The organism is Acidobacteriota bacterium (assembly GCA_016196035.1).
Classification (GTDB): Bacteria; Acidobacteriota; Blastocatellia; order RBC074; family RBC074; genus JACPYM01.
Window position 1 is genome coordinate 173,015 of sequence record JACPYM010000099.1, and the last position, 42,410, is coordinate 215,424.

The 42,410-nt window shown below is 57.9% G+C and carries 34 protein-coding genes (1 of these 34 cut by a window edge); 17 read left to right on the top strand and 17 right to left on the bottom strand.

What is annotated here, in order from left to right; translation table 11 throughout:
* Nucleotides 1-973, bottom strand: the 5' end (the start) of a protein-coding gene (locus HY011_28675) for a CHAT domain-containing protein (protein MBI3426922.1). It extends 2,102 nt beyond the left edge of the window; only the first 973 of its 3,075 coding nucleotides appear in the window; the start codon lies at nt 971-973; its stop codon lies off the left edge, out of view.
* Between the two features lie 196 nt (nt 974-1,169).
* On the opposite strand from HY011_28675, the gene HY011_28680 reads away from it, so the two are divergent.
* The 4 genes from HY011_28680 to HY011_28695 all read left to right on the top strand — a co-directional run bounded on the left by HY011_28680 (nt 1,170) and on the right by HY011_28695 (nt 5,652).
* Complete coding sequence (locus HY011_28680; protein MBI3426923.1) at nt 1,170-3,293, top strand: S9 family peptidase; 2,124 nt, start codon at nt 1,170-1,172, stop codon at nt 3,291-3,293.
* Between the two features lie 269 nt (nt 3,294-3,562).
* The gene (locus HY011_28685) at nt 3,563-4,018 is read left to right on the top strand and encodes a hypothetical protein (GenBank protein ID MBI3426924.1); all 456 of its coding nucleotides are present in this window, start codon (nt 3,563-3,565) and stop codon (nt 4,016-4,018) included.
* Complete coding sequence (locus HY011_28690; protein MBI3426925.1) at nt 4,015-4,428, top strand: helix-turn-helix domain-containing protein; 414 nt, start codon at nt 4,015-4,017, stop codon at nt 4,426-4,428. The genes HY011_28685 and HY011_28690 overlap by 4 nt, the downstream gene beginning before the upstream one ends.
* Before the next feature lie 156 nt (nt 4,429-4,584).
* Entirely contained in the window at nt 4,585-5,652 is a 1,068-nt protein-coding gene (locus tag HY011_28695; protein ID MBI3426926.1) for a PD40 domain-containing protein, read from the top strand.
* A 354-nt stretch (nt 5,653-6,006) separates the two neighbouring features.
* On the opposite strand, the gene HY011_28700 is transcribed toward HY011_28695, so the two are convergent.
* The 3 genes from HY011_28700 to HY011_28710 form a co-directional block, all read right to left on the bottom strand.
* Nucleotides 6,007-6,255 (bottom strand): hypothetical protein, encoded by a 249-nt coding sequence (locus HY011_28700; protein ID MBI3426927.1) that lies wholly within the window; start codon nt 6,253-6,255, stop codon nt 6,007-6,009.
* A 16-nt stretch (nt 6,256-6,271) separates the two neighbouring features.
* Complete coding sequence (locus tag HY011_28705; protein MBI3426928.1) at nt 6,272-9,355, bottom strand: protein kinase; 3,084 nt, start codon at nt 9,353-9,355, stop codon at nt 6,272-6,274.
* A gap of 115 nt (nt 9,356-9,470) precedes the next feature.
* Nucleotides 9,471-10,031, bottom strand: a complete 561-nt coding sequence (locus HY011_28710; protein MBI3426929.1) for a sigma-70 family RNA polymerase sigma factor — start codon at nt 10,029-10,031, stop codon at nt 9,471-9,473.
* Between the two features lie 218 nt (nt 10,032-10,249).
* Here HY011_28710 and HY011_28715 point away from each other — a divergent pair, with 218 nt between their 5' ends.
* Nucleotides 10,250-10,588, top strand: a complete 339-nt coding sequence (locus tag HY011_28715; protein ID MBI3426930.1) for a hypothetical protein — start codon at nt 10,250-10,252, stop codon at nt 10,586-10,588.
* A gap of 284 nt (nt 10,589-10,872) precedes the next feature.
* Nucleotides 10,873-12,282, top strand: a complete 1,410-nt coding sequence (locus HY011_28720) for a cytochrome c (GenBank protein MBI3426931.1) — start codon at nt 10,873-10,875, stop codon at nt 12,280-12,282.
* Between the two features lie 56 nt (nt 12,283-12,338).
* Here the strand turns inward: HY011_28720 and HY011_28725 are convergent, their stop codons facing one another.
* The 4 genes from HY011_28725 to HY011_28740 all read right to left on the bottom strand — a co-directional run bounded on the left by HY011_28725 (nt 12,339) and on the right by HY011_28740 (nt 19,302).
* Nucleotides 12,339-12,635, bottom strand: a complete 297-nt coding sequence (locus HY011_28725) for a hypothetical protein (protein ID MBI3426932.1) — start codon at nt 12,633-12,635, stop codon at nt 12,339-12,341.
* Between the two features lie 323 nt (nt 12,636-12,958).
* Nucleotides 12,959-13,618: a YceH family protein gene (locus HY011_28730; protein MBI3426933.1), complete on the bottom strand. Its 660-nt coding sequence runs from the start codon at nt 13,616-13,618 to the stop codon at nt 12,959-12,961.
* Nucleotides 13,619-13,902: 284 nt separating this feature from the next.
* Nucleotides 13,903-15,234 (bottom strand): phosphopyruvate hydratase, encoded by a 1,332-nt coding sequence (eno, locus tag HY011_28735; protein MBI3426934.1) that lies wholly within the window; start codon nt 15,232-15,234, stop codon nt 13,903-13,905.
* Nucleotides 15,235-15,354: 120 nt separating this feature from the next.
* Nucleotides 15,355-19,302 carry a carboxypeptidase regulatory-like domain-containing protein gene (locus HY011_28740; protein ID MBI3426935.1) on the bottom strand — a complete coding sequence of 1,316 codons (3,948 nt, stop codon included), beginning with the start codon at nt 19,300-19,302 and terminating at the stop codon, nt 15,355-15,357.
* 304 nt (nt 19,303-19,606) lie between these two features.
* On the opposite strand from HY011_28740, the gene HY011_28745 reads away from it, so the two are divergent.
* The gene (locus tag HY011_28745) at nt 19,607-20,389 is read left to right on the top strand and encodes a hypothetical protein (GenBank protein MBI3426936.1); all 783 of its coding nucleotides are present in this window, start codon (nt 19,607-19,609) and stop codon (nt 20,387-20,389) included.
* Here the strand turns inward: HY011_28745 and HY011_28750 are convergent.
* The 5 genes from HY011_28750 to HY011_28770 form a co-directional block, all read right to left on the bottom strand.
* Complete coding sequence (locus HY011_28750) at nt 20,329-21,603, bottom strand: glutathionylspermidine synthase family protein (GenBank protein MBI3426937.1); 1,275 nt, start codon at nt 21,601-21,603, stop codon at nt 20,329-20,331. The two genes, HY011_28745 and HY011_28750, sit on opposite strands and share 61 nt — an antisense overlap.
* Nucleotides 21,604-22,023: a clan AA aspartic protease gene (locus HY011_28755; protein MBI3426938.1), complete on the bottom strand. Its 420-nt coding sequence runs from the start codon at nt 22,021-22,023 to the stop codon at nt 21,604-21,606.
* 28 nt (nt 22,024-22,051) lie between these two features.
* Nucleotides 22,052-22,807, bottom strand: coding sequence for a methyltransferase domain-containing protein (locus HY011_28760; protein MBI3426939.1), 756 nt, complete (start codon nt 22,805-22,807; stop codon nt 22,052-22,054).
* An 8-nt stretch (nt 22,808-22,815) separates the two neighbouring features.
* The gene (locus tag HY011_28765) at nt 22,816-23,235 is read right to left on the bottom strand and encodes an aspartyl protease family protein (protein ID MBI3426940.1); all 420 of its coding nucleotides are present in this window, start codon (nt 23,233-23,235) and stop codon (nt 22,816-22,818) included.
* A gap of 308 nt (nt 23,236-23,543) precedes the next feature.
* The gene (locus tag HY011_28770) at nt 23,544-25,160 is read right to left on the bottom strand and encodes an SUMF1/EgtB/PvdO family nonheme iron enzyme (GenBank protein MBI3426941.1); all 1,617 of its coding nucleotides are present in this window, start codon (nt 25,158-25,160) and stop codon (nt 23,544-23,546) included.
* 182 nt (nt 25,161-25,342) lie between these two features.
* Here HY011_28770 and HY011_28775 point away from each other — a divergent pair, with 182 nt between their 5' ends.
* Nucleotides 25,343-26,374, top strand: a complete 1,032-nt coding sequence (locus HY011_28775) for a class I SAM-dependent methyltransferase (protein ID MBI3426942.1) — start codon at nt 25,343-25,345, stop codon at nt 26,372-26,374.
* Nucleotides 26,375-26,444: 70 nt separating this feature from the next.
* Here the strand turns inward: HY011_28775 and HY011_28780 are convergent, their stop codons facing one another.
* Nucleotides 26,445-27,410: a hypothetical protein gene (locus HY011_28780; protein ID MBI3426943.1), complete on the bottom strand. Its 966-nt coding sequence runs from the start codon at nt 27,408-27,410 to the stop codon at nt 26,445-26,447.
* Nucleotides 27,411-27,525: 115 nt separating this feature from the next.
* Here HY011_28780 and HY011_28785 point away from each other — a divergent pair, with 115 nt between their 5' ends.
* The 8 genes from HY011_28785 (at nt 27,526) to HY011_28820 (ending at nt 36,447) form a co-directional block, all read left to right on the top strand.
* Nucleotides 27,526-27,768: a hypothetical protein gene (locus HY011_28785; GenBank protein ID MBI3426944.1), complete on the top strand. Its 243-nt coding sequence runs from the start codon at nt 27,526-27,528 to the stop codon at nt 27,766-27,768.
* Nucleotides 27,769-28,114: 346 nt separating this feature from the next.
* The gene (locus HY011_28790) at nt 28,115-29,578 is read left to right on the top strand and encodes an NADH:flavin oxidoreductase (GenBank protein MBI3426945.1); all 1,464 of its coding nucleotides are present in this window, start codon (nt 28,115-28,117) and stop codon (nt 29,576-29,578) included.
* Between the two features lie 92 nt (nt 29,579-29,670).
* Complete coding sequence (locus HY011_28795; protein MBI3426946.1) at nt 29,671-31,365, top strand: GMC family oxidoreductase; 1,695 nt, start codon at nt 29,671-29,673, stop codon at nt 31,363-31,365.
* Nucleotides 31,362-32,135: a restriction endonuclease gene (locus HY011_28800; protein ID MBI3426947.1), complete on the top strand. Its 774-nt coding sequence runs from the start codon at nt 31,362-31,364 to the stop codon at nt 32,133-32,135. The genes HY011_28795 and HY011_28800 overlap by 4 nt, the downstream gene beginning before the upstream one ends.
* A 4-nt stretch (nt 32,136-32,139) precedes the next feature.
* The gene (locus tag HY011_28805) at nt 32,140-32,949 is read left to right on the top strand and encodes a site-specific DNA-methyltransferase (GenBank protein MBI3426948.1); all 810 of its coding nucleotides are present in this window, start codon (nt 32,140-32,142) and stop codon (nt 32,947-32,949) included.
* 15 nt (nt 32,950-32,964) lie between these two features.
* A complete protein-coding gene (locus HY011_28810; protein ID MBI3426949.1) occupies nt 32,965-34,545 on the top strand; it encodes a Ppx/GppA family phosphatase in 1,581 nt (526 codons plus the stop codon).
* A gap of 141 nt (nt 34,546-34,686) precedes the next feature.
* Nucleotides 34,687-35,964, top strand: coding sequence for an MFS transporter (locus HY011_28815; protein ID MBI3426950.1), 1,278 nt, complete (start codon nt 34,687-34,689; stop codon nt 35,962-35,964).
* A gap of 15 nt (nt 35,965-35,979) precedes the next feature.
* Complete coding sequence (locus HY011_28820; protein ID MBI3426951.1) at nt 35,980-36,447, top strand: cupin domain-containing protein; 468 nt, start codon at nt 35,980-35,982, stop codon at nt 36,445-36,447.
* Nucleotides 36,448-36,476: 29 nt separating this feature from the next.
* Here HY011_28820 and HY011_28825 read toward each other — a convergent pair whose 3' ends face one another.
* Both HY011_28825 and HY011_28830 read right to left on the bottom strand, forming a co-directional pair.
* Nucleotides 36,477-38,354 (bottom strand): hypothetical protein, encoded by a 1,878-nt coding sequence (locus HY011_28825; GenBank protein MBI3426952.1) that lies wholly within the window; start codon nt 38,352-38,354, stop codon nt 36,477-36,479.
* Between the two features lie 155 nt (nt 38,355-38,509).
* On the bottom strand, nt 38,510-39,052 hold the full coding sequence (locus HY011_28830; GenBank protein MBI3426953.1) for a TetR/AcrR family transcriptional regulator: 543 nt from the start codon (nt 39,050-39,052) through the stop codon (nt 38,510-38,512).
* Between the two features lie 209 nt (nt 39,053-39,261).
* Here HY011_28830 and HY011_28835 point away from each other — a divergent pair, with 209 nt between their 5' ends.
* Entirely contained in the window at nt 39,262-39,999 is a 738-nt protein-coding gene (locus tag HY011_28835) for an SDR family oxidoreductase (GenBank protein ID MBI3426954.1), read from the top strand.
* Between the two features lie 102 nt (nt 40,000-40,101).
* On the opposite strand, the gene HY011_28840 is transcribed toward HY011_28835, so the two are convergent.
* Nucleotides 40,102-42,258, bottom strand: coding sequence for a hypothetical protein (locus HY011_28840; GenBank protein MBI3426955.1), 2,157 nt, complete (start codon nt 42,256-42,258; stop codon nt 40,102-40,104).
* Nucleotides 42,259-42,410: the final 152 nt, after the last annotated feature.

Consider the following 42,410-nt stretch of genomic DNA (forward strand, 5'->3'; position numbering starts at 1 on the left):
GACGATAGTATTCGAGCGCCTTGTTGAAATCGTTCAAGCGGTAATAGAGCAGGCCCAGATTGGTGAGCGTGTAATTGAGCGCGCGCTGATCGCCGGCGGCGCGTTTGAGCGGCAGACTCTTTTCCAGATAGTCCTGCGCCGCGCCCAGGTTGTTGCGTTCCAGTTCGACGGTGCCAAGTTGGTTGTAGAACATCCCCAACAAGCGCCGCTCCTGTAATTGTTCGCTCAACGCCAAGCCGCGTTGGTAAGTGGTCAGGGCCTCGTCGAGCAAGCCGCGCGCATACAGGATGTCGCCCAGGTTGAGCCGCACGCCCGCACGGGCTTCCTTATCGTCGAGCCGGTCGTATAGCGCCAAGGCACGTTGTATGTAATCTGTCGCCGCGTCGAGCCGCCCCATCCCGCGCGTGACGACGGCTAGCCCGTTGAACAAACCCGCCAGTTGCTTTTCATCGCCCAGCGGTTCGGCCAATGCCAGCGCGGCCTGGTAATCGCGCAAGGCCTCGTCACTGGCGCCCAGCAAACGTTTGACTTGCCCTAGCCCTTGCAACGCCCGGCTCTCGCTCGCACGGTCGGCGGCGGCGCGCGCGAGTTCGAGGCTCTGCCGGTAAAACTCGGCGGCCTGTGGATAGCGCGCCAGATCGTATTGCAACTGGCCCAGCCCTCTGAGGCAGCGCGCTTGTCCGGCTTTATCCGCCAGCCGCCGCGTCACGGCCAGTCCGGCGGCAAAAGCAGCTTCGGTTTGCGGGTGGGTGCGTTGTTTTTGCGCCGCTTCACCGCGCTGCAACAATTCAGCGGCGAGCGCGGGCGTAAGCGCGGCGGGATGCGCGGCGAGCCAGGCCGCGCGCGCGGCTTCGTCTTTAGTGGCGAGCAGGACATTGGCGCATTCGGCAACACTGTCTTGCGCGAATACAGCCGGTGAACAGATAAATAGCAGGGTGAACAGAACAAGCAGGAACCATCGGTCAGGGCGCATCGAAACACTCCGGGTAGCAGATGGAAATGGTCACGCGGCGGGGCAAGCAGGTGAGGCCATTGATTGGGTGTGTTGGATTGTGGTTGTTCTCCGCGCGGCGCGCATCATACGCTATCCGGGCAGGAAGCGCGCATGATTTTTTATTGCTATACTCGCACCCGCAATTTCGCAACCCGCCTTAAAGTTGGAGGACTTTATGAAGCTTTCGATCAAACTACCCGCTCTGCTATTTATCCTTGCCGCGCTAAGTTTCACCGCGCTGGCCCAAGCCAAACGCCCGCTCACCTTCGACGATCTGATGGCGATCAAGCGCCTGAGCGAAGCGCAGATTTCGCCCGACGGCGCGCGCGTCGCTTACGTCGTCGGCGACGTGGACAAGAACGCCAACCGCACCAAACGCGGCATCTGGGTGGTGCCGACCAGCGGCGGGACGACGCAACCGTTTATCACGTCGGACAAGAATGATTTCTCGCCGCACTGGTCTGCCGACGGCAAGTGGCTCGCCTTTCTTTCGACGCGCGATGGTGCGCCGCAGATTTACGTCGCCAGTGCCGATGGCAGTGGCGCGCGCAAAGTTACCGCTGCGCCCGAAGGCGTGAGCGAATTCATCTGGTCGCCGAATGGCAAGCTGTTCGCCTTTACGACCGATGTTTATCCCGATTGCGCGTCGTTCAATTGCGTCGCCAAACGCGCCGAGGCCGAAGAGAAATCCAAGGTCAAAGCTGTCATCGCCGATCATCTGCTTTATCGCCATTGGACAGAGTTCAAGCGTGGCAAGCGTTCGCACCTGTTCGTCGTTTCGTCAGAGGGCGGCGAGCCGAAAGATTTAACGCCGGGTGATTTCGACACGCCGCCGTTTTCGCTGGGCGATCCGACAGCTTTCGATTTCGCGCCCGATTCCAGCGAAGTCGCCTTTGCGCGCAACACCGAAAAGGACGAAGCCATCAGCACGAACAATGACCTCTTCATCGTTTCGGTCAATGGCGGCGAGCCCAAGCGCATCACGACCGCGAATGTCGGCAGCGACACGACGCCGCGTTATTCGCCCGATGGCAAATGGATCGCCTATCGTTCGCAAGCACGCAACGGCTTCGAGGCGGATCGCTTCCGCCTGATGCTGTATGACCGCGCGAAAGGCACGGCGCGCGAACTCTCGCTCAACTTTGACCGCTGGGTCGAAGACCTGTTGTGGCTGCCCGACAGCCAGCGCTTGATCGTGAGCGGGCAAGAGCGCGGGCACGAAGTGTTCTGGTCAGCCCCGCTCAACGGCGACAAGTTCGCGTTGCTGGTCAAAGACGGCTCGAATGGCGGCGCGAATGTTTCCGCCGATGGCAAGACGCTGGTCTTCACGCGTTCGAGTTCGGCCATGCCCGCCGAAGTCTTCAAGGCGAATGCCGATGGTTCCAGCGTGATGCAATTGACCACGGCCAACGCTTCGCTGCTCGCGCAACTCGACCTGACGCCCGCCGAAGAGATTGAATACGACGGCGCGAAGACAGCGGTGATGCGCACAGCCAAACTTGGCAAAGTCAAAGCCTCGTCCGACATCGGCCCTGGCAAACCGTCGCGTATTCACGGCTTTATTTACAAACCGCCGCAATTCGACCAGTCGAAAAAGTATCCGATGGTCTTGCTCATTCACGGCGGCCCGCAAGGCGCGTGGATGGACAATTGGGGCTATCGCTGGAACGCGCAGATGTGGGCCGCGCGCGGTTACGTTGCGGTCACGCTCAACCCGCACGGCTCGACCGGCTACGGCCAGGCGTTTACCGAACAGATCAGCGGCGAGTGGGGCGGCGCGGTGTATGACGACCTGATGAAAGGCGTGGATGCGGTGATCAAACGCGGCTACGTTGATCCGCAACGCATGGGCGCGGCGGGCGGTTCGTATCGCGGTTATATGACCAACTGGATGATGGGCCATACGGATCGTTTCAAAGCCTTCGTCACGCACGCCGGCGTCTTCAGCACGACGAGCATGTATGCGACCGAGGAACTCTGGTTCCAGGAATGGGAGTTCAAGGGCACGCCCTGGACGAACCCTGAGCTTTACGCCAAATGGTCGCCCGCCGCGCACGCCGCCAAATTCAAAACGCCTACGCTGGTCGTGCACGGCGAACTGGATTACCGCGTGCCCATCGGCGAAGGCTTGCAACTCTTCAGCACGCTGCAACGGCGCGGCGTCCCGTCGAAGCTGCTCTACTTCCCCGACGAAGGCCATTGGGTGCTGAAACCGCAGAACAGCGAGTTGTGGTACAAGACGGTGCTCGGCTGGTTCGATCAGTGGTTGCAGCCGAATGCGGCGACGGCATCGCGGTAGTCTAAAATTTCCGACTTCACCTATACGGCCTGCGCGCGTGTTTTGACCGCCGCAGGCCGTTTCTTATTTTCCCTTTCTCGCCCTGTGATTTTCCGGGTTGACACCTCAGCTAACACAACATTATTATTGTGTTGCTTCCGTGCCTATGGAATGTAGTAGATGGCTGAGTAATCTGGTGTCTCTAACTATAAAACAAAGGAGGTAATGAGAGATGCGTAACGATCAAAATGTTAACCAACAACTGTTTTTAGATTCATAGGAGGTACAAATTGATTCCAAAGTTTAACGGAAGCGGTAATCTACCAAAAGGCATTCATTGGACAAACTGGAAGGAATTTGAAGAAAGATTCGGAACGAACCCACATCGCAAGCGACTCTTGAAAGGGCTCAAACAAGCGGCGGCTAATTTGCGCGCCGCTGGCTGTGAGGCGCTTTACGTTGATGGCAGCTTTGTCACGAGCAAAGAGCGCCCGAACGATTTCGATGCCTGTTGGAGCGGGTTTGACGTGGATGGGGATTTGCTTGATCCCGTCTTGTTGGACTTCAGCAATGGGCGCGCGGCGCAAAAGGCCAAATTCGGCGGCGAGCTTTTCCCTGCCGAATGGTTGGAAGGCAATAGCGGAAAATCTTTTCTGGAATTCTTTCAAGACGACCGGAAAACAGACAAGCAGAAAGGCATCGTCGGCATTCGGCTCGGACGCGCTTCGCCGGGGAAACGAACATGATTCGGAATCAGAGACAATACAAAATCACCAAAGCGCACGCCGCGAGGTTTGCGCAAGAACTCGCCGAGTTTGATGAACGCCCGGAAGCACATCCGCGTGTTCATCATCGGGTAATCAAAGCGATGAAAGACGCGCTCGCTAGCCAACTGGAAACCCTCGAAGAAGAGTTGAAAGAGTATGAACGTTTGCGGCGCAGCAAACCCGCCAAGCTCAAACTTGAGCAACTCAATGAAGTGCCGCAGACGCTCATTCGTGCGCGCATTTCATCCGGCCTATCGCAACGTGAGCTGGCCGCGCGGCTGGGTTTGAAAGAACAACAGATTCAACGTTACGAAGCGACCAACTACGAAACCGCCAGCTTGCGGCGTGTGTTGGAAGTCGCTGCTGCGCTGACGGCCAAAGCCGCTTGAGATTGGCTAGCACGCGTCTCTTATCCAATCCTCACCACTTTCCCCCACGCAAACCAATCCGACTACCAAAGATACGCCGCAAACGGTAAAGTTAGTTTGCCGATGCAAGCGCGCGTCCGGCGCAACGACCCCAAATCAATCTAGTGAGGAATCGCAATGAAAATTTTCTGCCTGGTTTTGCTGGCGCTCTGTGCCGTGCCCGCCTACTTTTCCATGGCGTCGCAACCCGCCCCCACGCCGCCGCAAGCGGTCAAATCACTCGTCTTCCCCGGCGAAAAGCATCTTGCCAACGTCAAGCAATTGACCTTTGATGGCGAAAACGCCGAGGCGTATTTTGCGCGCGACGGCAAACGCTTGACCTTTCAACGCGCGGTCAAAGGTGATGGCTGCGATCAAATCTTTTCGATCAACATTGATGGCACCGGCCTGAAGATGCTCTCAAATGGGCAAGGTAAAACGACGTGTTCGTATTTCACGCCCGACAACAAATCCATCATCTACGCCTCGACCTACAAGGCTGATCCCGTGTGCCCGCCCAAACCCGATATGTCCAAGGGCTACGTCTGGGCCTTGTATCCGGGCTTCGACATCATCAAGGCCAATGCGGACGGCTCCAATCCGCGCGTGCTCGCGCCCGCGCCGCGTTACGACGCTGAAGCCACGATTCGCGGCGATGGCAAGATCGTCTTCACTTCGTTGCGCAGCGGCGATCTGGAAGTCTGGACGATGGACAAGAACGGCAAGGGCCTGAAGCAACTGACCAACACGCTCGGTTATGACGGCGGCCCGTTCTGGAGTTGGGATGGCAAGTTGATCGTCTATCGCGCGCATCATCCTGAAACCGACAAGCAGAAGGCCGATTACCTGGCCTTGCTCAAAGAAGATATGATCCGCCCGACAACGCTTGATCTGTGGCTGATGGACGAGAACGGCAACAACAAACGGCAGGTGACCAACCTCAACAAAGCTTCGTTTGCGCCGTTCATCTTCCCGAACAACAAACGCATCATTTTCTCGACCAACGTCAATGACCCGCGCGGACGCGATTTCGATCTGTACGCGGTGGATATGGACGGGAAAAATCTGGAACGCATCACGACGAACGACACCTTTGACGGCTTCCCGATGTTCTCGCCCGACGGCAAGAAGCTGGTCTTTTGCTCGAATCGCAATGCGGCGAAGCAGGGCGACACGAATGTGTTTATCGCGGATTGGGTGGAATAGCCTTTAACCAAGGCAGATCGCATTTAGCCAGAACGCGGCGACCAGCAGTGTGCCGGTCGCCGCGTTCTGTTTTTGCCTGATGGCGTTGCGGCAATGACAACGTAAGCCTGTTTTAGAGCGGTTTGTAATGAAGTCTATGGGGTGACCCGTCAGGCGTACCGTGCGGGTGAGACGCTTTGTCAAAGCGCCCCACCCGGTTCCCCCTGCCCCGAATTGAAAAGCGCACGTCATGAATGCCGCCGATAACGGCACACCATTAGCTGGCGTTTGCCTGAATAAAAAGCGCGCGGCCTAAAGCTTTTCAACTTCCGCCGCGCGCCTTACCGGCAAGCAATAACTATTCACTCGACCAACTTATTGCGCGGGCGACGAGTGCCTTGAGCGAGTGGCAAGATCAGTGCAGCACTCATCTCCACAAGGGTAAGCTGGCGGTTCGCAGTCGGCACCCATAAACAGGTTGCCTAATTCGATAATCTGCCTCCGCAAGAGGGCCTCAAGTTTCGCTGAATCAACCCGCGCTTCTCTTCGTTCAATTAACCCAAGTTGCTTGCCATAAATTTCTTTCAGCTTGGCTAAGCTGGCGTTATCCAAATCAACGACCATAACGGTATCTCCTTTTTTAGTTAAAGTTCTCGATCATCCAGATCGAGGTTGCGTTGGATTGCTTGATGAAACCGAACTGGTTTTGTTGCGGCGCCCAGGTCAGGCCGGCGATGAACACGGCGGGATCGGCGCTTTGCCGGAGCCTTTTGTGTTTGCCGGTGGCGCGTGAATACAACCACACCTCATCGAGACCGTTCGTTTCGTTAGTGTGTGCGACGTAAAGAATTTGACTGGCATCGGGCGCCAGCGCATTGCGACTGAAATAAGCCTGCGGCAATCGCGTCAGCACTTGCGCCGGCGCGCCCGCCAACGCCAACCGCAAGATCGTTATTTCGGCTGGCGCACTGGTCAGCTTCTGTTCGGTGAAGCCCACCAAAAATTCACTACCGCTGGCCGACCAACCCAACAAGCGTACATTGCCGTCGGCCTGATAAAGCATCCGCCCTGGCCCGCTGAAGGCGGCGAGCCAAACCTGACATTGGCGCTGCCCGCCGGTTTCGCGTTGCCTTAAATAGGCGACTTGATCGCCTGCCGGTGAAAAGATGGGGCTATGCAATTGCCAGGTGGCATCCCGGTTATCGGTAAGTTGTTGCGGCTGGCCGCCCGCCGCCGGGATTGCCCAAAGGTTGACCGCGCTATTCCCGACACGTCCGGCATAAACCAGCTTCGTCTCGTCAGGCGACCAACTCACCCGGTTGGGTTGTGACCAGCTAAAGGGCAGTTCGCCGTAACTGCCGACGGACACTTGGCTGGCGACCAATTCACGCGCATCCGCGCCATCGTTGCGCACCGTCCACAGGCCAAAGGATTTCCCATTGAAGCGCAAGAACGCCAACCGCGCGCCTAGCGGCGACCAGAGCAGCGCCAAACCGTTTTCCGCCAGCCGCGTAAGGCGGCCCGCCGGGCTGGTCTGTTTTGTGTACAGCGACGAACTAAACAAATTGACGCCATTCTCGAGGCGCTGATAAGCGAGGGCCTGGCCGTCAGGCGCAAAACAGGGGAAGAGGCTGGGATAAATTTCCTTGAGGAACTCAGTTTCAGCGCCAGTGTTGAGATCGTGCAAATAGATGCCTGCGGCCTGTGTCTCAGCAACGTAAAAGATGCGTTGGCCGTCGGGCGAAACGTCCCACGGGCGCAGGTTTTCGTGCGAAGCGGTCAATTGCACAGGCTGGCGGCCATCCAACCAGGCCAGACAGATTTGGGCGATACCATTGCGCGTCGAACTGTAAACCAGCCGTTCGCCATCGGGCAGCCAAAGCGGGGATTGATTTTCTTCGCCTTCGCGTGTGACTTGAATAGCAACCCCACCAGCCAGAGGTTGCACCCAAATCTGTTTTACGCCCTGCACGCTCTCGGCATACGCCAGGTGTTGTTCATCGGCTGAGAGCGCAAATAAATCTTTGTCAGAAGTCGCGGCATCAAAATCAGTCAGCCGCTTTTCCACGCCGCTTTGAATGTCCAGCGCATAGAAGTTGTGTCGGATTTCGTAAAAGAGGCGCCGCCCGTCGCGCGACCAACTCTCTAAAAAGCGCGGCGTGTCATCCAATCTTTTGAGGAGCCTGCCTTGTCCGCCCAGCGAAGGGATCAACCAGATTTCGCTGCGCCCGTCGCGCAATGAGAGATAAGCCAATTCCCGCCCGTTGGGCGACCAAAGCGGGCTGCTGTCGGGCCAAGCATCGTTGGTGACGTTGAGCAGATTCCCCTGCGGCAGTTGTTTGATAAAGATGTCGCTCTGTCCGTGTTCGAGGCGCGAATAAGCGAAGGTGTGCCCATCCGGCGCGACATCCACAATCAGCGAATTGTAGGCCGCGCCTGCTTGCCAACTATCCACCAACGTGAATTTCAGATGCGACAAGAGCGTGCCCTCAAAACGCTGCCGCGGTTGTTCGAAGAAATACCAGCCCCACAAACCAGCCAGTGATAGCGCAACCATGACCACGATCAACCACGGCTTGTCTCCAACGCGGCGCGCTGGCGCAGCTTGCACTTCGGCGGTTGAGGCCAACGGCAAGGCGCGTGCGGCGTGGCTTGCCGAAGCCAACTCCACCGCCATGGTTTTGAGTGCCTCAGCAAATTCCACGACCGACGCATAGCGCGCGTCAGCCTCTTTCGCCAACGCCCGGTGCAGGATCGTTTCCAGCGCGGCGGGCGTGGCTGGCGCGGTTTCAAGCAACGGGGGCGGCGCGGCGATCAGGATTTCAACCAACAGGTCGCCGCGCGTGGCGCCCTGAAACGGTGCGCGTCCGGCCAGCATTTCGTAAAGCACGACGCCCAGGCTGAAGACATCTGTGCGCGCATCCACGCGCAAGCCGCGCGCCTGTTCGGGCGACATGTAACGCGCTGTCCCCAGCACCGCGCCCGATTCGGTCAGGCTGTGCGCTGCCTCTGAATCGGTGTTTTGAGGCTGTGACTCGGCGATTTTGGCCAAGCCGAAATCGAGCACCTTCACATAACCGTCACGGCGGATCATGACGTTTTCGGGTTTGATGTCGCGGTGAATGATGCCCGCCGCGTGCGCCGCCGTCAGCGCGGCGGCGATTTGCAAGCTGAGTTCCAACGCGGCGGGCGCGGGCAATGCGCCTTGCGTGCGCATGCGTTGGCGCAAGGTTTCGCCTTCGACGTATTCGGTCGCCATGAAAAACGCGCCGTCCGCTTGGCCTAGATCAAAGAGCGTGACGATGTTCGGATGATTGAGCGAGAGCACGGCGCGCGCTTCCTGTTCAAAGCGGCGCACGCGGGCGGCATCAGTGGTGAACTGCGTGGGCAACAATTTGAGCGCGGCGCGGCGGCCAAGCTGGGTATCTTCCGCGAGAAAGACTTCGCCCATGCCGCCCGCGCCCAATAGCGATTGAATTTGATACCGTCCGAGTGTGCGCCCAATCAATGGGTGTGCGAGCGCAGCCCAATCCGCCGTCAGCGCCGGCACGAACTCGCCCAGCAGATCGGCCTGCGAGTGCGCCGCGAGGAGCGATTCGACTTCAATTTGCCAAGCGGGGTTGGACGCGCAGGCTTTCGCTAGATAAGCCGTCCGCGCCTCCGATGGCAGCGCGAGCGCGGCGTGAAAGAGTTCCTCGATTGGCGTCCAGTCTTTGACGTGCATCGCTTTCGTTCCCTGGCAATGAGAGGAGAGATTGCGGAACAGACGGATGTGGTAACCGCTTTCGTTTTCCGTCTGTTCCGTTAGTTCCGTCTGTTCCGTAATCTCAAAAAGCTGCTCACCTACCTAATTCGCGTTGCAGCCAGGCCTTGGCGAATTGCCAGTCGCGCATCACCGTGACGGGGGCGACCTGCAAGACTTCCGCCGTCTCTTCGACGCTGAGGCCGGCAAAGAAGCGCAAGACCGCCACACGACTCTTGCGTTCGTCGAAACCCGCCAGCGCTTGCAACGCATCATCGAGCGCGATCAATTCAGCCGCGCGTTCATTGGCGACGACCAAGGCTTCATCCAGTACGACCGGCCGCACACCGCCGCCGCGTTTGGCGTAATTCCGCGTGCGCGCGTAATCCACCAAAATGTTGCGCATCAGTTGCGCCGCCACGGCGAAAAAATGCGCGCGATCCTGCCAGCGCATGTCGCGTTCGTTGAGGAGTTTCAGATACACCTCATTGACCAGCGCCGTGGTTTGCAACGTATGCCCGTCGCGTTCGCGTTGCAGATGGCGATGCGCAAGCTGCCGCAATTCGTCATAAACCAAGGGCATCAATTGATCGAGGGCCGCGCGGTCACCGTTACCCCAAGCCGCCAGCAAGGCGGTGATCTGCTGTGCTGATTCCATGTTGTCGTGATGTAGCGAAAGTGGAACGAACCTGCTCAGAACAGCGCGGAATATAGATTCACCGCCCTAGCCGCGCAAGCCCTTTCCAGACCAAAAAAATAAAGTTGCCGCGTGATAGCTTTCGCGCGCGGTTATCGCATTTAGCTGCTGAGGGCCGTGGAACGAACCCTCTCAGAAAACTTTCGCATCACGTCAATCACGAACCAAAGGAGCAACTTATGAAGGAAATGAAGATTAGCCCCAAGACCAAACAACTCAATGATCATCTGCTGAACTTGTATGAGGCAGGCAAAGTATTCGATAAAAACGGACGGCTGCTGGACGACGCTGAACTCAGCCAAACTGTCGCAGCCATTGCGCAGTCTTTTGGGCAAGACATCAAGACGCACACCGGAATAAAGGGCCTCGTACACATTGAAGGTTACGTCTTACATAACCTGGCTGTCCTGGTGCGCAGCTGCTCAGGCTGCACCTGTCACTATGGAGTTCACGATTATGCGACAGGAGCATCTTATTATTTGGGATCGAGGCGAATCAGCGGATGTTATGAAGCATGAGTTGGGAGCAAAAAGGCCCCGGTGGTGACGGCATAGCTTGCGCCACCGGCCAGCCTCTTTCCGAGCTTCACTAACACATCAATCATCAGGAGCTTCGCTGGATCGGTTTGCAGTTGAGTGTATGGAGATGATTTCTGGGACGGTACCGCGCGCGTCAGCAAGCGGCGCTTCCAACCTTGCCCCAGCGGCTTAACCTGACGCACCGCTTGCTGACGCGCGCGGTACCGTCCCGTTGCGCGGTTTTCCCGTACTCCGTAGTGAAAACCGATTTAGAAAGGAAAATCATGATGAAACGTATTGCATTCGTCCTGGCCATTAGCCTTTGCGCCGTCGCGTGGTTGTACCAATTCCGCGCGACGGCGCAGCCCAAACCCGCCGTCACCTTCAACAAACACATCGCGCCCATCTTTTTCAAACGCTGCGCCGAATGTCATCGCCCCGGCGAAGCGGCGCCCTTCTCGGTGCTCAGTTACAAAGACGTGCGCCCGTGGGCGAAATCCATCAAAGAGAAAGTTGTCAGCCGCGCGATGCCGCCCTGGCACGCCGCTGCGCACGCCGGCGAATGGGCGAACGATCCGCGTTTGTCGCAAGCTGAGATTGAGCAAATCACCGCTTGGGTGGAGGGCGGCACACGCGAAGGCGCCGAGACCGACTTGCCGCCCCTGCCGCAATTCACCGCAGGCTGGCGCATCGGCCAACCCGACCTGGTCATTCCAATGCCTGAAACTTTCAAGCTGGAAGCCAAGGGGCCGGACGAATATCAGTATTTCGAGGTTGATCCCGGCTTCAAGCAGGACACCTTTGTGCAACAGGCCGAAGCGCGCCCCGGCAATCGGCGCATCGTCCATCACATCATCGTCTTCATTAAGCCGCCGACCGGCGACGCGGCTGAACCCAAGCCGAGCCAGGCGGAAATAGACAGGCAAGAGCAGGCGAAAATCTCTTACCAGGACGGCTTTCTTGTCCGCACCAAAGCCGGCGCACCGGTTCACGATGATGCTTGTTCATTGCCGAATGGCGGGGCCGGGGTGCAACGCGATGGCAAGGACGATGCGGGCGAAATCGTGTGGCTCGCGGCCTATGCGCCCGGCACGCCGCCTTACCGTTTGCCGGTGGGCACGGCCATCAAAGTGCCCGCTGGGTCAAAGCTGCTGTTTCAAATCCATTACTCAAAAGCGCTGGGCAGCGAACAAACTGACCGCTCATCCATCGGACTGGTTTTCGCCAAGCAGCCATCTGCCAAACAGCCGCCGGACAAAGAATTGCTGGTACGCGCCGTTCACAACGAATACTTCCGCATTCCGGCAGGCGCGGCCGAACATCGCGTGACGGCGTGTTGGACGGTACCCGCAGGCATCAGCGTCTTCAGCCTCATGCCGCACATGCATATGCGCGGCAAGTCGCAACGCATCGAAGCCTTTTACCCCGATGGCCGCCGCGTCGTGTTGCTCGACGTGCCGCGCTGGGATTTCGCCTGGCAGACAAATTACGAACCGCGCCGCGCGCTGACGCTGCCCAAAGGGACGCGCGTGCTGGTGACTTCGACCTTCGATAATTCCGTGCGCAACAAATTCAACCCCGACCCCACCGGCGATGTGCGCTGGGGCGAACCGACCTACGACGAAATGCTGATCGCGTTTATCAGCTATACCAATCTTCATCAGGCCGACAGCCGCAAGGCTGGCAATCGCTGACACGACGGCACTCACACCCACCAAGGAGCATCATTATGAAACGGTGTCTTTTCAGCTTACGCGGCCCAGGCACCGAGCGCTTTGCGGGCTTGCACAAGCTGGCCCAGGTGATAGGCATTGTGATCCGCGACCAGCAGGATTTCGCGCAGGTACGTGTGGCCTGGCCCGTGCGGTAGCTCCGCCGTCAAATCCACCTGCGGATCCAGCGCCAATTGGATGACGGCTTCGAGATCGGCCAAGAACCCGGCGACTGACGCCGCCCACATTTCTGCGGTCAGAGACTCAGTCGCGGGCGGCCAATAGCCGACGGGAAAAGGCGGTGAAACCCACGCGGGGTCGAGCGTGTAGCGCAAGATGTCCTCTTGCGCTAGTACTCCATCAAGCTGAAAATGAGGGATGTAGGGCGGGATTTAATCCCGCCCTACATCCCGGATGCGCTCTCAGCATCCATCACTTACAGCTTGATGGAGTACTAGGCGCAGATGTTCAAGCTCTTCCCAAACCGAGTGCCCGCCCGTCGCCGGCCGCACGTGGCGCAAGGCTGGCGGTAGCTTTGCCAGCGCTTGCTCTGCCGTAACGTGCGCGTGCCCGCCCCGCAGCACTTCAACCAAATTTTGACGTAGGATTGAATCGTCCATCTTCCCTCGCGCGGTTCAACCGCACTCGCGGCGCGGCATCATTCAAACTGCTTGCGAAACGCGGCGAACTGCTCCTTCAACTCATTCAACTCTTGCCGCAACGTGGCGACTTCAGCTTCCAGCCGCGCCGTGCGTTCATTGTCGGCGCGCACGTGCACGACGGCGGGTTCGGGTTTGAGCGTCACGGCGATCTCTTCGATATTGACCGGGCCGCTGAGTTGATGCGCGTAGCGCGCTTCTTTCATCCCAGCCACGCGCGGCAAGCGCACCACCAGGGCGTCGTCGCGCACAGCGAGGTTTTGCAGCGTCTCTTCGACCTGCGACAGGCTGTCGAAATTCATCAAGTGCGGCGTGCGCGAACGCAATTCGCCGGGCGTTTGCGGGCCGCGCAACATCAAGACGATCAGCACGGCGGTTTCCTGCGGGTTCAGATCGTAGACCTTGGAAAACAGGTGGCCGTATTTCGGCACGCGCGCGTCGGAACCGTGAAAGACATAGGTCAGGTTCTTTTCGCGCAAACTATCGAGCGCGCGCACGACGGTCGCTTCATCAAAGCTGGTGACGGGGTCGCGGTGATTTTTCTGATTGCAGGCATTGGTCAGCGCGTTGAGCGTCATTGGGTAATAGTCGGGCGTCGCGATTTGTTTTTCGACCAATGCGCCCAGCACGCGTAGTTCGTATTCGTTGAGTATCGGCACGGTATGAACTCCTTATGAGGTGAAACGGGCGGGATTGTACTTTATGGGCGATGAGGCGCAAACCCGGCTCAAGGTTGCGGTGGGCGGCGGGCGCATCAGCGCATGGAGTTCAGGCTGATGGCTTTTGAAAATAGGTTTAACAAAACGTACTGCCAAGGGTAAGGCAGGTTAATAACCTGCCTTACCGACTTCTGTTAAATCAATTTTTCAAAAGCCATCAGCCTGAACTCCATGCTCTTTTGCTTGAGGTTGAAAAGAAGCGGCAGCCTTTGAACAGGCCGCGCTTACCGCCGCGCCGCGCGCACTGTCACCGGAAAGTTCAATTCAGCCAACTCCAGTTGATAAAACGACGCGAAACCGTTGAAGCGCGCCGCCGCGCCGAGTTCCTCTTCGATGCGCAACAACTGGTTGTACTTGGCGATGCGGTCGGTGCGCGAGGCCGAGCCGGTCTTGATCTGGCCCGCGTTCGTCGCCACGGCGAGGTCGGCGATGAAGGGGTCTTCGGTTTCGCCCGAACGGTGCGAGATGATCGCGGTGTAATTGTTCGTGCGCGCCAGTTCAATCGTGTCGAGCGTTTCGGTCAGCGTGCCGATTTGGTTGACCTTGATCAAAATCGAATTGGCAACAATCTCTTCGATGCCGCGTTCGAGATAAACCACGTTGGTGACGAAGAGATCGTCGCCGACCAGTTGCACGGTGTCGCCGATTTCGCCGGTCAGCGCGGCCCAGCCCGTCCAGTCGTGTTCGGACAAGCCGTCTTCAATCGAAATGACCGGATATTGCTTCGTCCAGTTGATCCAGTATTCGACCATTTCTTCGGAGGTCAGCACACGCTTGTCCGACTTTTTGAAAACGTAGCTGCCCTCGCTGTAAAACTCCGACGCCGCCGGATCGAGCGCAATGGCGATTTCTTCGCCCGCTTTGTAACCGGCCTGGGTGATCGCTTCGAGGATGGATTCGATGGCCTCTTCATTCGATTTCAGGCTGGGCGCAAAGCCGCCTTCGTCACCGACCGCTGTCGAATAGCCTTTCTTCTTCAGCACGCCTTTCAACGTGTGGAAGACCTCGGTGCCCCAGCGCAAGGCTTCGGCGAATGAGGGCGCACCGGCAGGCACGATCATGAATTCCTGAAAGTCTACGTTGTTGTCGGCATGCGCGCCGCCGTTGATGATGTTCATCAGCGGGACGGGCAAGGTGCGCGCGTTGGTGCCGCCCAAATAGCGATAGAGCGGAATTTCCAATTCGGTCGCCGCCGCGCGCGCCGCCGCCAGCGAAACCGACAGGATGGCATTGGCGCCCAGCCGCGATTTGTTCGGCGTGTCATCCAGGTCAATCATCGTCTGATCAATCAGGACTTGATCAAATGCGTCCTGTCCGATCAACGCATTGGCGATGGTCTTGTTGACGTGTTCGACGGCCAGCCGCACGCCTTTGCCCAGGTAGCGGGTTTTGTCGGCGTCGCGCAATTCGACGGCTTCGTTCTCGCCTGTCGAAGCGCCCGACGGCACGGCGGCACGGCCCAGCGCGCCGCTTTCCAGCATGACTTCGGCCTCCACAGTCGGATTGCCGCGCGAATCCAGAATCTCACGGGCGATCACACTTTCAATGATACTCATTTCAGGGTCTCTCCTTTAGTGGTTAGTGGTCAGTGGTCAGTGGTCAGTGGTCAGAAATCGCTCGCTGGCTCGTCGCCTTGCGAGAAACCACTGACCACTGACCACTGACCACTGACCACTTCAAAATACATATTTCAACGCAAACTGAATCTGCCGCGCATTAAAGAGCGTCTCGGTCGAACGTCCAAAGCTGGGGGCTTCGAGCACGCGCACCGGAATTGCAAAGTGCGTCCGGTTCCAGAGATTGAACGCTTCGACGCGGAAGACGAGCGATTGTCCTTCGCGCAGCCGGAAATTTTTGAAAACAGCCAGATCGGTTTTGAAGACGCCCGCCGCGCGGAACGTGTTGCGCCCAATGCGCCCGTTCTGCCCCAAGCCGGCCAATAACGTGACCGGGTTCGCCGTCAAAGCCAAGCGCTGCTGCCGGTCATCCAGCATCTGCAACCCGGTCAGCCGATCAAGGCGGTCGGTCAAATTGCCATCCAGGTTGATGTCGTAACTGCTGTTGACCGTGAACGGCTGGCCCGTTTGATACGCGGACAATGAAGCGAATTGCCAATTGCCGAACAGCACGCCTGTCACGCCTTTGCTGTCGTTGAAATAATGCAGCAACGGTACATTGCCCACGGCGCTCCAGACAAAGCGGTGGCGCACATCGAAGTTCGCGCTGGCACGCTCGGCCAACAGATTGCGATCATCCTGCGGCAAAGCAAAGGCACCCGCCACATCGAATACGTCCGACACATCGTCTATGGCATGCGACCAGGTATAGGCCGCCGTGAATTGGAAGCCCTGCGCGTAGCGTTTGGTCAGACTCGCCTGCAACGAATGGTAGTTGGACGCGGCGGTCGAATCGAAAATCGTATAGGCACCCAGTTGGGCATTGGGCCGGGTCGGGCGCGGCGAATTCAAATCGCCCAGCGGCGGCAGCGCCAGCGTCAAGCGGGGATTTGGTAGCAATCCCAAAATATCGAAGGGGATATTGATTGAATTCGGGCCGCCGTTTGGGGTGCGGAACCGCGTCAGCTTGACGCCCTTGGTGCCAACGTAGGCGAGATTGACCAAAAGGTTGTTAGACAACTCGCGCTCAAATTGCAGGTTGTATTGCAGCGTGTATGGCGAGCGCAAATTCTTGTCCGGCAAAGTAAACGCCAAGCCGCCACCCGAAGGCCGAATATCAGGATTGGCCGCAGCAGGGTCGAAAAGCAATCCCAACAATTGCTGCACAACGCCATTCGGCACGCGGATGGCGTTGAGTTGGCCTGCCCCGATGATTGAGGTTTCAACCGTGGCGTTGGCGTTTTGAATGCCGATATTGACAAAGCGCGGGTTGAACAATCCATAGGTGCCGCCCAGCGGCGTCCAGAAACGCGCTTGCGCATAGCCGAACGTGTTGGCATCAATGTTGACCGGGATAAATGTGGGGAAAACGTTGCGTGACTGGCTAACCACACTGCCCAGATTCAAATCGTAGTAGACGCCAAAGCCCGCGCGCACCACCGTCTTTCCGGCTTGCGTTTTGCTATGCGCGAGCGGATCCCAAGCCAGGCCGAAACGCGGCGCGACGTTATTGAAGTCTGCCTCGTAAATATCCTGGCGATTGCCCAGCACGCGGCGGTAGGCGGCCAGCGTATTGTTGAGCGCGCCAGTCAAGACCGTCGGATCGTAAACACGTTGCGGGTTGGCATAGATATTGACGATGCGCAAATTCGGATCGTTGGCGGGCAATTGGTTCAAGGCAAAAGTTTGTTCGATGCGCTGGTTGATCTCGTTCGGCACGGTGTTGAGTTCATACCGCACACCAAAATCGAGTGTCAGCCCGCGCCTGGCGCGCCAGTTGTCGTTCAGGAAAAAATTCAATTGCCAGAAACGCAGCCCAATCGTCGAATCGGGGGTGTTTAACGCCAGCGCCTGGGTAATGTTGGAGGGTAAGCCCAGCGCGGCAAAATCTGTCCCGCTGAAAAAGCCTGGCGTAGGCCCATCTTGACTAATGTTGCGGGCGGGCGCTTGCGGAAAAAACGCGGTCAGGTCGGGTGCGCCACCAAACACGACCTGTGGACGGTAATTGCGATTGAGAAAACTGTTCAGTTGCGTGCGGCGCAAGTCAAAGCCGTATTTGAGCGTTTGCCTGCCGCTGGCTTGTGTCAGCGCGTCAGCAACCTGGATCGTGTTATTCGCGCGCGCTTGCGGAAAAAGATTAACGTCCGTGCCCAGCGGACTGAACGGTGCGACGATCAACTGTCCAACCGTGCCGAGCGCTTGATCCGTCACCGTTCCGGCGTCGCGCACATAATCCACAAAATTCGGCGCGACCAGCGGATTGACGTTGTTGAAGGTGTAACCCGTATTTAACAGGAAGCCTTCTTTGGGCGCATAAAACGAAGGGCGCAATGCGGCGTCGCGCTTTTCAGTAAAGCGCAACCGCGTGCGCCCATAACTGGCCCGCAACTGATTGGACAGCGTGGTGGACAATTCCGAATTCAAAAAGAGCGAGACGTTCTGCGTGCCTACACGCGGGATCAGGCTGGCATAAATCGCCCCACCCACGGCGGGCACGATGCGTTCATCGTTGGTGAAGTTATACCGCGCTGTTGCCGTGTACTCTTTCCCCCAGGCGCTGAAACTATGATCCACTTTGGCTGAGAAGATCGTCCCGACGCCATCTGCCGGCAAGACTTGCGTGAACGTGTTTTCGCCGTAAGGGCCAAGCGGATTATTCGGCAACGGGAACAGTGAGAAAACCGAATCGCCCACCGGCGAGGTCGGGAAATACACATCCCGATTGTTCACCACAAAGCCGGACGCGCCAAAACCCAGAAACCCCCGCTGATTGACGTTGGGGACTGAAAAATGATGCTCCTGGCGCGCTTTCACATCCTGGCGCTCATACGAGCCAAAAAAGAACGTCTTATCTTTGTGCAGCGGGAAGCCAATCGCTCCGCCGCCCAGGTTACGCTGGAACTGATCCTCACCCAGCGAAGGATTCGGTCGCACGATGGGAATCGGCCCTTCGTTGGGATTGGTGCTATTCCGAATTGTAACCGGTATCCGGCGGCACGGATTGCCACAGTCGGGTTGGCCGTTGGTGTAGTCCCGAATGGCGCGCGCGGTAAGCGCGAAGCTGGGCGCCTTGTCCGAACTGTAATCGAAAAAATTCCGCGCGTTGAGCGCATTGTGATTGAAGAAATCGTAAAGCGTCCCGTGCACCTTGTTCGTGCCCGAACGCGAAACGGCGTTGACCTGCGACCCGCTGCTGCGCCCGGCTTCAGCGTCCCACAGTGAAGTGACGATCTGTATTTCTTTGACGCTCTCGATGCTTTGCGGCACCAGCGCGGTGAAGCCCTGACGGCGCACGCCCACGTCTTCGTCGTTGTTGTCCGAACCGTCCACCGTGAAGTTGTTGGAGCGCGCGCGCTGCCCATTCACGGCGAATTGCCCGGCGGTGCCGATGCCTGCGCCGATGCCGGGGCCGGCGACGCCCGCGACTTGGGGCGGCGAGGCTACGCCTGCGGCCAGCGTCGCCAAGACGTCAAAGGTACGGCTATCGGCCAGCGGCAGCGCCAGCAATTGGCTTTCGTCCGCGTTGGAACGGCGTGCGGCATCTGTTTGATTGGTGAGCTGCCCGGTTGAACCCAGCGCGGCAGGATTGGTCGTCGCAGCGGGTGTCGGTGCGGGCGTCGGGGTCGGAGGTTGTACGGCAACCACCGGCGGTGTTGCACCCACTGGCTCCAAGATAATGTCCGGTACAATCACACGCACTTGATTGAGATTGACCTTGACGGGCGGCGTACCCGCTTTCACCACAAACCCGGACTTCTCGGCTTCAATCCGGTATTTGCCGACCGGTAATAATGGAATTGAATAAAAGCCAGCCTCATTCGTGCGCCTGCTACGCGGATTTCCAGTTTCTTCGTTGATGGCGCGCACGACCACGTCAGGAACACCCGGCCCATTCTCACTTGACAGCACTTTGCCTTCTAACGTGCCCGTGATCGTATCAATCGTGGCAACCAGCGTGACGCCGCGACGGGCCTCCGGTTCAAGCGAATTGATGGCAGCCGCGCGCATCGGCCACGCCGTTTGCGCAACCAAAAGCGCGCACGCCAAAAACACCCGGCCAGAGTCTGGTAAAGATTGAACGAGCCACTGCATACTGCGTTACTCCACAATGCTGCCCAAGAGGACGATGAAGAATGAATGAACGTTCGGATTGCGACCCGGGACTTGCCAGCAGGACTAAGTTGATGATCGCGGCGGCCTCATTTCGCCCGTGGCCGCAGCGTTGCTGTGTGTGTCAGCCGTTGAAGTAGCGGCTATCTTATCCGGCTCGTGAGCGATGTCAACCGACCGCCTGTGACCGCTAGGCAAAGCCGTGAGTGTCATTTATCATCCGCCCGTCGCCTCACAAACAAGCAACTTCGTTCAACCCGCTCAAACTATGGAAACCATCGTCACCGTCAGTCGCTTCCTGCCGATCCTTTCGACCATTATTTCCGCCTGTTTCGCCTGGGTCATCTTTGCGCGCTATCGCCGCAAGCCCGAAGCCTTTCAATTATTGTGGTGGGGCATCGGCGTTGTGACCTACGGCGCGGGCACGCTGATCGAATCGTGGAATACGCTATTTGGCTGGTCAGCGCCGCTCTTCAAAGCCTGGTACATCGCGGGCGCCTTGCTGGGTGGCGCGCCGTTGGCTATCGGTTCGATTTATCTATTGCACGGCAAACGCGCGGGACACATCGCCGTAACGGTGCTGCTGTTGGTGGTCGGCATCACATCTGTTTTCGTCATCCTCTCGCCCATTCGCTACGAATTGGTTGACCCGCATTTGCTGAGCAGCAAGGTGCTGGCCTGGCAGGGCATCCGGCGCGTTTCGCCGTTTTTGAATACGGCGGCCTTTCTGTTTCTGGTCGGGGGCGCGGCCGCTTCCGCCGTGCGCTTTTTCAGCGATCCAGCGACACGCAATGTTTCGATTGGCAACATCTTCATCGCCAGCGGCGCGCTCTTGCCCGGCATTGGCGGGATGGGCAGCCGCATGGGCCACACGGAATTGCTTTATATCGGCGAATTCATCGGCGTGATTCTGATTTGGCTGGGCTACAACTCCTGTTTGAAGCCGCTGCCGGATACAAACGTCGGGGCTGTGGTCGAAGCGTAATCAGTCGCGCGTTGCGACAAGCGCGTGAACAGACCGGCGGCGCGTCCGCCCAGCAAATACACGCCGTAATTCGGCAGCAAGGGTGTCACGGCGTCGAGTGGCGCGACTTCAAAATAACGCTGTGCGACCCAGTGCTTTTGAATGGCGGACGTCAGCGCCAAGCGCCAATCCGCCGGCTTGACGAAGGGGCCGACCACGACCGAATCGCCCTCGCAACCGTAAGCCGATTTCAACACCCATTCCTCGCGCGGCAAGTGCTCAGTATCAAGCGTCGCCAACCGCCGGGTTTCAGGAAGGTGTTCGACGATCCAGGCGCGCGCTTGCGCAGAAAACAATTCCTGCCGCTCCCACATCAACGCCATGCTTAACTTGTTTTGCGTCACCACCGCGCCAAAGGGATTCACCACAGTGACGCGGCCTTCGTTTTCGGCTGCGAGCAGCAACAACAATTCGCGCGCCAGCGGGTCAGGGTCGGGATAGGGCGTCTGGTTGTCCCAGATCGTTTCGCGTTCGCCCCACCAGTCGGTTTTGTAATGCCGCAAGATCAAATCTACCGGTTGGCCCAGCACCGTTACACGCCGCTCAGCATTGAGTCCGAGGTTATACGGCGAACCCAAGACGACCGTGCAACCGCGCGCTTCTAGCCAGCGGCGATACAACGCGATCATGCTCAAGTCTTCGGGCATGTCGGTGGGATAGATAATCGCGACTGCGGGAGAGAGAGGAAGAGGGGGAGGGAGGGAGACAAGACTGGCCTGCATCATTTGCCAGAAATGCTCGGCGAAATTCGCATTCGGATCAGTCGTGTTTGGATGATACGGATGCAGCAACTGATTGAGCAACACCGTTTCGGCTTCGCCCGACGGCGTGTCGGAGTTGAGTTCGCACGCCTGAATGCGGCCATCGTTGCAAACAAACAAATCCACCCGGGCAATGCCGTGCCAGCGCCCTTCGCTGGCGAGCCACATCATTTTCTGAAAGGGAGTCAGGCCAAAGAAATCATCAAGCAATTCAGGCTGCGCCAGCACAATCTCGGCGAGTTCGTGATAGATGTGCGTGACGCGCTCGGCGGCGATGTAAAGCGCCTGCAACCGTTCCGGCGTGAGAATGACAGCTTGCAAGCGGAAGCGTTCGCGGCCATTCAGCCAGGGGTCAGACAGAATGCCGGTGGCGTAAAGTTGCCGCGCAAATTCGCCATAGGTGGGCAGAGTCATTTACTTGAGATGTTTTTTGGCGATGTATGGATTTTCAGGATTGACGATCAATTGCTGGCGCTTCGGATCAACCAAGACATCCATATCTTCCATTGGAATACTACCGAGCAATACCTCTGTGTCGCCGGGCAAGACCATTGCGCGCACAGTTGTTGCACGATTGGCGAAACGCACATCCACGGGGCCGACGATTTCCAACATGACGTGCGAACCATCTGCCAACTCAGCCTCTTGTTTATCGAGTACGGGCAAACCGAGTTGTGCTTTCAGATGATCATTGACAGCCAACATGTATGCGCCACTATCCACGAGGGCGGAAACCTTCGCGCGCCGCACCTCTTTCTCCTTCAGATATCCGCGCCGAAGCAACGCCAAGTCATCCGAACTGATCAATTCAATTTCAGCGTAGGTCAATCCCATATCAGACTCCTTTCACGGTCAATCATTGTCACGGTTTCTCAAACACCAGGAAATGCTGTTGCGGCAAAAATTCTTTCGTCTCTTTCCAGCGCAGCCCGACGAATTCCATCTCTTTGCGCGCTTGCTGGACGGTCATCTTGTGCGTGCGTTTGATCTGGACTTCGGGGTCTTCGCCGCGATATTCGATTTGAATGACGCGCCCGCCGGGTTTCAGCGCCTTGACGATGCTTTGCATCATCTCATAGGGGTAGGCGAACTCGTGATAAACATCCACCAAAAGCACGACGTCTACGGCATTGTCCGGCAGCTTCACGTCCTGCTCTGTGCTGCGAATTGCCACGACGTTGCCGGCTTTGAGCTTGGCTTTACGCTCTTCGATGACGTCGAGCATCTCGCGTTGAATGTCCACGGCAAAAACTTTGCCTTGCGAGACAACGCGGCTGAGGCGAAACGAAAAATAGCCCGTGCCCGCGCCGACATCGGCGACCACGTCGGCGGGCTTGAGTTTCATCTGTTCAACGACCTGGTCAGGTTGCTCTTCTTCGACACGTGCGGGCCGTTCCAGCCAGCTTGCGCCCGCGTAACCCATCACGTGCGCAATCTCGCGGCCCTGATAAAACTTGCCGGTGCCTTCGGGGTCGTGGTCGCGGCGGGTTTCGTAAATGGGCGGCTGGCCAGATGGGATGGACTGAGTGAACTGCGCGGACTTATCCGCCCGCAGTGCCTGCGCCTGTGAACACGCCAGCAAGGGGAGCAGCAGCGCGAGAATATGGAGTTTCTTCATAACGGCTTTCACTTGAGCGGCTTCTTGGCAAAGTAGGGGTTTTCAGGATTGACGATCAATTGCTGGCGCTTCGGATCAATCAACACATCCATATCTTCCATCGGGATGCTGCCCAACAGAACTTCCGCATCGCCCGGCAGCACCATTGCATCAACGCTGGTACGGCGATTTTCAAAGCGCACCTCGATTGGCCCGACAATCTCTAAGTTGACTTTTGACCCGTCCGCCAACTCCGCAATCTGATTGTCAATCACCGGCAAATCAAGCTGCGTTTTAATCTGATCATTGACCGCCAGCATGTATGCGCCGCTATCCACCAACGCCTGGACCTTTGTGCGTTTGATTTTGTCTTCCGGCAAATAACCCCGGCGATGCAGCACCAAATCATCAACACTGATCAATTCAATTTCCGCGCGGATTAAACCCATCACTTGTGATCTCCTTATCTTGCATTATCCCTTAACCGGGTTTGAACGCATACCATGTCCGCCCCTTTGCCCATCCCTGGGAGCGCCAGCATCCTTGCTGGCTATGAATAGAAGCCGCGTAGCGTTCCTTGACCGGCTCTTCCCCTACAACAATACGTGGAAAAGGAAGGCTGCGCCGCTTCTTCCCGGCCAGCAGGGATGCTGGCGCTCCCAGGCTGGGAAAATTTCCTGCGCCGAAGCGGCGCAGGGGGCTGGTGCATACGCACCTGCGCTTCGCGCACCGCCCCAAGAACAGTGACCAGAGCAGGCTAAGATGGGGGACGCGCCACCGCCACCCGAAAACCGTTAATGTCGTCGCGGACGATGGGGTAAATGTAGATGTGGCGGACAACAGAGCGCGCGTAGGATTGAGGATTGACCCACGACCCGCCGCCCCGCAGGACACGATACTCGCCTGCTAACGGGCCTTGCGGATCGGTGCTGTTCGCGCTTTGCCGATAGTAGTCCTTCCCATACCAATCCTGCACCCACTCCAACACATTGCCGTGCATATCGTACAAGCCCCAGGCATTCGGCTTTTTCTGTCCGAATGGATGCGTCTTGCCTTCGGAGTTCTTATCAAACCACGCATACTCGCCGAGCTGACTGGCATCGTCGCCAAAGCTGTATGCGCCCGTCGAACCCGCGCGGCAGGCATATTCCCACTCGGCTTCGGTCGGCAACCGATAGGTCGGATTGCCGGTCTTTTCCCGCAGTCGTTTGATGAACGCATTGGCGTCATTCCACGACACCGTTTCCACCGGCAGATCATCGCCTTTGAAACGGCTCGGATTGTTGTCGGCCCCCATCACAGCTTTCCATTGCGTCTGTGTCACTTCGTATTTGCCGATGGCGAAAGGCGACAGCGTCACTTTGTGTTTCGGTTTCTCATTGTCATTGCCCTTGTCCGAACCCATCTCAAAGGTGCCGCCAGACAACACGACCATCTCCAGCTTCACGCCATTGCTGAGGTCTTCGGCGAAGGATTGCAATTTGGCTGCGGCAATAGTCGGCGCAGATGTGGGGCTGCCACGATCAGGCACGATGGGACTGCCGTTGAGTAGCCACGCGGAATTCTTGATGCCCAGCCACGATGCCAAAACCGCGCTCAACACGAAGACCGCCATCAGCACTTTTCTGCGCCCGGCCTTCATTTCTTGAAAAGCGGTTTGCCCGCCCACTTGCAACAATGCGCGCAGTGCTCCCGCAAAACCTTGCAGGCCAAAACTGCGCGGAGGCTCAGTATCCGGCTTCTTGACGGGCGCTGCAGTTGGCTTGGCGACGCGGGGCTGTGCGGCTGGCTTAACGGGCGTTGGCTCGACCTTCTTTTCCACGGGCGGCGGCGGCACAGGCGGCGTGCCAAACGCAGTCGCATTCAAACTGATCGGACGCAACTCAGGAATCACGCCCAATGGCACTTCTTCAAACTCTGGCTGATGGGTCAGATGCCGCAACAGCTTCAAACAGCCTTCGTCGGTGTCAACGCGGTACCAGGTGTACTGCTTCAATCTGTCCGGGATGTGCGTGGCGTCGGCGGGGGTGAAGACGACCGGGATGAAGCGCGTGTTGCGCCCGGCGTTCTGATAAATCTCGTCGGTGATGATGGCCGCTTCCCAAGCTACGCCCAAGCCCTTGCCCGGCTCTTCGCGGCGTTCGGCACGGCGGCGGTAGGTTTCGGTACACACGATCAACGTGTAATCGGCTTCGCGGAGGCGTTCTTCCATCCACGCGCGCCAGCCGACAGACGGCGAAACCTCGCGGTGGTCAGAGACGCAATCAATGCCGCTGTGGCGCAAGCGCACGACCAGTTGATAGACGCGCAGCCGGTGCTCGTCGGATTCCTGGCTATAACTGATAAAAACTTTCGGCGCACTGGGGGAAGGCATGAAGTCGCATCCTCAGCTTTGGTTCCGGCATTCGGTCGCACGATACTGCCTGCGGTTTGACGGCGGGCAGCTTACCAAGAACGCGCTGAAACTGACAATGCTGCGTTGCCGGTGTGCGTGCCCGGCGTCTGGGCGTTTATACTCAGTGCAGTTTGATTTCACCCGCAAAAGGAAATGTTTTCATGGATCAACAAGCCCGCGAGATGAAGCTCGCCTGGGACAAACGCGCGGCGGAAGACGCCCGCTGGTACATCAACACTGTGCGCCGCCAGCAAACCGAAGAAGAATTTGACGCCAGTGGCCGTCACGAAGTGCAAAGCCAGGTTGTGGACGGCCTGGCGCTGCTGACCGGGGGCAGTGACCCACGCCAGTTGCGGTTGTTGGAAATAGGCTGCGGCATCGGGCGCATGACCAAACATCTGGCTGGCATTTTCGGCGAAGTTTACGCCGTGGATGTGTCGGCGGAGATGATTCGGCAAGCTCAAATGCGTCTGCAAAGCTTGGCGAATGTGCGGCTGTTTGAAACCGGCGGCGAGGATTTCGCGCTCTTCCCTGCCCAGAGCTTTGACGTGATTTTTTCGGCCTATGTGTTTCAGCACGTCCCCAGCGCCGCGATCATTCGCAGCAATCTGGTGGACGCCTGGCGCGTGCTTAAACCGGGCGGCGTTTGCAAATTTGTGACGAACGGCGTGACGGCGCCAGCGTCTGGCCCCACGGATTCGTGGCATGGCGCGGCGTTTCCCGAAGCGGCCTTGCGGCAACTGGCTGAAGAACTGGGCGCGCAACTGCTCGGCTTGTTTGGCGAAGAAACGCAATACTGCTGGACGATGTTGCGCCGCCGTATGCAAGCGGGGCCACCCGCCCGCACCCAAGCACCGCAGGTGGTTTTGCGCGGCCACACGGATGATCTTTCGGTCACTGAGATTTCCTTGAGCGGCGCGCGGCCTTATTTGACGCTGGTGTTGGCGGGGGAATTCAGTGAATGGGACGATGCGGCCTCAGTCAAAATCGAAGTGGCAGGGCGCACGCTTTTGCCGCGTTATGCCGGGCCACCTGGCACGAACGCAGTAGCTTCATTGCGCGACCACACGGCGGAATCGTTGTTCCAGGTGAATTTGCGGCTCCCGCCCGACTTACCCATTGGAGAGGCGCTGTTGCACGTGTCTTTGGCTGACAGTTCGGCGGTGTTGGTGAAAGTGACACTCAGCCGCTAAAAAGCAAGAAGGGGAAGCCGCCAGCAGCGCTTCCCCTTCTTCACAAATACAGCCAGATGAACTTGATTGGTTAGAACGACGGCACCGTGATCGTGTACGTGGACAACAGTTGCAGCACGTGCAAATTGTGCCCGCCATTGAAGACCGGGCCGCGATTTTGCGCATAGCCAAAAATCGGCTTGCCGCTGCCGTTAAAGCGCACCCAGCCCGTGCGTCCGGCGGGAATTTGCGTGTTCAATCCACCCGTAATGCGCAACGAGTTGAGCAAAAACGTGCTGTAGCAAGAGACGGACACGCTGGTCGAAAAGGCTGTTTCGGTATCGTTGTAAATGATGGTAAAGAGCCGCGTCGAAGGCGGCGGCGTGCCAATCGCCAAATTACTGGTCGGCGTCAGCAAGTTGATTTGGGTGCTATCAGTCACCTGACTGTTAAAGCTCGACAAACCGATGGCCGCTGGCAATTGCTCATACTGCTTGCCGTCAAACACCAAAAACGCGCTGCCGCTGCCATCATCCGGGACAGGGTTATTGGAAATTTTGGCGATACCGATGGCCTGAATGTTGGCTTGGCGGCCATCGGTCTCGCGGATGTATTCATCACCAATCAGCCAGTTGAATTTGGCCGGCCCGCTGCTCACTGCCATGACAATCAAATAACCAGTGACACCCGGATCGAAATCACTCATCAACAGCGTCGCGGTTTGGTTGCGAGTCAGGCCGATAAAAGAATCGGCGACCGAACAACTGCTGCCATCCACCGCAAACAGGTGCAGGTCTATGTCCTGGGTTTGACTCGTGTTGGTAATGTTAATTTGCGTATCGCCCAATTGCGGCGCCGAAGCGTTGCTGGTGTATTTCGGGAAGATCAAAATGCTCGCCGGCTTATAATCGCTGAGTACGCTATATTCCGGCGGATTGTTGAGCGACGGCACTGGCGTTGGGGTGGGTGCCTGCGCAAAGGCGATCGCGCTAAACAAGTTTAGCGCAGTTAAAACAAAAACGAGCCTAGTGAGGTTGTGTGTACGTAGTTTATTCATAAGCCTTCCTCCGAAGTTCCAAAGTCCAAATAATCAAAAACCTAAGGTGTGAGCGTGACAGAGCTTTGAGGTGCTCTAGTCGCTTGGGGTTTACCGACGCCAATCGGGGGCAAGCGTGAATTTATCTTCGTTTCAAGTCGCGTTTCAAGTCGCGTTTCAAGTCGCGTTTCAAGTCGCGTTTCAAGTCGCGTTTCAAGTCGCGTTTCAAGTCGCGTTTCAAGTCGCGTTTCAAGTCGCGTTTCAAGTCGCGTTTCAAGTGATGATTCAGGAGCCTACGAGTGATGGCAATCCTGGCGACGCTCACGTGATTACGGGGTATCTTGATGACGGCTTCGAATGGAACGTGCTGCCAAAGTGAAGCGGCAATTACGGGGAAGATCACCTGAAGCTTAAACGCTATGACCGAACAGCCGGTCTGTCATAGCGCGGGCATCTTACACAACCGTGGCGGAAACGCGCAAACGTTTTATGCCTCAGCACATTCAACGCCACATTAAATTCCGGCTGTAGCGGGGCAGAACAAAGAGCCAGATGGCCTGCCGCAGGCCCGCTTACTCACGGCTGGCGTTTGCTGGAGGTCAGTTGCGGCGCGCTTCAAAATCGTTTGGCAGAATCGTTTGGTAAGACCAATCCCCTGCGCTATACTCCGCGCGATTTTCCTGCCCGCAGACCCGAACACAAGAAAGCGAATTTGAGATTGACTCATGAGTGAGAACACCAACGCCAACTATCGCCGCGTCGCCACGCTGAAAACGGCGGACGCTTTGGCGGCCTATCTGCAACAACTCGGTGTCGAGTTAGGCTTTGACCGCGAATTGCAAACCGGCCCGGCAGCTCCGCTGGCACAGCCTTATGACTTGAATGGATTCAGCATCGGCAATCGTTTCTGCATTCTGCCGATGGAAGGCTGGGACGGCACGACAGACGGACGGCCTTCGGAATTGACCAAACGCCGCTGGCAGCATTTCGGCGCGAGCGGCGCGAAACTCATCTGGGGCGGCGAGGCCGTCGCCGTGCGGCCCGATGGACGCGCCAATCCCAATCAGTTGCTGCTGAATGCAGAGACAGCGGGCGAAATCGCTGGCTTGCGCACCCTGCTGATCGAAGCCCACGAGGCCAAATGCGGGCGCAGCGCTGATTTGCTCATCGGGTTGCAATTGACGCATTCGGGCCGCTTCGCGCGTCCGAATGACAAGAAAAAATTGGAGCCGCGCATCCTCTATCGCCACCCGATTCTCGACCGCAAATTCGGCATCACCAACGACAGCGCGCTTTTCACCGACGCCGAGATTGACGACCTGATCGGTGATTTCGTCAAAGCCGCTGTGCGCGCGCAATCCGCCGGGTACACTTTTGTAGACTTGAAACATTGCCACGGCTATCTGGGCCACGAATTCCTGAGCGCCCACACGCGCCCGGGCCGCTACGGTGGCAGCTTTGCGAATCGCACCCGCTTTCTGCGTGAACTGGTCGCGGGCATCCACCGCGATGCGCCGGGGTTGCAAATCGGCGTGCGACTGAGCGCCTTTGATATTTTGCCTTTCAAAATGCCCGACGGCCCAAATGCTGATAAACGTGGCGTGCCCGAAGCGTATGAAGGTGAATATCCGTTCGCGTTTGGCGGCAATGCGGCGCATCCGTTGCAGATGGATTTGACCGAAGCCTTTCAATTCCTCGCCCTGCTCACCGAGTTGGGCATCAAGTTGGTTTGCATTTCGGCAGGCTCGCCCTATTACAACCCGCACATTCAACGTCCCGCGCTCTTCCCCCCTTCGGACGGGTATCTGCCGCCCGAAGACCCGCTGGTCGGCGTCGCACGGCAAATCGCGGCGACCGCGCAATTGAAAGCGCGGCATCCTGAGTTGTGCGTCGTCGGTTCGGGCTACACTTATTTACAGGAATGGCTGCCCAACGTGGGCCAGCATTACGTCCGCACCGGCCAGGTGGATTTTGTCGGCGTAGGCCGCCTGGTCTTGTCCTATCACGATCTGCCCTTCGACGTGGTCAACGGCCAGCCGCTGCAAACCAAACGCATCTGCCGGACGTTCAGCGATTGCACGACGGGGCCGCGCAACGGCCTGGTGTCGGGCTGCTATCCGCTTGATCCTTTTTACAAAACACACCCCGAACACGAAAAGCTGAAGGTCATCAAGCAAGGCTTGAAGTAAGGGCGGCGCGGTACCGCGTCTGCCCTTTCAACCGCCCGCTGAATTTTCAACCGCGTTACTCAACAGCACAACCGAATAGGCAAAGCGCAAAGATGACACAAAAGCGAATCGTTTATGACGCCATCATCGTAGGCTCCGGCGCTGCCGGCGGCATCGCCGCGCACGTGCTGGTCAATCAAGGCTTGAAAGTTCTGCTGCTGGAAATCGGCCCGAAATGGGATCGCAACACGATCTTTCACACCGAACACAGTTGGCCTTACGAAATGCCCTTTCGCGGCCTGGGCAAGCCAGGCCAATACGATGGACTGTGGAAGGTCGGCGCTTATACCGAACATCTTTACGTCCATCCTTACAAAGACCGTTACGCCACCGCGCCCGGCACGGACTTTCACTGGACGCGCATCCACGCAGTCGGCGGACGCACCAACACCTGGGCGCGCGTCTCGTTGCGCATGTCTGAATTCGACATGAAGCCCAAGTCCATGCAAGACGGCGCGGGCGAAGACTGGCCGATTTCGTATCAGGAACTCGCGCCCTATTACGACCAGGCCGAAGACCTGCTGGGCGTCTTCGGCACGCGCGAAGGCCTCGCAGTCACGCCCGACGGCAATTATCACGCGCCCACGCCGCCGCCGCGTTGCGGCGAAGTCGCGCTGGCCAAGGGCGGCAAAAAGGTCGGCATCCCCACAATCCCAATTCGCAAAGCGATCTTGCTGAAAAACCGCGACAACCGCGCGGCCTGCCATTACTGTGGCAATTGCGATTATGGCTGCGGCACGGCTTCGCGCTTTAGTTCGCTCGACACGATCATCCCTAAGCTGACCGGCAACCGGAATTTCACGCTGCGCACCGGCGCCGCTGTGCATCGCGTGCTGCTCGACCCCAAGACCGGCAAAGCGCGTGGCGTCGAATTTATTGACACGCGCAACAAACTGACCTACGAAGCGCACGCCAAAGTCGTCGTCCTCGGCGCGGGCGCGATGGAATCCACGCGCATCCTGCTGAACTCGAAAACGCACCATCACGAGACAGGTTTGGCGAACGCTTCCGGCGTGCTCGGCCATTACTTGATGGACAATTTCAAAGCGGGTTTTGTCAGCGGCTGGCTGCCGCATTTGAAAGGCACCGAAGTCTTCAACGATGACGGTGCGGGCGGCGGGCATCTTTACATTCCACGCCACACGAACATAAAGGGCGGCCGCAAAGTTTCCGCCTTGCGCGGCTGGCAATACCAACCCAACAGCGGCTCGAACTCGAACGCGGGTTCCGCCAAACGCCTGCCCGGCTTCGGCGCGGATTTCAAACAGGAAGTCCGCGACCGCAATCCGGCGCGCTTGTCCCTCGCCGGGTTTGGCGAATGCCTGCCGAATTTCGACAACTATTGCGAGATTGATCCGCAGGGCTTGAAAGACCGCTACGGCATCCCGCAGTTGCGCTTCCATGCCAAGTGGGGCGACAACGAATTGAAGCTGGCCGATCTGATGTACGACACCGCCGAAGAGCTGTTGCGCGCGGCGGGCGGCGAGATCATCCCCTACACCCGCACGCTGCCACCGCCGCCCGGCGACGCGACGCACGAAGTCGGCACGGCGCGCATGGGCAACGATCCCAAGACTTCGGTGCTGAACAAATTCAACCAGGCGCACGAGGTCAAGAATCTCTACGTCGTGGATGGCGCGTCGTTTGTTTCTTGTCCCGAAAAGAACTGCACACTTTCCATTGCCGCCGTCGCGTGGCGGGCGAGTGAGCATTTGGCGGATGAGTTGCGGCGGGGGAATTTGGGATGAGTAATGGCTTCCCTTACAAAATTCCCCAAGAAAGCCCTGGCTATCCTCAGGCTTCAGCGTTTATCACAGAAAAGATTGCCGCAATGATTGCGCACTCTATCGTCAGCGGCGGCAACCTGATCTTCATTCATACCAACCTCAAGCGTGGACTGCCACTTGAAAACATCAATAAAGTAGCTGGGCCATTTGTCGAAGCTTGGGCGTTGGAGCAGTTTGAAGAAATTGCCAATAATCTGGGCAATGATTATGGTTTGGTAAATGTTCAGGCTGGCAAGCGGCTTGATCCCTTCGACATTGTTTTGCAATTCAAACGTCAGCAAGTTGCAGCCGCTTACCTTTCAGCAAATGTGGATGTCAAAGCGACCGCCGGAGACATCAAAACCTCAGGGAAGAGTCCGAACATCACTTCTTTTGCCCGGATTCGTTCAGAGTATCTCGACGACCCTGACTATATTTTCATCATACTTTCGCTGAAGCATAAGGTTTATGGTGAAAGAGATGCCGCCACCGGCATGACTAACGGGGTGATGGAAGTAGTGGCTTCAGCAACGTATGATCTGAAGTATATTTCGGCGGCAGATTTGAACTACAATCCAGCCTTGGGCACCGGCCAGCTTCAAATTCGGGATATTCACTATGTCACACTCGAACAACGCACGACTTGGGAATTCTTGCAGTTGTTGGATGCCAAGTTCATTCGCTCGAAAGGCGAAGCCGCTTGGCTTAAACTGGCGCGTCAACACGAATGGATCAAAGTAGAGGAGCCGTAACAATATGAATGACCACCAGTTGATTTGTGGCGATGCATGCAAAGTACTAGCTACGTTACCTGATACTAGCGTTGATCTCATCATTGCCGACCCACCTTACAATTTAGGTAAGGACTATGGGAATAATCGTGACGCACTGTCTTGGCAGGAATATATCGAATTCACCCGCACTTGGCTTCGTCAGGCTGACCGGCTGCTCAAACCGACTGGCACGATTTATGTCTTCATGGGTGTTCGTTTTATTTCCCGCTTACATTTATTGATGGAAGAGGAACTTGGCTGGTTGTTCAATGGGTGGATTACTTGGCATTACACACAAGGTATGGGTCGCAAGAATGGGTTTTCGCCGCGGCATGAGGATATTCTTTACTTCACTAAAAGCAGTAACTACATCTTCAACCTGGATGACATTCGTGTTCCGCAGAAATACTATCGCGAGCGAAACAACATGACCGGCGCGAACCCCGGTGATGTCTGGCAGTTTTCCCATGTGCATTACTGCAGTGCCGAACGCGAAGCCCATCCCACGCAAAAACCTGAAGCGTTGATGGAACGGATGATCAAAGCTAGTTCACAACCGGCGGATTTGGTGCTTGATCCGTTTGTCGGCAGCGGTACGACGGTACGGGTTGCCAAAGTGCTTAAGCGCCGCTCCATCGGTATTGAGGTCAATCCTGATTACGTCGCGATGGGCGAGCGTCGCTTGGTTTCAACACAGGAAGAGTTTGATTCGTTCGATCCACGCACACAGCGCATCCCTCGCGATTTGCCAAACCAAACCAAAGAAACGGCACAGGTATCTTTTTTTGATTGAGATGGGAATTGAGTAATGATCCTCTCTGCAATAGACATCGGCTCCAATTCGATTCACCAGGTCGTCGTCGAAACCGACCGTGAAAAACCTTTTCGTGTACTGGCGAGCGCCAAAGAGATGGTGCGCCTGGGCCGCAGCGCCGCGCGGGATCGCCGCCTTTCACCAGCCGCCATGAACCGGGCCATCGAGGCGTTGCAGAAATTCCGCGCGAACGCCGAGAGTCACGGCGCACGCGAAATCCTGACGACCGCCACCAGCGCCGTGCGCGAAGCGACCAACCAGCAGGAGTTCATCGAACGCGTCACCAAAGAAACCGGGCTGCACGTCGAATTGCTTTCCGGCATTGAGGAAGCCCGCATGATCGCGCTGGCCGTGGCGATGCGTATGCCGCAAAGCAATAACTGCCGCGCCCTGGCGATTGACATCGGCGGCGGCAGCACCGAACTGCCCGTCACGCAAAATGGCGAACCCGCCGTGCTGATCTCGCTCAAACTCGGCTCCGTGCGGCTGACCGAACAACTCGGCGCCAGCGATCCACCGAGCGAAAAAACTTTGCGCCGTTTGCGCGCCGAATTGCGCGCCGTCATTGCGCAACGCGCGCCTGAAATCAAAACGGTGGGTTTCGACGTTTGTTACGGCACCTCCGGCACGATTGCCGCGTTGGAGCGCGTCGCCTTGCAGCGCCACCTCAAAAATCCAACGGCCCCGGGCCGCGCCGCCAAACGCTCGGAAGCTTCGTTGAGTTTGAAAGAACTGCGCGCCTTGAATGAAGAACTCGCGCGCCTGCCGCTGGCCGAACGCGCGCGCGTGGCGGGCCTGAATCGCGCGCGCGCCGAAATCATCATCGCGGGCGGCCAATTGCTGGAAGCGCTGATGGAAACGCTGGAAGTCGAACAGTTGACCGTTTGTGACTGGGCGTTGCGCGAAGGCGTGGTCATCGCGCATCTGACCAAACGCGGCGCGACCGTGACCAGTACGGCCACGCGGCTCGAACGCGATCCCAGTTTGCGCGGCGCGTTGGCCCTGGCGGCGCATTACCGCGCCGACCTCAAACACGCGCACCGCGTCGCGTATTTAGCGCAACAGTTGTTCGACGATTTGCGCTCGTTGCACATGCTGGGCGGCGAACACCGGCGCCTGCTGATGGCGGCGGCGGTCTTGCACGACATCGGCTATCTGGTCTCGCATACGGATCATCACAAGCATTCGGCCTACTTGATTGATAACAGCGAACTGACCGGCTTCACCGCTTCCGAAGTCGCCATCATCGCCAACGTCGCGCGTTACCACCGCAGCACATTGCCCAAACCCAAGCATTCGTACTTTGCCAAGCTGCCCGCCGAAACGCGCGCCGTCGTGCGCAAGCTGGCCGCCATTTTGCGCATCGCCGACGCGCTCGACCGCGATCACGAGGGCCGCGTGCGGGGCGTGCGCGCCGAACTCGACGCCAAGACCGCGCGGATTTTTGCGATCTCCACGCGCCCCAGCGAAACCACGCTCTGGCGCATGGAAGAGCGCGCCGACCTCTTCGAGCAGGAGTTCGGACGGCGCGTCGAATTGATTGCCGAAACAAATGCCAATGCAACGGACGGTTAGGCCCCAAATGGATGAAGATAGACGCAGAAAAACGCGGATCAATGCAGTGTAACTATGGCTGCCAGCCGGCTTGATCTGCGTTTTTCTGCGTCTATCTGCGGCAAAGTGCCTTTTCTGAATTCGCAGCAACCCCTAACGATAATGAACAAACAACACAAAACCTTTTACGGCTGGTTTATCGTCGGCACGGCGTTTCTGTTCATGATGCTGATCGTCGGCTTTGCCACCTACGGCCTGCCGCTCTTCTATCCGCTCTGGGTCAAGGAATTCGGCTGGCGGCGCGATCAGATCATCTTCGGCAACACGCTCAGCAAAATCATCGTCGGGCCGGTGCTGGGTTTCGCCGCGGGCTGGCTGCTGGAAAAATACGGGCCGAAATTGGTGATGTTGTTTGGCGCGCTCAGCGCGGCGGCGGCCATGCTGGGTTTCAGCCTGATGGGTTCGACGACGGCGCTCTATGGCTTTTTCTTTTTCAACGCGCTGGGCTATCTGTGCGCCGGGCCGCTGCCCAATCAGGTGTTGCTGTCGCATTGGTTCGCGCGGTTGCGCGGGCGCGTGATGGGCATCGCTTACGTAGGCATCGGCGTCGGCGGCATGCTGGTGCCGTGGATCGTGCGTTACTTCAATCAGCAATACGGCTGGCGCGGGTCGCTCAAAGCCTTGAGCTTGTTATTTGCCGCCGTGATGCTGCTGTCGTTGTTGATCGTGCGGCGACGCCCGGCGGATTTGGGGCTGTTCCCCGATGGCGACGAAAAGCCGCTTGAACCCGCCACGCCGAATGCCCTGCCCGCCAAGCTGGCCGACATCGTTAAAACGCGCGCCTTCTGGTTGCTGGCCGCTGGCAGCGTCTTCAGCATCAGCGCCATTGGCGGCGTAATGCAAAACCTGGCGCTCTATATCAACGACATTATTCCCAAGGAGCAAGCCGACCTGACGCGCACGACCATTTCGAGCATCACGCTGGGCGCCAGTATTTCCGGGCGCATCGTGATGGGTTTGCTGGCGGATCGCTTTCAGAAAAAGTACGTGATGCTGATCACCTACTTCGTGGTCGCGCTTTCGATCCCGCTGCTGATCTTTGCCAAGGACTATCCGGCCCTGCTCTATGTTTTCGCTGTGACGTTCGGCTTTGGTTTGGGCGCGGATTACATGCTGATTCCGTTGATGGCGGCGGAATGTTTCGGGCTAGGCGCGCTCAGCCGCGTGCTGGGCATCATCATCATGAGCGATGCCGTGGGCGAAGCGACGCTGCCGACGTTGGTGGCCAACATCCGCGAGACCACCGGCAGTTATGCGGGCGGGTTTATGTTAGTCACGGTGTTGGCCTTGCTGGGCGCGGTGGCAATCCTTTCGATCAAATACCGCGACGGCAAACCGGAAAGCCGCTGGCAATTGGAAGCACAAACAAAGGAGCGTTGAACCGTGAAACGATTGATGTTGGCAAGTGTGATCTTCGCGCTGGGAACCGGCTTTGGCTGGTTGGCGGCGCAACGACCCGTGACGCAGGTCAATGCCCAGCAACCGGCCCCACAAGCCGCGCCACCGGCTGTGGGCGGGTACGTGCACGAACGTGATGCCGACGTGAAGAAAGAAGGCCCCGCGCCGCACAATGGGCCGGGCCGTTCGACGGGCTACAGTTTTTTTGAGAAAGCGCCGGGTTTTGCGCAAGCCTTCCGCAAACGCGTGCTGCATCCGGGTGCGGCCATCGGTTATCACCCGCAAAAGGAAGACGAGGTTTACTATATCTTGAGCGGCACGGGCGTGATGCAAATGAACGGCCAGGAATTTCCGGTGGCGGCGGGCGATGCGATTCTGACGCGCCCCGGCAGTTCACACGGGTTAAAGCAAACCGGCAAGGATGATTTGACGCTGATCATCACCTACGAACAGAAGCCGCGTTAAGACAGCCGCAAGCCGGATCAGCACCGCTGTTACTGTTTGCTCACCTCCAGCAAAAACACATCCGAATAATCCTTCACCGGGTTGGTGCCGAAGTTACTATCGAAGACCGCATATTTCCCGTCTTTGCTGATGGACGCGCGCGGTTGAAACCAGTAACTACTCAGTGTGCGGCTGCGGTGGTGCGCCAGATGGCGTAGCTCAGTACCATCAGCCCTGACGATCATCACTTCATTGAACCGCACACCCCAGCGGCGTTGCCAATCGGGCGGTAAATCGGCATTGGCCGCCGCCGTACCCTTTGCGGTATCGGTAACTGAAACTAACACCCAGGGGTTTTTGCCATTGCTGTTACTGCTGATGTGCATTTCCGCATCCCAGTTCAATGGTAACAAACAGGAGCGCTTGGCATCGGCAAGCCGTATTTTTTCAACGCCATTGTGTTCGCAACCCGGCGGCGGCGAGTTATCGCGGTAAGCGCCGACGAATAACACCTCATCGCTATTCACGTCGCGCCCTTGGTCACTGTGGCCACCGAACGGCGCAATCTGCCGAACGAAGTTAAAATCTTTGTCGTAAAGCGCCATGCCTTTATGCGGGCCTATCCCTTCACTGCCCCAACGCGCCATGATGTTGTTATTGGCGGTGACATAAACTTCGACCCATTCGCCGCCCAGCGCTTTCAAGTCAGCCGTTTTGCCCAGGCTGTTGGTGCTGAAGGTATAAAGCGCGGCGTGCCGGTCATCACCCACAATCATGAGGTGGTCGCCATCTTCGGAAATGTCGCATTCGCCGCCGCCAAAGGTGATCTTTTGGTACTGTGCAAAGACGCGCACAACGTTTTTTTGCCGCCGCGCAACATCAAACTTCAGCAATTGATTTTCGGCGTGATAATAAAAAACATTCGGATCGTTGCCGCTCCAGCGCGGCTCGGCTGAGTTACTCAACGCCAAGGTTTCGGGCGGCACGACTAACTTACCGTTGCGGTCAGCCACCATAAAACCGTGATTGTCGGCCTGCATCAGAATCAAACTATCGTCCTGATTGAAAGGCGACATCGTGGCGTATTCGTGATGTACAGCGTCTTTGAATTGCGTCCAGCCATTCGACAAACGCACAATCGGCGCGCCAAAAACAGTGTCCCTATATTTCACGCCCACCGCTGGCGGTTGAAAGCTGGTGTAATCCGCCGGGATATAAATCTTGTTGTCATCCGGGATGCCATAGAAAGGACTGTTAGCGTCCGCCTTGGGAACTGCCACGGGTTGATTCACCACTGCCGGGGCTGTAACGACTGGCAGCTTCCCTTTCGTGATGACGCCTTGCACCAGCGCCGCGTTACTCACCGTCGCGCCCAGGTTGATCAAGGTAACATCCGCCGTTAGCGGATACAGCGGCTTGATCGTACTAACATAAAATTCCTCGTCGTTTTTGTAATAACTCACAACGCCGTTGGCGACGGCAATGCGAAACACAGTCTTGGCCGGGTAACCTGTCTCGGCCTTGTAACGCCCCCACTCACGCACTTCGGCCACATAACCAGCGCGCCCGGCGCGCGCCGTCAGGTGCAATGAGAAATCCATCGTTTCCGCTTCCAGCCCGGCGGGCGCGGCGCTCAATCCCACGTAACGCTCTTTGTCCGTTTCCAGCGCAGTGAATTCCAAATAACCGTCCCCAGCGGTGAGCTTCTGCCGCGAAGACGCCCCCGCATCTGCCGCTTCGTTGTTACCCCGCGTTTTTTTCAAGGTGGTTCCGGCCGCGGCGCAATTGACCTGATTGATCCAGACGACGGGTTCGGCAGGGGCCTTCGTGGAACTGAGTTCGGAGGCACGCCGTTCGGCTGAGCAACCAATGTGCAACAACCAGACAACGGCGCTAACAGTGAGGGTGAGAGCAAACAGCTTTTTCATTGGTGTACCTCTGAGCGCCGCTTTGAGCCAGCGACGCCGGACACAGTTTTGGCTGAGCGCCCAGCCGCCGTCAACATAAATAATTCGGCTTGGCGGCTGCCATTCCGTGTCTTAGGCAACCCCTCAAATTACCACGCGGCCTCAACCATGCCGCCTCAACCATCCAAACCGCTCAGCACCAAATCCACCAACGCATCTACATAACTCTGCGTCAACGGCGCGTGTTCGGCCAGCAAGCGGAAGTAGACGGGGCCGTAAAGCGCATCGAGCAAAACTTCAGGATCAACTTCCTGACGGATTTCGCCGCGCTCAATGCCGCGTTGAATGACTTGGCGCGCTTCAGCGCGACGCGGCTTGATCCAGCGCGTGCGAAAGGCTTCGGCCATCTCTTCATCGAATTGCCCGTTCGCCAGCAGCATGGAAATTTTACAGCCCAACGGCCCTTTGAGCGCCTTGACGAACTTGCGCATCTGGCGGCGGATGTCTTCGCGCACGCCGCCTGTGTCAGGGAAAGAAAGCGGCGGGCCGTCGTCTTCAAAAAAGGCGTCCAGCACGAGGCTCGCCTTATTCGGCCAGCGCCGATAGATCGTCGTTTTGCCCACGCCCGCGCGCGCTGCAATGCCCTCAATCGTCACATTGCCAAAGCCGTGCTCCTCCACCAGCGCGCGCGCGGCTTGCAGGATATTCTGGTGCGTCACCGGACAGCGCGGCCGGCCCGCGTGTTTCGCTTCGCAGTCTTCTGCAAACCTTTCTGCGGCCTTCGCCGAAATTCGACTTGACACTCATCCACCTCCGGCGTATTTTCCATATCGAAACGTAGCGTATCGTATTCCTCGCCAGTAGGCAAGGAAGTCGCCCGTGAGCGGCGCGACGATACGAAAAAAGAGGCATAAAGACTATGGAGGGAATGATGAGTTCAAAAAAAATTGCTTTGGTGACGGGCGCGAACAAAGGCATTGGCTATGAAACCGCGCGCCAGTTGGCCGCGCAAGGCATCACCGTGCTGTTGGGCGCGCGCGACGAAAAGCGCGGCAGTGAAGCCGCCCGCAAACTGCAAGACGAAGGCTTGGACGTGCAGTTTCTGCCGGTGGACGTGAACGACACCGCTTCGCAGGACAATGCGGCCCAGTTCATCGCGGCTAAATTCGGCAAGCTGGACATCCTGGTCAACAACGCCGGCGTGGCCAAAGATTTCAGAGTGCCCGCTTCGCAAGGCACGCTGGAACAGTGGCGCGAGACGTTCGAGACCAATGTGTTCAATCTGGTTGCGCTGACCCAGAAGCTGCTGCCGTTGGTCAAAAAGAGCGACGCCGGGCGCATCGTCAATCTGACCAGCATTCTGGGTTCGCTGACGTTGAACACCGATCCACAATCGCCGATTGCCGGGTCGGCCAGTTCAGGCACGGCGTACAACGCCTCCAAAGCGGCGTTGAATATGTTCACCGTGCATCTGGCGAATGAATTGAAAGGCACTGCGGTCAAGGTGAATGCCGCGCATCCCGGCTGGGTGAAGACCGATATGGGTGGCGCAGCGGCTCCGCTGGAAGTCGCGGACGGCGCGAAAACTTCGGTGCGCTTGGCGACCTTGCCTGACGACGGGCCGAGCGGCGGCTACTTTTATTTGGGCGACACGCTGCCCTGGTAACTTCATTCGGCTTACTTCGTGGTGATGAAAAAAGGCGGTGCGAATTAACACTTCGCACCGCCTGCATTACGGCCTTCACCAACTCGTTTCTGCCGCGTGTGCTCATTGCATGCGAATGGTCACGGCATTGGCTGGACGATTGTCTATCAGCGTTTGCAGCGTAACTTCGCCGTGCCCGGCCAGCGCACGTTCCATTTCCACATTCAGTTGATCCAGACCCGCCAGATCGCCTTGCGCGCCCGCGAATGACACCGGCAAAGCCAACCCTGCGATTGAGACGCTGACGTTTTCCAATCCCGTCCGCCGCCGGAAACCAGTGCCGAAAAGGACGACGAAGACGCGTTCGCCGGCCGGGCCTAGATTGATCGCCTTGGCAACGAAGCGGTTGGTCGCCTGATCGAATTCAGCCAGCGGTTCAAAGCTTTGCGACCCGTTGGCCTTGACGCGCAAGACGACGCCCGCCGGGACGCCTTGCCCTGTCGCGTTGGCCGTGAAAAAGCTGGGCGCGACGTTGGTGAGTTGCACGTTGCCGCTCGCCACCAGCACGTCGTTGACGTAAACCGAGGCCAGCGTCGTGTAAATCGCCTGATCGCCCGGCGCGGTCATTGGCAGGCCGGGATGAATGAGCAGATTGATTTGCGTGGGCGAGACGAAAAAGAGCGGACAGTTCAATTCCTGATTGTTGAGGCCGCGCATCGTCACGCGCGTGCCCGCCAGCGTCGTCGGCAACGGCGTAGTCGTCGCGGCTTGCGTCGTCACGGCCAGATCGTTGCTGAAAATCGTGGCAATCGCATCCACGGCGGTGAGCGGCGCATAATTCGCCGACGACACCGCCGTCAATCCTGACGGCTGGCTGACCTGGAAGCTTTTGCCGCCGACGTTAATTGTCGCCTGCCGTCCCCCACCCGCCGGATTGTTGAACACGGTGAAACCAATCGGTGCGCGCCCCACACCGCTGGTCGGCCCTTCGATGCGCACCCAGGCGGCGCTCGCCGTCGCCGTCCAGGGGCAATGATCCGGCGTTTCGAGCAAAAAGCCATCGAGCGTTTCCCCTACGCGCGAGGGCTGATAGGCCTGGCCATTCAACGACAACGTGTAAATGCAACCGGCCACCGTCAGCGGCAAGGCGTTCGACACGCCACCGCCGGGCGCGCCATTGAACGCCGTCAGGTTGAGCGCGCCCGCTTGCGCCAGACCGGCGTCGGTTAGGGTGACTTCCAATTTGGCATCGCTGCGATAGGTCGTCGGACGCGCCATGCCGTTGACGCGCACGACGGTCGTATTCAGGAAGTTGCGTCCATTGACGATCAGCAGCTTTTGTCCGCCCGCAATAGCCACCGTCGCCGGTTCCAGCCGCGCCAGCACTGGCACAGGCGCAATGGGCGTCAGCGCGAGGTCGAGCGGCGCCGATTCCAAGCCGCCTGCCGGCGTTTGGGTGAACACGGTCACGCGCGCCGTTGGGCCTGTGCCCAAAGCCGCTGCCGGGATTTCGGCGCGCAGTTGCGAAGCGCCGAGGAATTCGGTGCCCTGGGGCTGCCCGTTGACGCGAATCACCGTGGAGTAACGCAACCCTGCCGCATCATCCGAGACCGGATAAAAATGATTGCCATACACCGTCAATCGCAAAGGCGCTCCGGCGGGCGTGGCGTTGATGCTGAGCGCGGTGAGTTCGGGCGGATGATTGCCGACGGCGTTGAACTTGCTGTTGACCGTCGCACGCAACATGGCGTTGGCCGCCGCGCCATTCACCAGCAAGGGTTGAAAGCTAGCGCCATTGTTCATGGAAGCGAACGAACGCCCGCGCGGCGTGGTGGTGTCGGCGGCAAAACTAATGTCGCCATTCACAGCCTGCACGCCGACATAAAGGTCGCCACGCGGCAGCGGCCCCGGCGCACCGAGCATTACTTCCAACATCCCGTGCGCAGGCAGCGTAGGCACCATCAGGGTTTGGTTGACCAAAAACGTGGGGTTGACGGGCGGCTGCCCGGTGCGTTGCGGATCATGAAAGATGACGATGCGCAGTTGTTTGCCCACGGCATCAGGCGGCAATTGCACGCGCACGCTTTCCAGCGTGGACGGCGCGCGCGCGGGCGTCAGGTAGTTAACATAGAGTGTGTTACTCGCCGGGGGTAACTGTTCGCGTGAATTATCGTCCGCCGAAAGCACCTCGAACACAGGCGTATCAGGCACGACACCAAATAAAAAGTAACTCAGTGCGGCAACATCCAATGCCGTAATGCCGCCGCGTTCACCGGGCAAGTAACTTTCATCGTACTTGATTAGCGGCTCGCTTTGATTTTGCCGATTGTGTGTTGAGAGTGTGGTAGTTGAATTTAGCTTTAGGACGTATTTACCGAGGCAAGCTGTTGTGGCAATGAGGTCGCAATCAGGTGGGTCAGTTTTTCCAGCAC

Excerpts from the sequence above, each read along its gene's own strand:
- HY011_28815 (MBI3426950.1), top strand. The coding sequence starts at position 34,687 with ATGAACAAACAACACAAAACCTTTTACGGCTGGTTTATCGTCGGCACG.
- HY011_28810 (MBI3426949.1), top strand. The coding sequence starts at position 32,965 with ATGATCCTCTCTGCAATAGACATCGGCTCCAATTCGATTCACCAGGTC.
- HY011_28835 (MBI3426954.1), top strand. The coding sequence starts at position 39,262 with ATGATGAGTTCAAAAAAAATTGCTTTGGTGACGGGCGCGAACAAAGGC.
- HY011_28720 (MBI3426931.1), top strand. The coding sequence starts at position 10,873 with ATGATGAAACGTATTGCATTCGTCCTGGCCATTAGCCTTTGCGCCGTC.
- HY011_28825 (MBI3426952.1), bottom strand. The coding sequence starts at position 38,354 with ATGAAAAAGCTGTTTGCTCTCACCCTCACTGTTAGCGCCGTTGTCTGG.
- HY011_28820 (MBI3426951.1), top strand. The coding sequence starts at position 35,980 with ATGTTGGCAAGTGTGATCTTCGCGCTGGGAACCGGCTTTGGCTGGTTG.
- HY011_28705 (MBI3426928.1), bottom strand. The coding sequence starts at position 9,355 with ATGCACGTCAAAGACTGGACGCCAATCGAGGAACTCTTTCACGCCGCG.
- HY011_28800 (MBI3426947.1), top strand. The coding sequence starts at position 31,362 with ATGAGTAATGGCTTCCCTTACAAAATTCCCCAAGAAAGCCCTGGCTAT.
- eno (MBI3426934.1), bottom strand. The coding sequence starts at position 15,234 with ATGAGTATCATTGAAAGTGTGATCGCCCGTGAGATTCTGGATTCGCGC.
- HY011_28695 (MBI3426926.1), top strand. The coding sequence starts at position 4,585 with ATGAAAATTTTCTGCCTGGTTTTGCTGGCGCTCTGTGCCGTGCCCGCC.
- HY011_28775 (MBI3426942.1), top strand. The coding sequence starts at position 25,343 with ATGGATCAACAAGCCCGCGAGATGAAGCTCGCCTGGGACAAACGCGCG.
- HY011_28690 (MBI3426925.1), top strand. The coding sequence starts at position 4,015 with ATGATTCGGAATCAGAGACAATACAAAATCACCAAAGCGCACGCCGCG.
- HY011_28700 (MBI3426927.1), bottom strand. The coding sequence starts at position 6,255 with ATGGTCGTTGATTTGGATAACGCCAGCTTAGCCAAGCTGAAAGAAATT.
- HY011_28750 (MBI3426937.1), bottom strand. The coding sequence starts at position 21,603 with ATGACTCTGCCCACCTATGGCGAATTTGCGCGGCAACTTTACGCCACC.
- HY011_28710 (MBI3426929.1), bottom strand. The coding sequence starts at position 10,031 with ATGGAATCAGCACAGCAGATCACCGCCTTGCTGGCGGCTTGGGGTAAC.
- HY011_28795 (MBI3426946.1), top strand. The coding sequence starts at position 29,671 with ATGACACAAAAGCGAATCGTTTATGACGCCATCATCGTAGGCTCCGGC.
- HY011_28755 (MBI3426938.1), bottom strand. The coding sequence starts at position 22,023 with ATGGGATTGACCTACGCTGAAATTGAATTGATCAGTTCGGATGACTTG.
- HY011_28770 (MBI3426941.1), bottom strand. The coding sequence starts at position 25,160 with ATGCCTTCCCCCAGTGCGCCGAAAGTTTTTATCAGTTATAGCCAGGAA.
- HY011_28805 (MBI3426948.1), top strand. The coding sequence starts at position 32,140 with ATGAATGACCACCAGTTGATTTGTGGCGATGCATGCAAAGTACTAGCT.
- HY011_28780 (MBI3426943.1), bottom strand. The coding sequence starts at position 27,410 with ATGAATAAACTACGTACACACAACCTCACTAGGCTCGTTTTTGTTTTA.
- HY011_28760 (MBI3426939.1), bottom strand. The coding sequence starts at position 22,807 with ATGAAGAAACTCCATATTCTCGCGCTGCTGCTCCCCTTGCTGGCGTGT.
- HY011_28715 (MBI3426930.1), top strand. The coding sequence starts at position 10,250 with ATGAAGGAAATGAAGATTAGCCCCAAGACCAAACAACTCAATGATCAT.
- HY011_28765 (MBI3426940.1), bottom strand. The coding sequence starts at position 23,235 with ATGGGTTTAATCCGCGCGGAAATTGAATTGATCAGTGTTGATGATTTG.
- HY011_28790 (MBI3426945.1), top strand. The coding sequence starts at position 28,115 with ATGAGTGAGAACACCAACGCCAACTATCGCCGCGTCGCCACGCTGAAA.
- HY011_28680 (MBI3426923.1), top strand. The coding sequence starts at position 1,170 with ATGAAGCTTTCGATCAAACTACCCGCTCTGCTATTTATCCTTGCCGCG.
- HY011_28740 (MBI3426935.1), bottom strand. The coding sequence starts at position 19,302 with ATGCGCGCGGCTGCCATCAATTCGCTTGAACCGGAGGCCCGTCGCGGC.